At 67.8% G+C, this 55607-nt stretch carries 57 protein-coding genes (2 of these 57 cut by a window edge); 26 read left to right on the top strand and 31 right to left on the bottom strand.

Annotation, left to right across the window (positions count from 1 at the left end; genetic code table 11):
- On the bottom strand, window positions 1-871 hold the 5' portion of the coding sequence (locus OG300_RS39885; protein ID WP_405490257.1) for an acyl-CoA dehydrogenase family protein. It extends 290 nt beyond the left edge of the window; 871 of the gene's 1161 nt are visible here — the first part of the coding sequence; its start codon is at window positions 869-871; its stop codon lies off the left edge, out of view.
- Between the two features lie 13 nt (window positions 872-884).
- Window positions 885-1721, bottom strand: a complete 837-nt coding sequence (locus OG300_RS39880) for a CoA transferase (protein WP_405490255.1) — start codon at window positions 1719-1721, stop codon at window positions 885-887.
- A 127-nt stretch (window positions 1722-1848) separates the two neighbouring features.
- On the opposite strand from OG300_RS39880, the gene OG300_RS39875 reads away from it, so the two are divergent.
- Window positions 1849-2436 carry a TetR/AcrR family transcriptional regulator gene (locus tag OG300_RS39875; protein WP_405490253.1) on the top strand — a complete coding sequence of 196 codons (588 nt, stop codon included), beginning with the start codon at window positions 1849-1851 and terminating at the stop codon, window positions 2434-2436.
- A gap of 8 nt (window positions 2437-2444) precedes the next feature.
- Here the strand turns inward: OG300_RS39875 and OG300_RS39870 are convergent, their stop codons facing one another.
- From OG300_RS39870 to OG300_RS39845, 6 genes are all read right to left on the bottom strand, one after another.
- A complete protein-coding gene (locus OG300_RS39870) occupies window positions 2445-2924 on the bottom strand; it encodes a GtrA family protein (protein ID WP_405490251.1) in 480 nt (159 codons plus the stop codon).
- 81 nt (window positions 2925-3005) lie between these two features.
- On the bottom strand, window positions 3006-4553 hold the full coding sequence (locus OG300_RS39865; RefSeq protein ID WP_405490249.1) for an MFS transporter: 1548 nt from the start codon (window positions 4551-4553) through the stop codon (window positions 3006-3008).
- 132 nt (window positions 4554-4685) lie between these two features.
- On the bottom strand, window positions 4686-5474 hold the full coding sequence (locus OG300_RS39860; protein ID WP_405490247.1) for an alpha/beta fold hydrolase: 789 nt from the start codon (window positions 5472-5474) through the stop codon (window positions 4686-4688).
- 48 nt (window positions 5475-5522) lie between these two features.
- Window positions 5523-6776: an RNA polymerase sigma factor gene (locus OG300_RS39855; RefSeq protein WP_405490245.1), complete on the bottom strand. Its 1254-nt coding sequence runs from the start codon at window positions 6774-6776 to the stop codon at window positions 5523-5525.
- On the bottom strand, window positions 6773-7093 hold the full coding sequence (locus tag OG300_RS39850; protein ID WP_405490243.1) for a YciI family protein: 321 nt from the start codon (window positions 7091-7093) through the stop codon (window positions 6773-6775). The genes OG300_RS39855 and OG300_RS39850 overlap by 4 nt, the downstream gene beginning before the upstream one ends.
- A gap of 57 nt (window positions 7094-7150) precedes the next feature.
- Complete coding sequence (locus OG300_RS39845) at window positions 7151-7408, bottom strand: hypothetical protein (protein ID WP_405490241.1); 258 nt, start codon at window positions 7406-7408, stop codon at window positions 7151-7153.
- A gap of 131 nt (window positions 7409-7539) precedes the next feature.
- Between OG300_RS39845 and OG300_RS39840 the strand changes: the two genes are divergently transcribed.
- Window positions 7540-8142, top strand: coding sequence for a phosphoribosylanthranilate isomerase (locus tag OG300_RS39840; RefSeq protein ID WP_405490239.1), 603 nt, complete (start codon window positions 7540-7542; stop codon window positions 8140-8142).
- 12 nt (window positions 8143-8154) lie between these two features.
- Here OG300_RS39840 and OG300_RS39835 read toward each other — a convergent pair whose 3' ends face one another.
- From OG300_RS39835 to OG300_RS39825, 3 genes are all read right to left on the bottom strand, one after another.
- Window positions 8155-8787, bottom strand: coding sequence for a TetR/AcrR family transcriptional regulator (locus OG300_RS39835; protein WP_405490237.1), 633 nt, complete (start codon window positions 8785-8787; stop codon window positions 8155-8157).
- 60 nt (window positions 8788-8847) lie between these two features.
- Window positions 8848-10893 carry a CocE/NonD family hydrolase gene (locus OG300_RS39830; RefSeq protein ID WP_405498845.1) on the bottom strand — a complete coding sequence of 682 codons (2046 nt, stop codon included), beginning with the start codon at window positions 10891-10893 and terminating at the stop codon, window positions 8848-8850.
- Between the two features lie 119 nt (window positions 10894-11012).
- Window positions 11013-11735: a hypothetical protein gene (locus tag OG300_RS39825; RefSeq protein WP_405490235.1), complete on the bottom strand. Its 723-nt coding sequence runs from the start codon at window positions 11733-11735 to the stop codon at window positions 11013-11015.
- 141 nt (window positions 11736-11876) lie between these two features.
- Between OG300_RS39825 and OG300_RS39820 the strand changes: the two genes are divergently transcribed.
- Window positions 11877-13490: an adenylate/guanylate cyclase domain-containing protein gene (locus OG300_RS39820; RefSeq protein ID WP_405490233.1), complete on the top strand. Its 1614-nt coding sequence runs from the start codon at window positions 11877-11879 to the stop codon at window positions 13488-13490.
- Here the strand turns inward: OG300_RS39820 and xdhC are convergent.
- Genes xdhC through OG300_RS39805 form a run of 3 tightly spaced genes read right to left on the bottom strand, consistent with a single transcriptional unit; the run spans window position 13487 to window position 18181 of the window.
- The gene (gene xdhC / locus OG300_RS39815) at window positions 13487-14308 is read right to left on the bottom strand and encodes a xanthine dehydrogenase accessory protein XdhC (RefSeq protein WP_405490231.1); all 822 of its coding nucleotides are present in this window, start codon (window positions 14306-14308) and stop codon (window positions 13487-13489) included. The genes OG300_RS39820 and xdhC overlap by 4 nt on opposite strands.
- Window positions 14301-16673, bottom strand: a complete 2373-nt coding sequence (gene xdhB / locus OG300_RS39810) for a xanthine dehydrogenase molybdopterin binding subunit (RefSeq protein WP_405490229.1) — start codon at window positions 16671-16673, stop codon at window positions 14301-14303. Before xdhB ends, xdhC begins: the two co-directional genes overlap by 8 nt.
- Complete coding sequence (locus OG300_RS39805; protein WP_405490227.1) at window positions 16670-18181, bottom strand: xanthine dehydrogenase small subunit; 1512 nt, start codon at window positions 18179-18181, stop codon at window positions 16670-16672. The genes xdhB and OG300_RS39805 overlap by 4 nt, the downstream gene beginning before the upstream one ends.
- A 403-nt stretch (window positions 18182-18584) precedes the next feature.
- Between OG300_RS39805 and OG300_RS39800 the strand changes: the two genes are divergently transcribed.
- From OG300_RS39800 to OG300_RS39790, 3 genes are all read left to right on the top strand, one after another.
- A complete protein-coding gene (locus OG300_RS39800; protein ID WP_405490225.1) occupies window positions 18585-20021 on the top strand; it encodes a nucleobase:cation symporter-2 family protein in 1437 nt (478 codons plus the stop codon).
- 157 nt (window positions 20022-20178) lie between these two features.
- Window positions 20179-21690, top strand: coding sequence for a cytochrome P450 (locus OG300_RS39795; protein ID WP_405490223.1), 1512 nt, complete (start codon window positions 20179-20181; stop codon window positions 21688-21690).
- Window positions 21691-21699: 9 nt separating this feature from the next.
- Entirely contained in the window at window positions 21700-22440 is a 741-nt protein-coding gene (locus OG300_RS39790) for a TetR/AcrR family transcriptional regulator (protein ID WP_405490221.1), read from the top strand.
- On the opposite strand, the gene OG300_RS39785 is transcribed toward OG300_RS39790, so the two are convergent.
- Window positions 22356-23402 carry a bile acid:sodium symporter family protein gene (locus OG300_RS39785; RefSeq protein ID WP_405490219.1) on the bottom strand — a complete coding sequence of 349 codons (1047 nt, stop codon included), beginning with the start codon at window positions 23400-23402 and terminating at the stop codon, window positions 22356-22358. The genes OG300_RS39790 and OG300_RS39785 overlap by 85 nt on opposite strands.
- A gap of 82 nt (window positions 23403-23484) precedes the next feature.
- On the opposite strand from OG300_RS39785, the gene OG300_RS39780 reads away from it, so the two are divergent.
- On the top strand, window positions 23485-24345 hold the full coding sequence (locus OG300_RS39780; RefSeq protein ID WP_405490217.1) for a LysR family transcriptional regulator: 861 nt from the start codon (window positions 23485-23487) through the stop codon (window positions 24343-24345).
- Between the two features lie 3 nt (window positions 24346-24348).
- Here OG300_RS39780 and OG300_RS39775 read toward each other — a convergent pair whose 3' ends face one another.
- Window positions 24349-24819, bottom strand: a complete 471-nt coding sequence (locus OG300_RS39775; RefSeq protein WP_405498844.1) for a MarR family winged helix-turn-helix transcriptional regulator — start codon at window positions 24817-24819, stop codon at window positions 24349-24351.
- A 187-nt stretch (window positions 24820-25006) separates the two neighbouring features.
- Between OG300_RS39775 and OG300_RS39770 the strand changes: the two genes are divergently transcribed.
- The 3 genes from OG300_RS39770 to OG300_RS39760 all read left to right on the top strand — a co-directional run bounded on the left by OG300_RS39770 (window position 25007) and on the right by OG300_RS39760 (window position 28872).
- Complete coding sequence (locus OG300_RS39770) at window positions 25007-27262, top strand: hypothetical protein (protein ID WP_405490215.1); 2256 nt, start codon at window positions 25007-25009, stop codon at window positions 27260-27262.
- A gap of 156 nt (window positions 27263-27418) precedes the next feature.
- Window positions 27419-28660, top strand: a complete 1242-nt coding sequence (locus OG300_RS39765) for a glycosyltransferase 87 family protein (RefSeq protein WP_405490213.1) — start codon at window positions 27419-27421, stop codon at window positions 28658-28660.
- A gap of 38 nt (window positions 28661-28698) precedes the next feature.
- Complete coding sequence (locus OG300_RS39760) at window positions 28699-28872, top strand: hypothetical protein (protein ID WP_405490211.1); 174 nt, start codon at window positions 28699-28701, stop codon at window positions 28870-28872.
- A 24-nt stretch (window positions 28873-28896) separates the two neighbouring features.
- On the opposite strand, the gene OG300_RS39755 is transcribed toward OG300_RS39760, so the two are convergent.
- Window positions 28897-29235, bottom strand: a complete 339-nt coding sequence (locus OG300_RS39755; RefSeq protein ID WP_405490209.1) for a winged helix-turn-helix transcriptional regulator — start codon at window positions 29233-29235, stop codon at window positions 28897-28899.
- 69 nt (window positions 29236-29304) lie between these two features.
- Here OG300_RS39755 and OG300_RS39750 point away from each other — a divergent pair, with 69 nt between their 5' ends.
- The 4 genes from OG300_RS39750 (at window position 29305) to OG300_RS39735 (ending at window position 32722) form a co-directional block, all read left to right on the top strand.
- Window positions 29305-29631, top strand: coding sequence for a hypothetical protein (locus OG300_RS39750; RefSeq protein ID WP_405490207.1), 327 nt, complete (start codon window positions 29305-29307; stop codon window positions 29629-29631).
- Between the two features lie 3 nt (window positions 29632-29634).
- Window positions 29635-30285 (top strand): cysteine hydrolase family protein, encoded by a 651-nt coding sequence (locus OG300_RS39745; RefSeq protein WP_405490205.1) that lies wholly within the window; start codon window positions 29635-29637, stop codon window positions 30283-30285.
- Window positions 30286-30426: 141 nt separating this feature from the next.
- Complete coding sequence (locus OG300_RS39740; RefSeq protein ID WP_405498843.1) at window positions 30427-31884, top strand: AIM24 family protein; 1458 nt, start codon at window positions 30427-30429, stop codon at window positions 31882-31884.
- 64 nt (window positions 31885-31948) lie between these two features.
- Window positions 31949-32722 carry a DUF1460 domain-containing protein gene (locus tag OG300_RS39735; protein ID WP_405498842.1) on the top strand — a complete coding sequence of 258 codons (774 nt, stop codon included), beginning with the start codon at window positions 31949-31951 and terminating at the stop codon, window positions 32720-32722.
- Window positions 32723-32950: 228 nt separating this feature from the next.
- Here OG300_RS39735 and OG300_RS39730 read toward each other — a convergent pair whose 3' ends face one another.
- The 3 genes from OG300_RS39730 to OG300_RS39720 all read right to left on the bottom strand — a co-directional run bounded on the left by OG300_RS39730 (window position 32951) and on the right by OG300_RS39720 (window position 33919).
- The gene (locus OG300_RS39730) at window positions 32951-33211 is read right to left on the bottom strand and encodes a hypothetical protein (protein ID WP_405490203.1); all 261 of its coding nucleotides are present in this window, start codon (window positions 33209-33211) and stop codon (window positions 32951-32953) included.
- Between the two features lie 265 nt (window positions 33212-33476).
- Entirely contained in the window at window positions 33477-33704 is a 228-nt protein-coding gene (locus OG300_RS39725) for a hypothetical protein (protein ID WP_405490201.1), read from the bottom strand.
- The gene (locus OG300_RS39720; protein ID WP_405490199.1) at window positions 33701-33919 is read right to left on the bottom strand and encodes a hypothetical protein; all 219 of its coding nucleotides are present in this window, start codon (window positions 33917-33919) and stop codon (window positions 33701-33703) included. Before OG300_RS39720 ends, OG300_RS39725 begins: the two co-directional genes overlap by 4 nt.
- Window positions 33920-34177: 258 nt before the next feature.
- On the opposite strand from OG300_RS39720, the gene OG300_RS39715 reads away from it, so the two are divergent.
- Together OG300_RS39715 and OG300_RS39710 are read left to right on the top strand one after the other, a co-directional pair.
- A complete protein-coding gene (locus OG300_RS39715) occupies window positions 34178-35080 on the top strand; it encodes a helix-turn-helix domain-containing protein (protein ID WP_405490197.1) in 903 nt (300 codons plus the stop codon).
- Window positions 35077-35268 carry a DUF397 domain-containing protein gene (locus OG300_RS39710; protein ID WP_405490195.1) on the top strand — a complete coding sequence of 64 codons (192 nt, stop codon included), beginning with the start codon at window positions 35077-35079 and terminating at the stop codon, window positions 35266-35268. The genes OG300_RS39715 and OG300_RS39710 overlap by 4 nt, the downstream gene beginning before the upstream one ends.
- Before the next feature lie 106 nt (window positions 35269-35374).
- Here the strand turns inward: OG300_RS39710 and OG300_RS39705 are convergent, their stop codons facing one another.
- From OG300_RS39705 to OG300_RS39690, 4 genes are read right to left on the bottom strand one after another with little or no spacing between them, the layout of a single operon-like run.
- Complete coding sequence (locus OG300_RS39705) at window positions 35375-36163, bottom strand: DeoR/GlpR family DNA-binding transcription regulator (protein ID WP_405490193.1); 789 nt, start codon at window positions 36161-36163, stop codon at window positions 35375-35377.
- On the bottom strand, window positions 36160-36984 hold the full coding sequence (locus OG300_RS39700; RefSeq protein ID WP_405490191.1) for a carbohydrate ABC transporter permease: 825 nt from the start codon (window positions 36982-36984) through the stop codon (window positions 36160-36162). Before OG300_RS39700 ends, OG300_RS39705 begins: the two co-directional genes overlap by 4 nt.
- Complete coding sequence (locus OG300_RS39695) at window positions 36981-37880, bottom strand: carbohydrate ABC transporter permease (RefSeq protein WP_405490189.1); 900 nt, start codon at window positions 37878-37880, stop codon at window positions 36981-36983. Before OG300_RS39695 ends, OG300_RS39700 begins: the two co-directional genes overlap by 4 nt.
- Window positions 37877-39118, bottom strand: a complete 1242-nt coding sequence (locus OG300_RS39690) for an extracellular solute-binding protein (RefSeq protein ID WP_405490187.1) — start codon at window positions 39116-39118, stop codon at window positions 37877-37879. Before OG300_RS39690 ends, OG300_RS39695 begins: the two co-directional genes overlap by 4 nt.
- A 154-nt stretch (window positions 39119-39272) precedes the next feature.
- Here OG300_RS39690 and OG300_RS39685 point away from each other — a divergent pair, with 154 nt between their 5' ends.
- From OG300_RS39685 to OG300_RS39655, 7 genes are all read left to right on the top strand, one after another.
- On the top strand, window positions 39273-40190 hold the full coding sequence (locus tag OG300_RS39685; protein WP_405490185.1) for an SIS domain-containing protein: 918 nt from the start codon (window positions 39273-39275) through the stop codon (window positions 40188-40190).
- Window positions 40190-41140, top strand: a complete 951-nt coding sequence (locus tag OG300_RS39680; protein WP_405490183.1) for an ROK family protein — start codon at window positions 40190-40192, stop codon at window positions 41138-41140. Before OG300_RS39685 ends, OG300_RS39680 begins: the two co-directional genes overlap by 1 nt.
- 217 nt (window positions 41141-41357) lie before the next feature.
- Window positions 41358-42515 (top strand): N-acetylglucosamine-6-phosphate deacetylase, encoded by a 1158-nt coding sequence (locus OG300_RS39675; RefSeq protein ID WP_405490181.1) that lies wholly within the window; start codon window positions 41358-41360, stop codon window positions 42513-42515.
- A complete protein-coding gene (locus OG300_RS39670) occupies window positions 42512-43462 on the top strand; it encodes a hexose kinase (protein ID WP_405490179.1) in 951 nt (316 codons plus the stop codon). The genes OG300_RS39675 and OG300_RS39670 overlap by 4 nt, the downstream gene beginning before the upstream one ends.
- Entirely contained in the window at window positions 43459-44286 is an 828-nt protein-coding gene (locus OG300_RS39665; RefSeq protein WP_405490177.1) for a class II fructose-bisphosphate aldolase, read from the top strand. The genes OG300_RS39670 and OG300_RS39665 overlap by 4 nt, the downstream gene beginning before the upstream one ends.
- 222 nt (window positions 44287-44508) lie before the next feature.
- Complete coding sequence (locus OG300_RS39660) at window positions 44509-45864, top strand: S8 family serine peptidase (RefSeq protein ID WP_405490175.1); 1356 nt, start codon at window positions 44509-44511, stop codon at window positions 45862-45864.
- 302 nt (window positions 45865-46166) lie between these two features.
- Window positions 46167-47822 (top strand): sulfatase-like hydrolase/transferase, encoded by a 1656-nt coding sequence (locus OG300_RS39655; RefSeq protein WP_405490173.1) that lies wholly within the window; start codon window positions 46167-46169, stop codon window positions 47820-47822.
- Here the strand turns inward: OG300_RS39655 and OG300_RS39650 are convergent.
- The 4 genes from OG300_RS39650 to OG300_RS39635 form a co-directional block, all read right to left on the bottom strand.
- Complete coding sequence (locus OG300_RS39650; RefSeq protein WP_405490171.1) at window positions 47809-48657, bottom strand: NAD(P)H-binding protein; 849 nt, start codon at window positions 48655-48657, stop codon at window positions 47809-47811. The genes OG300_RS39655 and OG300_RS39650 overlap by 14 nt on opposite strands.
- 11 nt (window positions 48658-48668) lie before the next feature.
- On the bottom strand, window positions 48669-49673 hold the full coding sequence (locus OG300_RS39645; RefSeq protein ID WP_405490169.1) for a saccharopine dehydrogenase NADP-binding domain-containing protein: 1005 nt from the start codon (window positions 49671-49673) through the stop codon (window positions 48669-48671).
- 116 nt (window positions 49674-49789) lie between these two features.
- Window positions 49790-50521: a DJ-1/PfpI family protein gene (locus OG300_RS39640; RefSeq protein WP_405490167.1), complete on the bottom strand. Its 732-nt coding sequence runs from the start codon at window positions 50519-50521 to the stop codon at window positions 49790-49792.
- A 15-nt stretch (window positions 50522-50536) separates the two neighbouring features.
- Window positions 50537-51493: a GlxA family transcriptional regulator gene (locus OG300_RS39635; RefSeq protein WP_405490165.1), complete on the bottom strand. Its 957-nt coding sequence runs from the start codon at window positions 51491-51493 to the stop codon at window positions 50537-50539.
- A gap of 114 nt (window positions 51494-51607) precedes the next feature.
- Here OG300_RS39635 and OG300_RS39630 point away from each other — a divergent pair, with 114 nt between their 5' ends.
- Genes OG300_RS39630 through rplL form a run of 3 tightly spaced genes read left to right on the top strand, consistent with a single transcriptional unit; the run spans window position 51608 to window position 52806 of the window.
- The gene (locus tag OG300_RS39630; protein ID WP_405490163.1) at window positions 51608-51991 is read left to right on the top strand and encodes an acyl-CoA thioesterase; all 384 of its coding nucleotides are present in this window, start codon (window positions 51608-51610) and stop codon (window positions 51989-51991) included.
- Window positions 51991-52374 (top strand): acyl-CoA thioesterase, encoded by a 384-nt coding sequence (locus OG300_RS39625; protein ID WP_405490161.1) that lies wholly within the window; start codon window positions 51991-51993, stop codon window positions 52372-52374. Before OG300_RS39630 ends, OG300_RS39625 begins: the two co-directional genes overlap by 1 nt.
- Window positions 52375-52422: 48 nt before the next feature.
- Window positions 52423-52806, top strand: a complete 384-nt coding sequence (gene rplL / locus OG300_RS39620) for a 50S ribosomal protein L7/L12 (protein ID WP_405490159.1) — start codon at window positions 52423-52425, stop codon at window positions 52804-52806.
- Here the strand turns inward: rplL and OG300_RS39615 are convergent.
- The 3 genes in view from OG300_RS39615 to OG300_RS39605 are tightly spaced (each overlapping or abutting the next) and all read right to left on the bottom strand, a layout consistent with a single transcriptional unit that may run on beyond the window.
- Window positions 52798-53685, bottom strand: coding sequence for a MerR family transcriptional regulator (locus OG300_RS39615; protein WP_405490157.1), 888 nt, complete (start codon window positions 53683-53685; stop codon window positions 52798-52800). The two genes, rplL and OG300_RS39615, sit on opposite strands and share 9 nt — an antisense overlap.
- Window positions 53685-55208 (bottom strand): flavin-containing monooxygenase, encoded by a 1524-nt coding sequence (locus OG300_RS39610; RefSeq protein ID WP_405490155.1) that lies wholly within the window; start codon window positions 55206-55208, stop codon window positions 53685-53687. The genes OG300_RS39615 and OG300_RS39610 overlap by 1 nt, the downstream gene beginning before the upstream one ends.
- Window positions 55205-55607, bottom strand: partial view of a ferritin-like domain-containing protein gene (locus OG300_RS39605; RefSeq protein ID WP_405490153.1) — the 3' portion only. It continues 518 nt past the right edge of the window; 403 of the gene's 921 nt are visible here — the last part of the coding sequence; its start codon lies beyond the right edge, outside the window; the stop codon is at window positions 55205-55207. Before OG300_RS39605 ends, OG300_RS39610 begins: the two co-directional genes overlap by 4 nt.

The following is a 55607-nucleotide window of genomic DNA, read 5'->3' as shown; positions in this document are numbered from 1 at the left end:
CGTTGTGCTGGAACTTGCCGATCGGGCGGCCGAACGCCTCGCGCTCCTTGGAGTAGCGCAGCGCCTCCAGCACGGCGGCCTCGGCCAATGCCGAGCACAGCGACGCGATGATCAGCCGCTCCCGGGCCAGCTGCTCCATGAGCTGGTAGAAGCCCAGACCTTCTTGCTCGCCAAGAAGATTCGCGACCGGAACCTTCATATCGGAGAAGAACAGCTCGCGGGTGTCCTGCGCGTGCTGACCCATCTTCTCCAGCACCCGGCCGCGCTCGAAGCCGGGCAGGTCCTTGGTCTCGGCGACGATCAGCGAGACACCGGCCGCACCCTTGCTGGGGTCGGTCTTGGCGACGATCACCAGCAGATCGCAGTGGGTGCCGTTGGAGATGAAGGTCTTCGAGCCGTTGACCACGTAGTGGTCGCCCTCGCGAATCGCGTTGGTGCGCACCGACTGCAGGTCCGAGCCGGTGCCCGGTTCGGTCATGGCGATGGCCAGCACCAGCTCACCGCTGATGATGCCCGGCAGCCACCGGGCCCGCTGCTCCTCGTTGCCGTACTTGTAGATGTAGTGCGACACGATCGGCGAGTGCACGGAGAAGCCGAACCCGTTGTCGAGGGCGTAGACGAGTTCTTCCTGCACGACGCACTGCATGCCGTAATCGCCTGCCGCGCCGCCGAATTCGTCCGGCAGGTCGAGGCCGAGCAGGCCCGCCGCGCCGGCCTTGTTCCAGAACTCACGGTCGACCATGTGCTGGCGGCTCCACCGCTCGCGATTGGGCGCGATCTCCTTGCGGAAGAACTGCGCGGCGTGCTTGCGCAGTTCGCGGTGCTGATCGGTTTCCCAGGTGGGGCGGTAGTCGGGGAAGAGTTCGGACATCGGTGTTCTCTCTCTAGTTTCCGGTGGCCGGGGTGCGCACCCCGTTGAGCGGGAGGTCGTTGGCCGCGGCGATCGCCTCGAGTTCGGCGATGGTCTTGTCCGCGAAGGCTTTCCGGAAGGCCTCGTGGGTGCCGTCGGCCCCGAATTCGGCGAGCGCGCCCATGAAGAAGTGCGGTTCCACCGCACCGAGCGCGACGTAGCCGTCGAGGCATTCGTAGATGCCGTACCCCGGGAACGCGCCGCCGAGAATGGCGTCCGGTCCCATGAGCCGGTACTTGACGGCGTCACCAGCCTTGGCGGCGGCTTCTTCCAGCGCGACCCGGTATGGCTGTCCCACACCGGATTTCGACCGCTTCACCAGCGCCGCGAGAGCCGTCGAGACGGTGCGCTCGGCACCAAGCATGTCGGCGATGGGCACGGTGGGCATCTGCGGCGGAGTGAGGGTGGCGTGCACGGCCTGATAGTTCAGGTCGTGGCCGGGTACCTCGGGATCCTCGGCGTGCCCGACGATCTCGATCAGTGACAGCTGCGGAAAACGCTCCTGCGGTTGCGCCAGGCCGAGTTTCGCCAGCGCGCTGGGCCGCATCGACGTGATGAGCAGGTCCGCGGTGGCGAGCAGCTCGTCGAGCTTGGCGCGGTCGGTGTCCTGCTTGATGTCGAGGGTGAGCACAGTCTGCTCCCGCACCAGCAGCCCGTACCAGTCGGGGGTGGCGGCGGCCAGCGGATCACCGGTGGGCGGTTCCACCTTGGTGACCGTGGCGCCTAGTTCGGCCAGCCGCGCCGCGGCCAGCGGGCCCGGCAGGTTGACCGCCAGGGAGACGACCTCGACTCCGGCGAGGGGACGCGTCATTGCTACCTCCACTTCACTGAACCAACGCAGCCCAACGAACAATACAGTTGTATTGCATTCATGTCGACCGTAGCAATGGCGGTGGCTCCGTAGAATCCCTGCCGACACCCCGACGAACCGAGGACAGATGCAGAACCCACGGGCCACCAACGACGACCTCACCGCCAAGGCGCGCATCCGCAACGCCGCCATGGACCTGTTCGCGCAGTTCGGTGAGTCCCGGGTCTCGTTACGGGCGGTGGCCGCCGAGGCCGGGGTGACCCTCGGCCTGGTGCAGCATCACTTCAAGACCAAGGCGGGCCTGGTCGAGGCCGTGGATCAGCTGATCGTCGACTACTTCGACGCCGCGGTGTCCTCGGTGCCCGCCACCGGCACGCCCGGTGAGGTGGCCGCGGCCCGCGACGCGGCCGTCAATGCCATGCTGCACGCCAACCCCGCGGTGGTGAACTACGTGCGCCGCGCCGTCCTCGAACCCGCGGAAACCCAGCTGCGCCTGCTGGAATCACTGGTCGCGCTGACCCGCCGCGAGGTCGGCAGCCTGCGGGACGCGGGCCTGGCCTCGACCACCCGCCGCGAATCCACCCAGATCGTGGAGGTGCTGGTGCGGCAGTTCGGCGAACTACTGCTCGCCCCGATGATCGACGCCGTCTGGGAGCGGGTCGCGGGCCCCGGTGAGACCCGCAGGCCGCGACTGTCGATCACCGTGCAGGACTGACGGAAACCTCAGCGTCGGAACACGAAGCGGCGCATCGAGAAATACAGGTACAGGCCCTCACCGAGCGCGCCGATCATCCGCGCCAGCCGGTAGTCCACGCCCAGCGCCGCCAGCCCAGTGGTCACCCCGAGAATGAACACCAGGTAGTTCACCGCGACCACCACCACATAGATCGCCAGCTGCGGCCCCACCGGCGCGTGCGAGACGAAGTTCAGCGTCCGGTTCAACAGGTAGCTCAGCGCGAACGCCACGACGTAGGCGATGGTCACCGCGACCGGCACCGGCCAGCCCAGCGGCCCGTGCAGCGCGGTCAGCACCAGCAGATCCACGCTGAACGTGCACGCGCTCACCATCAGGTACCCGACGAACGTCGGCGCGATCACCCGATCGAGCCCGAACGGCAATCGCGTGGTGACGGCCACACACATGCGGTGGAACCACCGCACCGCCCGCGAACGCCCCGGCGGGGCGACAGTCTCGATCCGCACCCACCCACCGTCGCATCGGCACATGGCGCGCAGGTGATCACCCGGCCAACAGCACCCGCCCGATTCGATCGAGTGCGGCGGTCACCGCGCCTCGACCTCCGGGGCCGCCGTCGGCTGGGCGGTCCCGGTCGCGGGCACCTGCCGCAACGTGACGACGGCCAGCACCGCCAACCCCGCGAATGCCGTTGCGCCGAGCAGGGATACGACATGCAGTGCCGCCGTGAACGCCGAATCCGCGGCGGCCAGCAGCTGCGAGCCGACCTGGGCCGGGAGCTTCGCGGCCACCGCGACCGCACCCGCCACACTGTCGGCGGCGGGCCCGGCCGCCGCGTCCGGAACGGAGCCGGGCACCCGCATCTCCCCGCGGTACACGCTCGCGCCGATGCTCCCGAGCACCGCGACACCGGCCGCGACACCGAACTGGCCACCGGTCTCCATGGTCGCGGCGGCCGCCCCCGCCCGATCCGGCGGCGCGGCCCCGAGCACCAGGTTGTAGCCGAGGGCCAGCCCCGGCCCGATCCCCGCCATGGCGATCGAGAATCCGATGACCAGCAGCGGCAATCCGGCCGCTTGAGTGATCAGCGCGTAGCCGAGCGCGGACACCGCCATCCCCGCCGCCGTGATGTAGGCGGGCCGCAAGCCCCGGGCCAGCGCGGGCCCGAGACCGATGGTGGCGAGCATGGCCAGCGCGGGCGGTACCAGCCACAGTCCGGCCCGCAACGTCGAATATCCCAGCACCGATTGCAGATACAGGTTGATCATCAGAATGCTGCCGCCCTGCACGGCCCCCGTGACGAGGCTCAGCAGGAACGCACCCCGGAACACCCGATTGCCGAACAGCCCCAGATCCAGTAGCGGATCCGGCAGCCGCCGCTGCCGGCGCACGAACCAGACCGCCGCGACAATCCCCACCGCCAGTCCCGCCCAGGCCACCGGATTCCGTTCGGAGCGAGCCAGTTCGGTGATGCCGTAGATCCCGGGCAGCACCGCGGCCAGCGACAGCGCGACGCTGCACGGATCGAGCCGCCCCGCCGCCCGCGGCCGGACCTCGGGCAGCAGCACCGGCCCCGCCACCAGCAGCACCCCCATCACCGGCACCGCCAGCAGGAACACCGACCCCCACCAGAATCGATCCAGCAGTATCCCGCCCGCGACGGGACCCAGAATCGCACCGCCCATGAAGCATCCGGTGAACGCCGCCACCGCTCCCGCGCGCTGTCCCGGATCCCGGAACATGGTGTTGACCAAGGCAAGTCCCGACGGCGCGAGCGTGGCCCCCGCGATCCCCAGCAGTGCGCGCGCCGCGATCAGCATCCCCGGATTCACCACGAACGCCGCCAGCATCGAACTCGCCGCGAACGCCACGCCGCCCGAGAGCAGCACCCGCCGATGCCCCACCCGATCCCCGAGCGTCCCCATCGTGACCAGGAACCCGGCCATCATGAACCCGTAGATGTCCACGATCCACAGCTGCTGCGTCCCGCCGACCCCCAAATCAGCTGTCAGCGTGGGCAACGCCAGATTCAACACACTGAAATCGATCGAGATCACCAGCACCGGCAGCGCCACCACCGCCAGCCCCCACCACGCCCGCCTACCCGCCCTGCCCCGAATCCCATTGCCGTCCATATCGATCCCTTTCCTGTCCGTCTCCTCTCCCGACGAACACCCACCCCTCCCCCGGACACCACCTCCAAGATCAAGGAGCTCTCAGCGCGCGAAAACGGGCAAAATCTCGCGGTGAGAGCTCCTTGATCTTGATCAGGGGCGCAGGAACCGGTGCAGGGCGGGGGCGACCACGGTGGGGATGATGTCGTGGTTCTGGCCCGGGAGGGTGCGGAGGGTGGAGGTCGAAATCGCCTCGGCCACTTCGCGGGCGGCGGTGTGCATGATGGGTGGGCTCTGTTCGCCGACCAGCACCAGAGTGGGGATGTCGATGCCGGTGCCGAGCTCGGCGGGGGCGAAAGCGCCTCCGACGATGGTGGTTTCGTACACCAGCGTGTGGGCCATGGTTTCCAGGGCTGGACGGAAGGGTGCGTTGCGCAGTTGCGCGACAACGGGTTCCGGGATTCCGATGATCGCCGTCTGGAACAGTTCGACGGCCTCGCCGCGTTCGCCCGCGGCGACCAGGCGTGCTAGCTCCACGGCGACGGCTCGCCGTTGGTCGATCTCGGCGACGGGTGCGGGCTCGTACAGGGCGAGGGCGCTGATCGGCAGGCCGTGATGGGCTCCGGCCAGGGCCAGCAGCGCGCCGGAGGAGTAGCCGAAGACGGCGGCGCTGCCGCCGGTGCGGTCGAGTACCGCTGCCAGATCGGCGATTTCGCGCTCGACGGTGTAGTCGGGGTGGTCGCCGCTGGCGCCGCGACCACGTCGGTCGTAGGTGTACACGGTGAAGTGCCGCGAGAGTTCGGCGCTGAAGTCGGCGTGGGTGGCGCGGTCGTTGAACGCGCCGAGGACGACCACCAGCGGCGGGCCGTCGCCCCGGCGGTCGTAGGCGATCTCGGTGCCGTCGGTGGAGACGACGGTGCTGGTGGAGGTGGATGCGGTCATGGCGTTCCTCGTGATCGGCGGAGTCGTACGCCCTACCGACGAAGACGATCAGCCGGGACGGACATCCCCGGAGATCGTCTCGGCGAGGCGGCGCTCGAGGTAGCGACGCTCGGCGGCGGTGTCGACCAGGGCCAGCGCCTCCCGGTAGGCCGTGGCGGCACCGGCGGTATCGCCCAGGCGGCGCAGCAGATCCGCGCGGGTGGCGGGCAGCAGGTGGTTGACGGCCAGTTCGGGGCGTCCACGCAGGGTGTCCACCTCGGCCAGCCCGGCGGCGGGACCCTCGGCCATGCCGATCGCCACCGCCCGATTGAGGGCGACGATCGCCGAGGGCACCAGCACGAGCAGGCGGTCGTAGAGTCCGGCGATCTGCTTCCAGTCGGTGTCGGCGGCGGTGGGCGCGGTGGCGTGGCAGGCCGCGATGGCGGCCTGCACTCGATACGGTCCGACGGGACCGCGCCGAAAAGCATTGTCCAGCAGATTGATTCCTTCGGAAATAGCATCCCGATCCCAGCGGGAACGATCCTGGAACTCCAGGGTGATCAGGTCCCCACCGGCGTCGACGCGGCTGGTGCGCCGCGCATCGTGCAGTAGCAGCAGTGCCAGCAGGCCCTGCGCCTCCGGTTCGTCGGGCATGAGCCCGACCAGCAGCCGGGTCAGTCGAATGGCCTCGGCGCACAACGATTCCCGAATCAGCTCCGCACCGCCGGTGGCCGCGTATCCCTCGTTGAACACCAGATACAGCACCGCCAGCACCGCGGTGGTGCGTTCGGGCAGCAGGTGTGCGGGCGGCACCCGGTAGGGAATTCCGGCCTCGCGAATCTTGGCCTTGGCGCGCACCAGCCGCTTGGACATGGTCTGCTCGGGGACCAGGAAGGCGCGGGCGATCTCGGCGGTGGTCAGGCCGGTGAGAGTGCGCAGGGTCAGCGCGATGCGGGCGTCGAAACCGAGCGCCGGGTGACAGCAGGTGAAGATCAGCCGCAGCCGATCGTCGGTGAGCGGTCCGGACTCCGGGTCCGGTCCGGGGTCGCCGTCGAGCATCGCGAGCTCGCGTAACTTGGCCGCGCCCACCACGTTTCGCCGCAGCCGGTCGGTGGCGTGGTTGCGGGCCACCGTGGTGAGCCAGGCTCCGGGCCGCCGTGGAATCCCGTCGACCGGCCAGCGCCGCAGCGCCACCGCGAACGCCTCCTGAGCGGCTTCCTCGGCCAGATCCCAGTCGCCGGTCCACCGGATGAGGGTGGCGACGAGCTGTCCCCATTCGTCCCGGAACGCCTCGGCGACCGCGGCCCGCACCTGCTCGCTCATTGCTGTGCGAGCGGCCGGATCTCGATCGCGCCGAGCGCGGCGGCGGGATGCCGGGCGGCCACCTCGATCGCCTCGTCCAGGTCGGCGCATTCGACGATCGCGAATCCACCGATCTGATCTTTGGTCTCGGCGAACGGCCCGTCCGACAGCAGCACTTCCGCGCCGCGCGCCCGCACCGTGGTCGCGACGCTCACCAAGCGCAGCCCGACCACGTCACGCAGCACGCCGCGCGCGGTCATCTCCGCGGCCCAGTCCCCGCACCCCGGCACCGACGAGACCTCGGCCTCGTCGGTGGCGATCAGCAGCAGGTATTTCATCCGATCCTCCTCGCCTCATTGTGACGACGAACGGGGACCGGCCGGGCGGACACCCGGTTACTGGCTCGGCTGGGGCACGTTCACGTGGCAGTCGTCCACCTTCGGGTTGACGCCGAAGTAGTTGAGCGGACCCGCCAGGATGGTCACCGCGATGGTGCCGGTGCTCGCGCAGTTGGTCGGCGCGCTGTCGTAGTAGTGCCGCTGCCCGGCGGCTACCGCGCCGATGATCAGCCAGATCAGCAGCAGCAGTGTGAGGCCGCCGCCCGCCGTGCTGCGGCTGCCGTATCGCCGGCCCTCGTATGCGTACGGTCTCATGCCCACTCCAATACTCGAATGCCACACCGGTTTCGATCTTCCCGGTGCTCTCGCAGGGGCAATACCCGCAATCCGCGCCCGTACTCCCGCGCCGCACGGGTTCGTCGGCGGACTCACCTAGAGTCTCGATCATGTTCGTGAAACTGTGTGGTCTACGCACCGAGCAGGACGTGGCGACGGCGGTGGCGGCCGGGGCCGACGCGGTGGGTTTCGTGTTCACCGAGAGCCCGCGCCGAATCTCGCCCGAGGCCGTGCGCGCACTGCTGGCCGGTGTACCCGAGGGCGTGCTGTCCGTCGGTGTCGTGCACGGCATTTCGGCGGCCGAGGCCGGTGCGCTGGCCCGCGCGGCCGGGGTCGACGCCCTCCAGCTGCACGGCGACTATCCGCGCGAGGCCTTCACCGAGCTCATGGGTTTGCGCCTGCTGCGCGCCACCTCGCTCACGCCCGGCACAGAGGTGCGGACCGGCGCGTTCGGCGAGGAGTGGCTGCTACTGGATTCACCGGCCGCCGGATCCGGTGAGCGCTGGGATCTCGGTGCGCTGGCCACCTCGACCCCGACCGGGCAGTGGCTGCTGGCGGGCGGACTGTCCCCGGACAATGTGGCCGAGGCGATCGCGGCCGCAAACCCCTGGGGCGTGGACGTTTCCAGCGGCGTCGAATCCAGTCGCGGTGTGAAGGACCACGGGCTGATGCGGGAGTTCGTGGCCGCGGCCCGATCAGCATCCGCGCACTGACGCCGATCCGCGTCAGAGCACCGGCGTGTTCAGCAAGTAGTGCTCCGCCAAGGGAATTCGCCGGGCAGCGAGATCCGGACGCGGATAGATGCTGCCGGTGAGCGCCGCCCCGGAGAACATGTGCACGATCGAGAACAGCGCCAGCTCACGGCTTTCCGCGGGAATGTCCTGCAGCAGTCCGGCGTCCGTGGTGTGTTCGAGGATGCCGGTGTAGAACTTCTCGATCGCCGGTGCGGAGCGTTTGCGCAGTTCCTCGTCGGTGCGCGCGGCCACCATCAGTTCGTGCCACACCGCGACCAGCGGTGAGGCCACCGCCGCGGCCAGGAAACCCAGTGCGGCCTGCCGCGGTTCGGGCTGGGCGAGCAGGTGCGCCTTGCTCGCCGCGTACCCGGCCAGGATCCGATCGCTGACTTCCTCGGCGGCACGCCCGATCAGCGCGAGCCGGGAATCGAAGTGGCGGAACAGGCCTCCCGCCGACAGTCCGGCCCGCTCGGTGATGGCCGCGACCGTGGTGCGGTAGTAGCCGTCCTCGAGGATCGTCGCGATCGTCGCCTCGACCAGTTTCTCGATGGTGGCTTCCCGGCGCTCGCGCTGGGTACGGCGCACGGGCGCTTCGGCTGGTGATCGAGGGGCGTTGTCGGACATCGTTCCAGTATGGCCGGGCGTCGCGCGGGCCACGGTGGCGGCGGCGCGACGCCCGGTCGGTCACCAGCCGGGGTCGCCGACCACAGGCAGGTTGACGTAGCTCGGCGCGTCCGAACTCAACTGCAGGTGCTGCGGCGCCAGCTGCGAGGCGACCAGCGACGGTCCGATCGGCAACGCCTTGAGCAGGTTGCTCGCGTAGACGTCGACCCGCAGCCGATGCCCGGGCTGCAATACCGCGTCGGTGGCATTGACCTCGATGTCGATCGGGGTGCGCACCCCCGGCACGGTCGGTTGCCGCTGGCTCAGCGATAGATAGGGCCGGGCCACGATGTAGTCGCCATTCGCGCTACGGGTGCTGCCGGATTCGTCGATCGCCCGCAGTGAGGCGGTCAGCTGCCCGGTGGCCAGCACCCGCGATTGCCCGTCCGGCGCAACGTCGTTCACGGTCGCGGCCCAGAAGCCGTCGGTGGTGTCGTAGGCGGTTTCCAGGTGGACGTTGATCGGTCCGGAGACAGTCGTCGGCGCGGCGACCGGGTTGCTGGTGAAGGTCAGGCCGCTGGACTCCTCGATCCGGGCGTCCTTGGCGCACCCGTCGATGATCGACAGCACACCGGCCGACTCCTGCCCCGAATCGGTCGAGCAGATCGTCGCCAGCCCCGGTGCGACGGTGAGCTGATCCTCGCCCGGAACCGGGTCGGGCGCGAGCGAACCGTCGTGCACGCTGGTCGCGGTGGTACCGGAAGCCGCCGCCGAGAGATACATGCGCCGGTAGTCCGCCCCGGGCTCCGGGACGCCGGTGGTGGTCACCCACCCGCCGCCCTGCTGCTGCAGGTTGACCGGCCCGAACCGGTCGATGCCGTTGTCGATTCCCTTGAGCCACTTGTCGAACCAGGCCCGCTGCAGGACGTCGATGCGCGGCGGCGCGCCCGGCGTGCCCGCGGTCGAACCCGGATTCAGGTGGTAGGTGTCCGACATCAGCAGCTGCTTCTGCCCCGGCGGCAGCGGAATCTTGTTGTAGGAGTCCACCTGTGAGCGCGCGAACACGTCGTGCCAGCCGCCGATGATGAAGGTGGGCACCCGGCTGCGTTCGGAATGTCCCGCCCACGCCTCGCGCATGGTCGAGTCGTCGTCGAGCACCTGCTTGACCGTCGGGCTCAGCTCGTCGACGTTCGGGGCGAACAGGGCGTTGATCAGCACATCGAAGAAGACCATCGGATTCTGGACGCGGTCGAGCAGCCATTTCATGTCGAACTGCCCACGCGCCAGGGCCGTCAGATCCGGAACCAGCTTGCTGCCGTTGATCACCGACAGCCAGATCGGCATGAAGGTGACACCCAGCGCGCCGCCCGGCGCGACCAGGTCGCGGAACGGATCCTCGCTGGGCACCATCGGGAAGATCGCCTTCAGCGCGGGCGGGTTCTTGGCGGCGGCCTGCAACTGGTTGATCCCGGAGTACGACATGCCGTTCATGCCGATCTTCCCGGTGGACCAGGATTGCTGTGCGGCCCAGTCGATCACCTCGACGGTGTCCTGCTGCTCGCGGTCGCGGAAGACGTCCCAGACGCCGTCGGAGAAGCCGGTGCCGCGCACGTCCACCACCACCTGGGTGTAGCCGTTGCGCACCAGTTTGTCGTCGGCGCCGAAATTGCGCGCCCAGCCGTTGGCGAGCGCGCGCGTCGTGTCGGTGACGCCGGACAGCGGTGTCCCGGTCAGGTCGATCGCTCCGGCCAGCCGCAGGATCGCGTCCGAGAGGCCGGGGATGTCGAGTGCCGTACTGGCCAGCGTCGACCCGAGTTTGGTGTAGGGCGTCAGGTTGACGACCGTCGGCGTGGGGGTGTCGATAGGGTGTCCCGCGGCGTCGGCGGGGTGATACACGTTGCCCCGCAACACCGTTCCATCGCTCATCGTGATCGGGACGTCCCAGTCGATGTAGACGTTCGGATACTCCGGTGGTCCGTCGACGGCGGCGGTCCAGGCTGCCGCGTCGGCCCCGCCGGCGGGTGCGGATTCGGCCGTCACCGACGGCGCGAGGAAGGTGGTGAGCATCAGCAGCGCGCCGGAGAGCACCGCCCCTCGGACGAGGATCGCTCGGCGGCGTCCGATCATTTGAACCATCCCAGCATCGAAACCCTCCCAGACAGTGAACTGTCCAGGATGTTAGCGAGCGACTGATCGCTATGTAAATGCCCGGGGCGTAGAAAGTTCGTATGCGCTGCTCGCGGCCGTCAGTGCTCCCGTACCGCGATCGGACGATCCGGCAGCGCCTCGGGATTGGCCCGCAGATACCGCAGGCCCTGCTTCATGTAGACCCGCGGATTGGTGTCGAGATGCTTGGCCCACAACGGTTTCGGGTCCCCGCGCAGCACGGTCCAGCAGGCGAGGGTGTAGCCGAACAGCGGCTGCGACAGATACCCGAGCCGCTGCGAACGCCAGCCGCGATGATTCTGCGAGAACTGGAAGGCCGCATTGGCGTTGAAGACGCCCAGCCCCAGGAACACCGTCACCAGATCGGTGAGCTGCTCCCCGTCCGCGCGATCGGGGGCGATCCGCCGCTCGCCCAGCAGCCGTTCGTGCGCGAGTTCGTGAGCGACGGTGGCCACCAACGTGATCGGCGAGCGCATCCGGGCCATATCGAGCGAGACCACCGCGCGCCCGTGCTCGAGCCGGTAGTGCCCGGCCTCGCCGTGCGTCGTGCCCTCCAGGAAGGGCACATCCGGCAGGTCGTCACCGCTGGAATGCACCTCCACCAGAATGCGATCGCGGTCCACGCCCATGTATCCGCTGACGCGGTGCACCAGGGCGAGGATCTCGGCTTCGGTGCCGGTGTAGGAGTCGGGGAAGTAGTCGGGCGTGGGCAGGACGACCGGGGCGCGCAGGGTTCTGGGACCGAATTGTGCTGTGCACCAGCTCAGCATCTCCTCGACCCACAGGCGCTCCAGTTCTCCCACCGGGCACCTGGGTCTGAAAATTCCCATGCCGCATTATGTCCGGGGTGATGAGCACCCGTCCAAGGCTGCGTGCGGACTGTGAATCGTCCCAGATCCAGGTCGGCTGCACCGCCACCGGGTGACCCGACCTACGCTGCACGTATGGCCGACGAGGACGTCCCGACCACCGCGCTCGGACCCACGCCCTGGGGTTCACGACTGCTGGGCCCGGCCGACGAACGGGCCTGGATACGACGGGTGCGGGTGCAGACCCTGCTGACCGTGCCGCTGATGCTGGCCAATCTGACCGGCATCGCGGTGGCGATCGTGCTGATCGTGTTCGTGCTGCCCGGCCCGTCCCTGCTCACCGGTGAGCTGGTGCTGCTGAATTTCATCGCGATGCCGGTCTACGCGGGCACGGCGCTCACCGCCGGACTGTGGTGGGGCACCGCGTGGGGTCTGCGCACGCTGCGCTGGTCGATGAGCCCCGACCGGATCCCCACCGAGGCCGAGCAGATCGCCGCGACCGCGGTGCCGCGGCGGCTGGTGCTCTCCCAGGCGCTGCTGTGGCTCGTCGGCCTGGCCGTGCTGACCCCGCTCTACGGGATGGTCGATCCGGCGTTCGTGCCCAAGTTCGTGCTGGGCATCGGCTTCAGCGCGGTGGTGGTGTGCGCCAACAGCTATCTGATCGCGGAGTTCGCGCTGCGGTTCGTCACCGCGCGGGTGCTGGAGGCCGCGCCGTCGCGGCGGCGGCGCGGCCTGGGCGTGTTCGGCCGGACCGTGCTGGTGTGGCTGCTCGGCTCGGCGACGCCGGTGGCGCTGCTCATGTCGGTGGCGGTGCTGGCGCTGGCCGGAGTGGACATGAGCCTGGAGCGGCTGGCGGTCTGTGTGCTCGCGCTCGGTGGCGCGACCCTGGTGTTCGGCCTGCTACTGATGACCCTCACGCTCTCGGCCACGGTGGCCCCGATCCGCGGCGTGCGCGCCGCCCTGCGCCGGGTCGAGGACGGCGATCTGCAAGCGGGGGTCAGCCTCTACGACGGCACCGAATTGGGTGAGCTGCAAAGCGGTTTCAACCACATGATGGCCGGACTGCGCGAGCGCGAACGGGTCCGCGACCTGTTCGGCCGTCACGTCGGCCACGAGGTGGCGGCGGTGGCGCTGGCCGGGAATCCGGAACTCGGCGGCACCGAGACCGAGGCCGCCGCACTGTTCGTCGACATCATCGGCTCCACCACGCTGACCGCCACCCGCCCGGCCCCCGAGATCGTCGCCATCCTCAACGACTTCTTCGCCATCGTGGTGGACGAGGTGGAGCGCTGCGGCGGCCTGCTCAACAAGTTCGAGGGCGATGCCGCGCTGGCCGTGTTCGGCACGCCCGCACCGCATTCCGACGCCGCCGGTGCGGCACTGACCGCCGCGCGCGGCATCCGCCGCCGATTGGCCGGGGCCACCATCGAATTCGACGCCGCCATCGGGGTCGCGGCGGGCCGGGTGGTGGCCGGCAACGTCGGCGCGCGCAGCCGCTACGAGTTCACCGTCATCGGCGACGCCGTCAACGAGGCGGCCCGCCTGTGCGAGCTGGCCAAGGCCGATCCGCACCGGGTGCTGGCCTCGGCGACCACGGTCGAGGAGGCCGACCCCGCCGAGCGAACCCACTGGGAGACCGGCGAATCGGTGACCCTGCGCGGCCGGGTCCGCGAAACCCGGCTGGCCCGCCCCCGCGTGCGCGAGCACGCCGGGGTCGCGTCGGCCGGTGACGGAACGCCGAAACCCTAACCGGTGGCGTGCTTCTCGATGGCGAGCAGCAGATCGGCGGCGACGCTGACGGCGATGACGGCGGGCTCCTTGCCGGTGATGTCCGGCAGCCCGATCGGTGTCTTGATCCGGGCCAGAGCGGCGGGGGTGTGACCGAATTCGGTGGTGAGCCGCTTGGTGAACCGCGACCACTTGGCGGGCGACCCGATCAGCCCGATGGTGCCGAGCGTGCTCGACCGCAGCACGGCGTCGCAGAGCGCGATGTCCTCGGCGTGATCGTGGGTCATGATCAGCACGTGGGTGCCCGGCGGCAGTTGTTCGAGGACCTGCTCGGGCAGCAGCGGCGTGTGGTGCACGTGCACCTGGGCCAGGGCGTCGTCCAGCACCGCGAGCCGTTCATCGGCGAGCACGTCACCGCGCGAATCGATCAGGTGCAGGTCCAGGTCGTGGCGGGCCAGGATGCGGGCCAGTTCCAGGCCCACGTGACCGATTCCGAAGATCGCCACCGCCGGGCGCACCGGCAGCGGTTCCAGCAGCACGGTGACCGTGCCGCCGCAGCACTGCACCCCGTGCGCGCCCACCACCTTGTCGGTGAGCGCGAAATCCATCAGCTCCGGCTCGGCCGCCGGATGCGCGATCAGCTCGCGCGCCCGGTCGACGGCCACCGCCTCGACATTGCCGCCGCCGACCGATCCCCACGTCTCACGCACGCCGACAACCATTTTCGCGCCCGCCCGCCGGGGCGCGTGCCCGCGCACGGTGGCGATGGTGACCAGCACGCCGGGTTCCCGGCGGGCGCGCAATCGCGCGACCGCCGTCACCCAGCCCAGGTCACGCATCGGAGGAAACGCTTGCCCTGGAGGGGGATTCGCTCGCCGCGGCACGGGCGGCCTCGATCGCCCAGTACACCGCCTCCGGGGTGGCGGGCGCGCCCAGATCGACGCTCACCCCCGCCGGACCGAAGGCCGCCGCCGCCTGCCGCAGCGCCTCGCGCACCGAGAACGCCAGCATGAGCGGCGGTTCGCCGACCGCCTTGGAGCCGTAGACCACGCCGTCCTCGTGCGCGTGCGGCAGCAGCGTCACATTGAACACCTCGGGCATCTCCGAGAAGCTGGGCAGCTTGTAGGTGCTGGCCGCCTGGGTGAGCAACCGACCGCGGCCGGGTCCGTCGCTGGTGTCCCAGCGCATGTCCTCGAGCGTCAGCCAGCCCGCGCCCTGTACGAAACCGCCCTCGATCTGGCCGATGTCGATGAGCGGGGACAGGCTGTCACCGACGTCGTGCACGATGTCGACGCGACGAATCCGGTATGCGCCAGTGAAGCCGTCCACCTCGACCTCGGTCGCGGCGGTGCCGTAGGCGAAGTACTTGAACGGGGTGCCCGTCATGGTCTTGGCATCCCAGTGCAGGCCCTCGGTGCGGTAGAAACCGGCCGCCGACAACTGAACTCGCTGCATATAGGCGGTGCGCACCAGATCGTCCCATTCGACGACGGCCTCACCCGGTCCGAGCGCCCGCGCGACCCCGTCTGCGATGCGGACATCGGCGGCATTGGTTCCGAGCCGGGTGGCTGCGACCTGAAGCAGCCGCTCCCGCAACTGTTCACAGGCGTTCTTCACCGCCGCGCCGTTGAGGTCCGCACCCGAACTGGCCGCTGTCGCAGAGGTATTGGGCACCTTGTCGGTCCGGGTCGGCGCCAGCCGCACCTTGTGCAGCGGGATACCCAGCGTGGTGGCCGCCACCTGCAACATCTTGGTGTGCAGCCCCTGCCCCATCTCGGTGCCACCGTGGTTGATGAGCACCGAGCCGTCCTTGTAGATCAGCACCAGCGCACCGGCCTGGTTGAAGGCGGTCAGGTTGAACGAGATGCCGAACTTCACCCCGGTCAGCGCCAGGCCCCGTTTCATGTTCGGGTGCGCGGCATTGAAGGCCGCGATTTCCCTTGTGCGAGCGGCGATCTCACCGCGCTCACACACCTGGTTCCAGGTGTCGGTGATGCGTTCGGGATGCCGCACCAGCTGCCCGTAGGGCGTCGACTGACCCTCGCGGTAGAAGTTGCGGCGGCGCAGTTCGTTCGCGTCGAGGCCCAGTAGCGGCGCACACCGGCCCAGCAGGTCCTCCATCACCAGCATCCCCTGCGGGCCACCGAAACCGCGGAACGCGGTGTTGGAGGTCTTGTTGGTCTTGGCGATGCGACCCAGGAAGCGCGCGTTGGGAACCCAGTACACATTGTCGAGGTGACACAGCGCCCGGGCCAGCACCGGTTCGGACAGATCCAGGCTCCAGCCGCCGTCCGCGGTCAGCGTCGCCTCCAGGGCCAGCAGGTGCCCGTCGGCATCGAATCCGACCTTCCATTCGGCATGGAATCCGTGCCGCTTGCCGGACATGGTCAGATCCTGAGTCCTGTTGAGCCGCACCCGAACCGGCCGCCCGGTGAGCGTCGCCCCCAGCGCCGCCAGGGCCGCGAACCCGTGCGGCTGCATCTCCTTGCCGCCGAATCCGCCGCCCATGCGCAGGCACTGCACGGTGACCTCGGAGTTCCGGAGCCCGAGCACGTGGGCCACGATCTCCTGGGTCTCGGACGGATGCTGCGTGCTGGACTGCACGAACACCTGCCCGGCCTCGTCGATATGTGCCAGCGCGGCATGGGTTTCGAGGTAGAAGTGCTCTTGATCCGAGAAATCGAATGCACCGGTGAAGATGTGCGTGGCCGACGCGAAGCCGGATTCCGGATCGCCGCAACGTACTTCGGGCCGCGCGCCCTGGAAGCTCTCGGCGGCGATCGCCTCGCCCACCGTGATCAGCGACGGCAGCGACTCGACGTCCACTTCGACGGCGGCGGCACCCAGCCGGGCGGATTCCAGGGTCTCCCCCAGCACCCAGCACACGGCGTGGCCGTGGAACATGATCTCATCCGGGAACAACGGCTCATCGTGCTTGACCCCGGCATCGTTGACACCGGGCACATCGGCGGCCGTCAGCACCCGGACCACGCCGGGCACCGCCAGCGCGGGCGCGATGCGCAGGTCGGTCACCCGGGCATGCGCGTGCGGCACCTGCACCGGATAGGCGTGCAGCACATCCTTGCTGCGATACACCAGATCATCGGTGTACAGCGCGGCCCCGGTGACATGCAGGGCGGCACTCTCGTGCGGTAGCGCGACACCGACGACGGCGCTCTCCGGCCGCTCCGACAGCTGACTCATGACGCCACCCCCATTCCGTTCTGCACGAACAACTTCCGCAGGCTCTGCCCGAGCATGGCGGCGCGATAACCCGCACTGGCCCGGTGATCGTCGAGGGGTGTCCCCTCCGCGCGCAGCACCGCCGCCGCGACCTCCACCGTGCCCTCGTCCCACGGCCGCCCGATCAGAGCCGCCTCGGTCGCGGCGGCACGAATCGGCGTAGCCGCCACGCCACCCAGTCCGATGCGCGCCGACCGCACCACTCCACCATCGATATCGAGCGCGAAAGCGATTGCCACACTGGAGATATCGTCGAACCGCCGCTTGGCGATCTTGTGGAACGCCGTGACCGGTGCCAGCGGCAGCGGAATCCGCACCGCGCGAATCAATTCCCCGGGTTCCCGCACCGAGCGCCGATACCCGGTGAAGTACTCGCGCAGCTCGACCTCCCGCTCACCGCCCGGCCCGGCCAGCACCACCGAGGCCCCGAGCGCCAGCAGCACCGGTGGACCGTCCCCGATCGGCGACCCGGTCCCCAGATTCCCGCCCAGCGTCGCGCTGTTGCGAATCAGCCGAGATGCGAACTGCGGGAACAATTCCCCCAGCAGCGGCACCCGTCCGGCCAACCGCCGCTCGATCTCGGTCAGCGAGAGCCCCGCCCCGATCTCGATCCGATCCGCCTCGACCCGCAACTCCCGCAACTCCGGCAGCCGGTCGACCGCGACCACGCAATCCGCCCGCCGCCCACGGATATTCACCTCGACACCCCAGTCGGTGCTCCCCGCGACCACGGTGGCGTCCGGCCGCTCGGCCAGCAGCCGCAAAGCCTCGTCCAAGCTCCCCGGCCGCACGAAACCACGCCCGTCCAGCACATATTCGGTGGCGACCACAGCGGGCGGCGCGACATGGCGACGCCGAGCCAGGACGTCGTCCTCGGCGGGGGCACCCACCGCGAACGCCGCGTCCCGAATCGGCCGATACCCCGTACAGCGACACAGATTCCCGCTCAGCGCATGCAGATCGAACCCATTCGGCCCGACCTCGCCCTGCTCTGTCTCGGAGTCACCGTCCGCGCCGGAGCCGAGGCCGTTCGAACCAGCGGCTCCATAATCATCGCCGCCCGCCGCGCAGCGGCCGGGCCGGTAGTACTCGGCGGCCATGCTGCACACGAAACCCGGTGTGCAGTAGCCGCATTGGGAGCCACCGCGGACCGCCATCTCGTGCTGCACCGGGTGCAGGTTCGCCGGGCTGCCAAGGCCCTCCGAGGTGACGATCTCCTGCCCGTCGAGGGCGGCGGCGGGGATCAGGCAGGCGTTGATCGCCACCCATTCGGTGGGTTCACCCGCGGGTCCGTCCAGGCCGGGCCGGGCCACCAGAATCGAGCACGCACCGCACTCGCCTTCCGCGCACCCCTCCTTGCCGCCGGTGAGCCCGCGGTCACGCAGGAAATCCAGCGCCGTCGTGTGCGGCGCTGCCGGTGAAATCGGGGTGGCCTTCCCGTTGATCGTAATTCGGGCCGCGATTGCCATTTCCAGGCTGCTTTCTACATCGGGTGCACAATCCACACTAGGACGTGCAATTCGGCTCGTCGAGAAAGCCGGGCCTCAGCAGCCGTGTGCGACCCGTCCGCGCAGCCACATCGTCCGATGGGCGCGGCGTCGCAGGTCGGAGGGATTCGACATCCGGTCTCGATTCCTTCCATCGTCGCAGGTCATGGGGGCCCGAACGTACTCTGCCACAATACTTTCGGTCAACCGACCGGGGCGGGCTCGAAGGCATTCTGTAGGAAAATACGAAGGATGCCAGGAGGCGCGCCGAACACCCTGGATAATCGAACAATCGGCTGCGGTGCCGGTAATTGCTGCGCCATCATTCGGAACGTGGTGCGGTTCGTTCAGAGCCGTTATTCACGCCTGTTCCAGGAGGCTTCACATGCAAATGCGCTTTTCGCGCCCCTCCCCCGGCCCCGATTCCACTCCGGCCGCCGGCCGGCATCCGGTCGACGAAATCCCCAGGCCCCCACGATTGGCGCTGCTCGGCCTGCAGCACCTGGCGATCATGTACGCGGGCGCGGTCGCCGTCCCCCTACTGGTCGGTGGCGCACTCGAGCTGCCTGCCCACACCATCGGCCTGCTCGTCAACGCGGATCTCCTCGTATCGGGCATCGTCACGATCATCCAGGCGGTCGGCATCGGGCGCGTGCTCGGAGTCCGACTACCGATCGTCGCAGGCGCCACCTTCACGGTGGTCTCGCCGATGATCCTGATCGCGCAGGAGTTCGGCGGCGGCGAGGCCGGACTGCCCACCGTCTACGGCGCGATCCTCGTCTCCGGCGTTTTCGGACTCGTGATCGCGCGGTTCTTCGCCAAGGTGGTGCGGTTCTTCCCGCCGCTGGTGTCGGGCTGCGTGATCTGTGTGATCGGCCTGTCGCTGATCGGCGCGGACGCCGGGCTGATCGCCGGTGACAATCCGGAAGCGCCCGACTACGGCCAGGTTTCGCATATCGCGCTGGCCGGGCTGGTGGTGCTGCTGATCGTCCTCATCCACCGTTTCACCCGCGGTCTGATCAGCCAGCTGGCCGTGCTGATCAGCATCGCGGTCGGCACCCTGGTGGCCTGGCCGATGCACCTGCTCGACATGTCCCACGTGGGTCCGGCGGGCTGGTTCGCGGTCTCGAAGCCGTTCATCTTCGGCGCGCCCGAGTTCCATCTCGGCGCGATCATCTCCATGTGCGTGGTCATGCTGGTGACCTTCACCGAGTCGACCGCCGATATGGTCGCCGTCGCGGAGATGGTCGACAAGCAGCTCGAACCGCCCGATCTGGCGCGCGGCCTGGCCGCCGACGGATTGTCCGCGGTGCTGGCCGGTTTCATGAACTCCTTCCCCGACACCGCATTCGCCGAGAACGTCGGCCTGGTCGGCTTGACGGGGGTGCGCAGCCGCTGGGTGGTCGCGGTCTGCGGCGGATTCCTGGTGGCGCTGGGCCTGATTCCGAAGGTCGGCGCGGTGGTCGCGGCCCTGCCCGGCCCGGTGATCGGCGGTGCGGCCACGGTCATGTTCGCCATGGTCACCGCCGTCGGGCTGCGGGTGCTGCACAAGGTTCAGTTCGAGGGGACGAACAACATGCTGATCATCGCCGTGACGCTGTCGGTGGCGCTGCTGCCCGCGGTCGCGCCGACGATCTACAAGCAGTTCCCCACGGACTTCCAGATGATCGCGGGCAGCCCGATCACGTCCGCGGTGGTCGTGGTGTTCGTACTGAATCTGGTGTTCAACCATTGGGGTTCGGGTAAGCCGCAGGTACCGGAGCAGACTCCGGAACCCGAGCGCCCGAGCGTCGAACCTCAGGAGACCCCGCAAGTCTCGTGATGGATCGCGCATCCGTGCGCGAGCAACCGCCGTCGACCTGCCGGGGTCGGCGGCGGTTGCGTTTTTCCGGCCGCGAACCATTGACCGAGTCACGGTGTCTCACTACTTTTAGTGGGACAGCACGTCCCACTCGGTCATCCGGCAAGGGAGCCATCACATGGCTGAAAACTCCGCACTGCATCCCCCCAGGTGGGCCCCCGCCGCGATTCGATGGCATCGCACCCCGGTCACCTGGTGGCAGTCCTGGCGGCTGGCGCTCGGCGTGCTGCCACGGGTCCGCGATCACACCGTCCTCGACTACGCCTCCGCCCTGCCCGGCGACGACGATGTGATGGTGGCGCGAGTTCCCCTAGCGCGCTTCGTCATCGTGCGCAGCCCGGAGCTGGTGCGGCAGGTCCTGGTGACCAACCAGAACAACTACCTCAAGAGCCCCGAGTACGACATGCTCGCCGTCGCGTTCGGCCGCGGCCTGGTCACCGACTTCAACGACGAACAGTGGCAACGCAATCGGCGGCTGGTGCAGCCGATCTTCGCCAAACGCAATGTGGACGGCTTCGCCCCGGTCATGGTCGCCGCCGCGCAGGACGCGGTGGAGCGCATCCGAACCCTCAGCGCCACCGGCGAAATCGTCGATGTGGGCGCGGAGATGAACCGCCTCACCCTGGATGTCACCTCCCGCACCATGTTCGGCACCGATATCACCGGCCCCATGTCCGAGGTGGTGCTCGAACGCCTGCTGCGCTTCTTCGGCCGCGGCTTCATGACCAACCTCAGCCATCCGCTGCACAACATCTCGGCCTGGGTGATGCAGCGACGCGGCGTCACCGATCCCGCGAATTCCCGTGTCCCACTGCGCATCATGCGCCGGGCGGGCTGGCTCATCGAACCGCGCGCCATGCGCGATCTGCGCCACGCCGAGCAGGTGGTGGACGGGCTGATCGCCGATCATCGCAGCGGCCGCATCGACCGCGGCGACAACCTGCTGTCCCTGCTGATGGACGCCGAGGATCCCGAAACCGGTTACCGCTACACCGATCAGGAGATCCACGACGAGCTGATGACCTTCATCGGCGCCGGAATGGAAACCACCGCAACGGCTTTGAGCTGGGTCTGGCAGCTGCTGTCGGAGAATCCGGAGGCCCGGGCCCGGTTGCGGGAGGAGGTGCGCACGGTACTCGGCACCCGCGGGGCCACCGCCGCCGACCTCGACCAGCTGCCCTGGACCCAGGCCGTGGTCTCCGAGACCATGCGCCTGCTGCCCCCGGTGATCGGATTGGCAAGGACCGCAAAGGATCACGACGTCCTCGGCGGCTACGCGATCAAGCCCGGGACCACGGTCGCGGTCATCCTGCACGCCCTGCACCACCACCAGCGGGTGTGGGAGCGCCCCGACGAATTCGATCCCGGCCGCTTCCTGCCCGAGAACCTGGCCCGCGAGCAGAAGCGCGCCGCCATCCCGTTCGGCGCGGGCAAACGCATGTGCGTCGCCTCGGGTTTCGCGAGTATGGAGGCCGCCCTGGTGGTCGCGACCTTCGCCCAGCACCTGGAATTCGACGCCGTCGCCCCGCGCCCACGTCGGCAGATCTCCTTCACCGGCGGCCCGGACGGCCCGCTGCCCATGCGGCCGCGTTTCCTCCCGCAGCCCCGGCGCATCGACGCGGCCGTATAGTCGGACCTCGTGAAACCGCCCGTGGACCTGCGCCCGCACCGTCGCAGGCGCGCGGGCGGTCAGCGCTGGCACGAACACAATTCCGCGCGCCGCACCGCCATCCTGGCGGCGGCCATCGCGCTGGTCGAGGAGCTCGGACCCACCGCGGACATCTCCACCCAGCAGATCGCCGAGCGGGCCGGGCTGGCCCGCTCGGTCATCTACCGCCAGTTCGACCATCGCGAGGATCTCGACAATCACGCCCGCGAATTCGTCTTCGAGCACTACCTCGCCGAATTCGAGTCGGTGCTGGTGCTCGATCCGGGCAGGACCGCCGAGGAGATCATCTTCGAGGTGATGTCGACGGTGGTCCGCTGGACCACCGAGCACACCAACCTCTACCGCTTCGGCCAGCTCGGACCGCTGCCCGGGCAGTCGGCCGACTCGCTGTGCACCTTCCGCGAGCGCATCGCCGACACCCTCTGGGAACGATTCACCACCGTCACCACCATCCTGGGCATCGACGCCGAACCCTTCCACCCGCTGGTGCACGGCCTGGTCGGACTGGTGGAAGGCGTTGTGGCCCAGCACCTCTCCAGGTCGTCACGCCCCGATCAGGACACCATCGCGCGACTGCTGACCTCGTCGACCTGGTTCCTGCTCGACGGCCACGCCCGCGACCTCGGCTACACCTTCGACCGCACCGCCACCGTCGGGGTACTGCTGGGTGAGCTGCTGGCCACCGCGTCCGATCGCACCGCCGAATCCTGATCGTCGGCGCGGGCGTAATGCTGTGCCAGCGCCGCGCAGGTGAACAGCTGGATCTGATGGAACAGCATGAGCGGCAACACGATCAACCCCACCGGATGCCCGGCGAACAGCACCGAGGCCATGGGCAGCCCGGTGGCGAGGCTCTTCTTCGATCCGCAGAAGGTGACCACGATGCGATCCGCCCGCGAGAACCCGAACAACCGGCTCCCGAAGGTGGTGGCGGTCAACACGATCGCCAGCAGCCCCGCGCACACCAGCACGGTGGACAGCAGCACCCGGGCCGAGAGTCCGTGCCAGATCCCCTCCGTCACACCGGCGCTGAACGCCGAGTAGACGACCAGGTACACCGACCCGCGATCCACCGTCTTGGTCGCGCCCGGATGCGCGAGCAGCCAGCCCAGCCGCGGTCGCAGCAGCTGCCCGGCCAGGAACGGCAGCAGCAGCTGGACCACGATCGCCAGCAGCGCCGACGGCGAAACATGCACTCCCGCCGTGGTGTTCATGAACGCCATCACCAGCAGCGGTGTCGCGAACACGCCGACCAGGTTCGACAGTGAGGCGCTGACCACCGCGCCCGCCACATTGCCGCGCGCCATCGCGGTGAAGGCGATCGAGGACTGCACCGTCGAGGGCACCAGACACAGGAACAGCACCCCGGTGTACAGCTCGGGCGTCAGCACCGAGGGCACCAGGAACCGTAATCCCAAGCCCAGCAATGGGAACAGCACGAAGGTGGCGCTCAGCACGGTGGCGTGCAGTCGCCAGTGCCGCAGTCCCGCGACCGCCTCCTTGGGTTCCAGGCGCGCGCCGTAGAGCAGGAACAGCACCGCGATGGCGATCTTGGTAGCCCAGCCGAGTACGTCGGCGGCCGTCCCCCGGGCGGGCAGCAGCGCGGCCAGGGCGACCGTGGCGAGGATGCCCAGCATGAACGAATCGATGCGGAGTTTGGCGAGGAGCTTCACGTCTCGACGGTATGAGCTCGAGTATTGATCGCGATAGGCGTTCGATTCGATATCTCCTATCGGCAAGCGCGATAATTAGTGGATGTTCGATCCCGAGCTGCTAAATACCTTCCTCGCCGTCGAGCGCGCGGGCGGTTTCACCGCCGCGGGCCGCCTGCTCGGCCTGCGGCAGTCCACCGTCAGCGGTCACATCGCCCGCCTCGAACAGGCCGCCGGGCGCGAACTGTTCCGCCGCGACACCCGCAATCTGGCCCTGACCGCGGACGGCGCGGCCATGATCGGCTTCGCCCGCACCATCCTCGACGCGCAGGCCCGGGCCCAGGCCTACTTCTCCGGTTCGACCCTCACCGGCCGCATCCGGCTCGGGGCCTCCGACGATGTGATGGCGCGCGAACTGCCCGACATCCTGGTGGATTTCCAGCGCACCCACCCCGGCATCGACCTGGAACTGACGGTCGGTCTCAGTGAGACCCTCAAGACCCGCATGTCCGCGGGCGAACTCGACCTGGTCTTCGGCAAACGCCTGCCGGGCGAACGGCACGGTGAATTCCTCTGGCGCGACCGCCTGGTCTGGGCGGGACGTTCCGCCACAACGGAATTCGAGGATCCGATCCCGTTCGTCACCTACCCCGCGCCCAGCCTCACCCGCCAGCTCGCCCTGCGGGCCCTGTCGCACGCGGGGCGCACCCACCGCGTCACCTGTGTCAGCGACAGCCTGCTGGGCCTGCGCGCCGCCGTGCTCGCGGGCCTGGGCGTGGTCGCGCACGCCGAGAGCGTGCTGCCCGACGGCCTGGTGGCCCTGGCCGATCCACGCCTGCCCGAACTCGGTGAACTGGATTTCGTGCTCATGCATCGCCGCAGCCGCCCGGCCGCGCCGGAACAGGCGCTGGCCGAGGCGATTACCGTCGCGGCCCGGCAGCTGGGCCGCAATACCCGCGAATAGCGTTCAGAGCTGGTACTTCTCGATATCGAGCTCCGGATGCGGTTCGCCGCTGGCCGCGCTGAACGCGGTCAGCGCCCGCACCAGCCCCGACCGGTCCGCGGCGGGCATCCGCTCCACCACGGCCGCGATCTCGCGGCGCCGATGCTCGATCACCTCCGCCACGATCCGGCGCCCGCGTCCGGTCAGCGCGATGATCAGTTCGCGGCGGGAGTCCGGATTGGGTTTGCGGTCCACGAGTTCCGCGGCCACCAGCCGATCCACCATGCGCGCCGCGGTCGAGGGCTGCACGGCCAGCGCGTTGGCCAGCGTCGCCACCTTCGACGGCCCGCGGGTGGACAGCAGCATCAGGGTCCGGAACTGCGGCACCGTGATCGACTCGTCGACCAGGGAGATCGACCGCGTCGACAGGGCCACCAGCACCCGGGACGCGGCCAGCAGCCCGTCGGCGATCTCGTCGACGGATTCCACGACCATCGCGTCCTTGCTCACCAAGACCACCTCCGCCGATCTCTCCCTGTGCCGTCACCCCGGCTCTCGAGTTTCCCCCACATCCTGCCGTCCGCCCGGGCCCGCTGTACATCGAAGGCCCGCCGCCGTGTCGGCGAAACACAGGCATATAGCAACTGTTGCACAGTGCTTCATTCATGTAGGGTCCCGCTGCGTGGGAGTTCGTGCAGCGCTCGCGCTGAATTCGGCCGGGCGCCGGTGGGGGTTGGTCACGGCGATCGGCGTGGTCGCGGGGTATGCGTCGGTGCTGCTGGCCAACCCGCGCCACTTCTATACCGACGACACCGAGGCCCAGTACGGCCCGATGTGGGTGATGCTCGGACGGCATCTGCGCGACGGCCGCTTTCCGGCGCTGGTGCCCTGGGAATGGATGTCGGGCAACTATTCGATGGAGGAGGCGGGCCTCTACAACCCGCCGCAACTGCTCGTCGACCTGATCGCCCCGTCCTTCGACAACCTGGCGCTCTACGTCACCGTGGTGAAGCTGATCTTCTCGATCATCGCCGCGCTCGGCGTGTACCGCGTCGCCCTGGCCTACCGGGCGAGCGCACCGTGGGCGGCGGTCGCCGCGGTGGCCTTCCCGCTCTCGGGCTGGTTCCTGTTCTTCGACGAATCCAGTTGGGCCACTTCGCTCACCGGCACCGCGTGGATGCTGCACGCCTGGGCCTCGGCCGTGCGATACCTGCGCCCCGGCGACGAGCGGCGCGGCGGCCCGATCCCGGTGTTCGTCTTCCTCTACCTGGCGATTTCGGTCCAATACGTCTTCCCCGCAGTCGAATCCGCGCTGATGATCGGCGCGGTGGCACTCGGCGAGGTGATCACCCGCCGCGCCTGGCGACCGGCCGCGCGCCTGCTGATGGTGGCCGCCTGCGCCGGGCTCGCCGGGCTCGAGACCTACCTGCCGGGCATGCTGTCCTCGCCGGTGACCTGGCGCGGCAACGAGCGCATCCTCGGCGACGACTTCCTCACCGTGCCGTGGTCGGAATCGCTGAATGCCAGTCTGCCCAGCACAGTTCCGGCGTTCACCGGCTGGTGGGGCTATGTGCAGCCGCTGCCCATGGTCTACATCGCCTGGTTCGCCGTGCCCCTGCTGGCCTTCATCGACTGGGGCGCGGTCCGCCGCTCCGGCCGGGATCTGATCGGCCCGGCCCTGTTCACCGTGATCTTCCTGATGTGGACCGCGGGCCCCGGCCGGATCGGCCCGCTGCGCTGGCCCGCGCGGGTGCTGCCGATGTTCGCGGTCGGCGTGCTGGTGCTGGTGTGCGTATTGCTCAGTCGCTACGGCGTTTTCACGCGGTGGCGGCACAGGTCGGTGGCCGCCGCACTGCTGCTGGGATTGCTGCTCGTCCGGTCGTGCTGCGCCGCACCGCATCTGGCGTCGCGACATCTACTCGCCGTCGCGGTGGTCGCGGCACTCACCGCGATCCTGGTGTGGCTGGCCGGAACCCGTGGCGTGGCGGCGGCGTGCGCGCTGGCCATCGTGTCGATGTTCCCCATCGCCTACGGCCAGGTGCGCGCCCAGGGCGCGACCCCGCTGTCCTACCACTTCCCCGAGCGCCGTTCGGACATGCGCGCGCGATTCCCCCACTTCGACGGTGTGACACTGCAACTGGCCGATCGCGCCCTGGTGCCACCGGACGAGCAGAGCGGCACGGGCGCTTGGGGTTCGCTGGCCTTCGGCAACTACGCCAAGAACATGGGCCTGAACTACGTCAACGCCTACACCCCGATCGGCTACCGCGAGTTCAGCAGGCTGCTGTGCATGGGCTGGGACGGCAGCACCTGCCCGGCCGCGTTCGGCACGGCATTCTCGACCGAATCCACCACGGGCCGCACGATCGTCGATCTGATGAAGGTGGATCGTGTTGTGCTGCAACGCGCCCAGTACCCGGACGCCGACAGCAGTCCCGCACCGCCGGGGTGGCGATGGGTCGACTATCCCGGTCACGAACGCTATATCGAGGTCCTCGAACGCGAAGGCGGCCCGATCTCGGAGCATCCCGGCCCCGCCGCCGCGCAAGACGTGCAATTCACCCAGATCGGACGCGACAGCGTCACCAGCCATCTGCGCGTGAGTTCCGCCACCGGAGGCAGTCTGGTGTTCGCCCGCCTTGCCTGGCCCGGCTACCGGGTCACCCTCGACGGCCACGACATCGGCTTCCACACCGTCGCCGATATCTTTGTCGCCGTGGATGTTCCGCCCGGCACGCAGGGCGGGGACCTGGTGGTGGCGTGGCGTCCGCCCGGCTGGAAGATCGGGATCGGGGCCGCGCTGGCGGGTCTGATCGGTTTGGGAATTCTGCAGTTCGGGTACCGACGCGAGTGGGAGCGAATCGCTATCACCGGGACGGAATTCCTCGATGACGAACTCGCCCACCAGGTCGAGCAATTGCGAACGGCCCCGGTCTGAGCGGTAGGGTACCGACAGTCCGGTTCGGGGTCGGACGGTGCGAAGCTTTCGAGCTGAAGCCTCTCGGGTTCAGCACAACTCAGTTTGCGGGACCAGGATCCGACTTCCGAGGTGGCTTGACTGTTGACCGGTGTGCGAACGAGTAACCATGTGACAGTGGGCGATTCACGCGATCGGAGCGATCCGATCTGGAACGGGCGCACCCTCATCGTGCTCGCTGTGTGGGCGGCGCTGTCGATCACGCTCGTCTTCGCCACCGTCGACCCGTGGCTCGACCAGGTCGGCATCCTGGCGGGCGGCTTCGACGTGCACGTCTACCGCGACGGCGCGTGGAAGATCGTGCACGGCCACCCGCTCTACACCGAGCCCACCCACCGCGGCCTGTCCTACACCTACACGCCGTTCTCCACCCTGATGTTCCTGCCCATCGTGGCGGTCCCGTGGGGCGCGGTCACCAATTGCTGGCTGGTACTGAACGTTTGCGTGCTCTACGGCTGCGTGCTGCTGTGCTGGCGCATCCTCGGATACCGGTTCACCGCACGGCTCGCGGGCGTCAGCGCACTGGTCGCGGGGGCCGCGGTATTCCTGGAACCGATCCGCACCACGCTGTACTACGGGCAGATCAACTTGATCCTGATGGCGTTGATCCTCTGGGACTTCTCACGCGCCGACCGCAGCCGATTGCGCGGCTTCGGCGTGGGCGTGGCGGCGGGCATCAAACTGGTGCCGCTGTTCTTCGTGCTGCAATTCGCGGTACTGCGCCAATGGCGTTCGGCGCTGGTCGCGGTGGCCACCTTCCTGTCGACCATCGTGGTCGCCGGACTCGTATTGCGTTCGGACTCACGGCAGTACTGGACCTCGACGTTCTTCCAGTCCGATCGCATCGCCCCCGACACCCAGCCCGCCAACCAGTCGATTCGCGGCGCGATCGCCCACTTCTCCGGTCATCAGGTGCCGCAGTGGCTGTGGCTGCTGATCGCCGCGCCGGTCGCGATCCTCGGCCTGCTGGTGGCCGCCGAGCTCGAGCGCCGCGGCGAACGCCTGCTCAGCGTCGCCTACACCGGCCTGACCTCGTGCGCGGTGTCCCCGTTCTCGTGGAATCACCACTGGGTGTGGCTGCTGCCGCTGTTCGTGTACCTGATCCATCGCGCCCGCACCAGCCCGCGCTGGTGGGGCGCCGCCGGGCTGCTCTACATCGCGACCGGGGCCTGGGCGTATCACTGGAACCCGCACTGGGTCGTGGTCGGCTGGTTCCTGTTCCCGCCGTCCTGGCCGATCTCGCCGATCCTGCTGAACTGCTACCTGCTGGTGTACGTGATCATCACAGGCTGCCTGATCTGTTATGGAAGATTCTCCGGACCTACATCGCATTCGGCGGCCGCAGAGGGAACCCCCTGAGGGCAGACCTTTCGCGAGCGATCACCGAGGAGGGCGCCATGAAGGCACCGGTATGCATGGATTGCTGGCGGCGTGAGAACCTCACGTTCGCGCAGCGGCTGGACCCCGCGTTCATCAAGCCGGGTCCGAAGTTCCGGTGTGCGATCCACCAGGCCATGGTGGATGCCGACCGTCCCGACAGCGGCGGTCACGCCACCCCGCAGGCCGCGTGAGAGTCCGGGTCTCGTCGTCGCCGGTCAGAGCGCCGTGACGACGAGACCCGTTCGGGCACTGTATTTCTCGCCCCAGTCGTAGAGCGCGGTCAGCACCGGGATCAGGGTGAGCCCCTCGTCGCTGAGCTGGTAGTCCACCCGCGGCGGGACCGTGTCGAACACCGTGCGCCGCACCAGCCCGTCGGATTCCAGTTCGCGCAGCTGCTGGACCAGCATCTTCTCGCTGGTGTCGGGCATCAGCCGGCGCAGTTCGCCGTAGCGGTGCACGCCCTCCTTGAGGTGGGCCAGGATCACCGGTTTCCATTTGCCGCCGATCAGATCGACGGTCACCTCGACCGGGCAGTGGTAGCGCTTCGCGGACATGTCGCCTCCGGTACTTACCGAAAAGTGCGTTCTTGTAACACTGTAATCATGGGTCTTTCATGAAATCCCATGAAGGTCATTACATTCGACAGTTTCAAGCCCGGCGTCACCATGGAGACCATCACTCCGTTCCTACCCGAAGAGGTCGCCAACGTGTGGCGGCTGTGGAAGGCTGGCATCGTCCGGGAGAACTATGCCCGGGCCGACGAGCCCGGGGTGGTCATCGTGTTCGAGGTGGACAGCGTCGAGGAGGCCAAGCGCTATGTCGAGGACTTCCCGCTCACCAAGAAGGGTCTGCTGGAGTGGACCTACCTCCCGGTCATCGCGCCGTTGCCGCTGGAGGCCCTGATGGCCGACACGGTGGATGTCTCCGAACCCTACGACCGGACGAGGTGAGCTGTGCGGACCGCTTACGGCCTGACCATTCCGCAAACCGTCGCGGATGCCTGTGATCCCGCGCGGATGGCGCTGCTGATCTACGACATGCAGGTCGGCATCGTGAGCCAGCTGTCCGACGGCGATCACATCGTCAAACAGTGCCTGCGGCTGCGAGATGCCGCGCGGGCCAGGGGTTTCCGCGTCTTCTACACCCGGCACCTGTCGATACCGCCTGCGGCCGCGGGTGTTTCGCAGTTGCGCACCGCCATGGAGTGGCAGCGGGTGGACGATCCGGCGGCGGTGCGCGCGGCGTTCCCGCAGGGTTCGCCGCAGTATCAGCTGGTGCCCGAGCTCGCGCCGGGCCCGGACGAGGTGGTGTTCGACAAGATCACCATGTCGGCGTTCCTGGGCACGCCGCTGGATATCGCGCTGCGCGATCTGGGTATCGACACCTTCGCGGTGGCGGGCATCGCCATGGAGGTCGGCATCGAACCGACCGTCCGGCATGCGGTCGATCTCGGCTATCTGCCGATCATGGTCACCGACGCCTGCGGTGCTGGTCATGCCGAGGCCGCCGAACGTTCCACGGCCGCGCTGGCTTTCGCCGGAGGTTCGCGGACGGTCGGCACCGAGACCCTCGTCGACCTGATGGCAGGCGCTGACCTGGCGTGATTCCCGAACGGTGGCATCTGCGCCACCGGCACGACAAACTGAACCTGTGAATCGTGTACGACCCGAGCTGTGGTGCGCCGAGGGGGATCCGCGGTGACGGCGCTCGCCCGCGGTGAGAACCGCCCCGCCCCCGCCGACCGGATGACCGTGACCGTGCGGTCGTCGGTCGGCGTCGACGTCTCGGCCCTGCTACTGGGCGCGAACGGCAAGGTCCGCTCCGACGGCGATTTCGTGTTCTTCAACCAACCCGTCGGCCCGGGCGTGGTCTACCGGCACGGAGGCGGCGCGGGCGACATGGTCGACGTGCAGACCTCCGCGCTACCCGCCGACGTGGACAAGGTCGCGATCACCGCGAGCCTCGACGGCAGCGGGCCCGCCACCTTCGCGGGGGCGAGCTCGCTGCTGGCGACCATCGGATCCGACTCCGGCACACTGACTTTCCAGCTGACCGGGCTCAGCACCGAAGCCGCCGTGGTCTGCGTGGAGATCTACCGCCGCGGCGACGCCTGGAAGGTGCGCGCGGTCGGCCAGGGCTACGACGACGGGCTGGCCGGTCTGGCGGCGGCGTTCGGCGTGAACATCGACGACGAGCCCGAACCGCCCGCCACGCCACCGCAGAACTACCAACCGGCACAGCCGAATCCGCCGATGCCACCACCCCAGCAGTCCGCGCCCGCGCCGGGTTATCAAGCACCGCCGCCGGGTCAGCAGAATCAGCCGTACGCGCCGCCGCCGGGTGTTCCGGCCCAGCCGTATCAACCGGCTCCGACTTATCAACCGGCGCAGTCCTTCCCGCCGCCCCAGCCCTATCAACCGGCGGCTCCGATCCCGCCGTCTTCGATGCCGCAAGGAGTGCCGTCCGTGCAGAGCGAGCTGTTCCAACCGATTCACGCCGAAGTCGACGGTCCCGGCATTCAGAAGCAGGGCAGCAAGATGATCCGGGTCGCCGTGAACGGCGAGACCCTCGCGCGCGCCGGTTCGATGGTCGCCTACCAGGGCGATCTGCATTTCAAGGCGCTCGGTTCCGGCGGCATCGGCCGCGCCATCCAGCAGCGTCTCACCGGCGAGGGCGTCCCGCTCATGCAGATCTCCGGTCGCGGTGATCTGTTCCTGGCCAACGCCGCCGCCGATGTCCACGTGGTGGATCTGGACGGCACCGACGGCCTGACCATCAACGGCGCGAACGTGCTGGCCTTCGACAACTCGCTGACCTACAACATCCAGCGGGTGCAGGGCGCGGCCGGTTACGCCAGCAACGCGGGCTTCTTCAACTGCGTGTTCTCCGGTCGCGGCCGCATCGCCATCACCACGCACGGTCAGCCGGTGGTGCTGAACGTGGATCAGCCCACCTACGCGGATCCGCAAGCCGCCGTGGCCTGGTCGTCGAGTCTGCAGACCGGGATCAAGCGCAATGACTCCTTCGGTTTCAGCCGCCTGATCGGCCGTTCCACCGGTGAGGGCCTGACGCTGTCGTTCCAGGGCCGCGGTTTCGTGATCGTGCAGCCCTCGGAGTTGCCGCCGGGTGGTTTCATCGGCGGGACCGGCGGCGGTCAGGAGGCGGGCCAGAGTGGCGGCCTGCTGGGCGGGTTGCTCGGGTAGCGTCGGGGTGACCGTCTCGTCTGCCGGAGGTGCCGTGCGCTCACTGACCCGAGTTCTGCTGCTCATGCTCGCGCTGGTCTGCGGCATCGCCATGGCTCCCACCCAGGCCATGGCGGACGCGACCTTCGATGACGCCACCGCCGCGAAGATCGACGATCTGATCGCCACCCGCACTGCCGCGGGCAACGCGACGCCGGGCGATCTGATCGCCCAGCTGTCGAGCCGCCTGCTCGGCACCCCCTACGGCGCGGACATGCTCATCGGTTCCGCGACCCAACCCGAGCAGCTGGTCATCGACCTGCGCCGGGTGGACTGCTTCACCTACCTCGACTACGTGGAGGCGGCGCGGCGCTCGGGTGATCGAAACCAGTTCACCCAGAACCTGATCAATGCCCGCTACGCCGGTGGCCAGGTCGACTTCCTGCACCACAAGCACTTCTTCACCGACTGGGCCCGCGTCGACCGCACCGCCGCCACCGACATCACCGGCTCCCTGAGCTCCGGCGCGGTCACCCTCACCAAGCACCTGAACGCCAAGGGTGACGGCAGCACCTACCTGCCCACCCTCCCGGTGGTCGACCGCGACATCACCTACATCCCGAGCAACGCCTTCACCAATTCCGTGATCTCCCAACTCCATACGGGCGACTACCTGGGCGCGTACGCCGACGCCCCCGGCCTCGACGTCACCCACGTCGGCATCTTCATCTCCACCCCGAACGGCCCGATGTTCCGCAACGCCTCGTCGCTGGACGCGAACATGCAGGTGGTCGACACCCCGCTGACCCAGTACCTGAACACGGTGCCGGGCCTGGTGGTCCTGCGCCCGAACTCCTAGGGCCGCCGCAAACCCCCGCCTCGGCCTCGGCACAGCAGCAATCGACAAGGAGACTATTCGAGTCGCTGCCAGATGTTCCATGACGAACTGTGACCGCAGGCAACATCTTTCACCGCCCGCCTGTAGAACGCCTTGGCCTGGCACTCGTCGCTACAACAGGCGTGCAGGTGCATTCCTCGACGGGCTTCTCCGAGGTCGGGGCACTCACCGGCCGGGGCCGGATGAGGGTTACGGATCGCAGCCGACATCGTCCACCATCCGAAAGGCCCGCGTCGGGAACAGGATGACGTTCGAGCGGTCCCGGCCCTCGTACTTGTCGTCCTCGACGGTGATGATGCGCGACGCCGCGGCTTGCCGGGAGCATTGGTCCGGGCAGCAGTCGCGGTGAATCACCATGGCTTCCAACGCTTCGGCCGCCGTCATCTCGATGTCGTTGTCCCGGATGTGGCAGTCTTCCAACCTGGCCAATCGAGGGCCATAGAATTCCATCGCCCCGTCTCCTCGTCCTCGGTACGCGGTTTCATACGTGCGGCATGACCATCGCGGCAGGGCTCTCCGCCGCCCATCCCCATCCGTTCGCTTCGGCTATTTCGCTGAGTTGCGCTCTCGCGCCGCAGGATTGACGCGTTCCGGCATTGCCCGCAACGCAATGCCGGTGCCGATCGAGTTCGATCCGCACGTTGTTCTCGTTCGCCAGGTGCTCGGAGTCCGGCAATCGGTAATGGCTCGGACGCGAGACCGTTCCGGCCATGGTTCACGACGCCAATCGAGCGGCGGCAGTGCGCGCGGCGGCGAAGTCCCAGCCCGGATTGCCCAAACGCCGGTTCTCACTACAGATCTCGAGTAGTTGGGCCAGGCGTCCACAATCGGGCAATTCGCATCCGACGTGGACCGTCAGCATGCTTTCGACGGTCCCGGGAAACATCATGGCCTGATAGATCTTTCCGCGGTCGTGGGACACGACGCTGGGGCGATCGGTCACGATGACCTCCGGTGTCGCCCATGACCGGTGGCGGCGAGCTGATGTTCGAGCGACTCCCGACCGCGAACCCTGATCGAGACCAGGTGGGTATCGTCGTCGTCGCGAAGGCGCTTCTCGTAGTCGGCCACGCCGCTGATGTCCTCGATGAGGACGCCCACGACAATGATCAACGTTACCGAGATCAACAGTGTCAAAACCCAAGCATCCCAAGTCATTACGACTCCTAGTGCTTTTCGGATGAATCCCCGAGCGACGACCTTTCTCGTTATCGCCGCCAGGCGCTATGAATTAAGTACACACCACATCGTGCCCAAAAACTGCTCCCGACGTGCATCTAGTCAAATATCATCGAATGCACTTGACGTGCACAGTCGCCACGAACACTGCACGTCGCAGGCAGTGCACGCAGCGACCTCACCGAATACGTGCACCACCCTCAATAACCTCCACTTCAGATAGCGAGGCTAAGAAAAATGAGCGGATCAACGGTCTCTCGCCTGGATTTCGGCAACTACATGCGAGAGCTACGGACGAGAGCGCCCAGATCGGCAGTGTTGGCTGCGGCCAACCACATTGGCGTTTCTCGGCCGGTAATTGATCGCCTAGAAGACGGGGCGACCAACCGCCTCGGCAACCTGCACATCAACGCCCTGCTGGAGTTCTACAACGCCGACGCAGAGGCACGAGAGAAGGCGTGGATGCTGTGGGAGGAGGTCAGGGCCGAGGAGAAGCGCGCCAAGGGCGGGGACGGACAGGGCAACATCTGGAAGGCATACAAGGACCAGATCGCGCCGAACACAGGCAAGTTTCTTCGACTGGAGGGCGCTGCCACTCGGGTCATTTCACACAATCCGGTAATCCTGCCCGCGATGATTCAGACCTCCGACTACCGCCGAGCACTCGATCGCGGAGCTAACCCGAATCTCTCTCTGGTAGATCTTGAACGGCGAATCGAACTGACTGCCAAACGTCAAGTACGCCTGAATGATTCAACGTTCCACTATGAGGCGTTGCTCTGCGAGGCCGTGTTTCGGAATCGCGCCGGTGGCCCGACGGTGATGCGCGCGCAGCTGGAGTGGTTGGCCGAAGTCGGCGAGCGTGACAACGTCGAAATCCGAATCGTGCCGCACTCGGCCGACGCCCATCCAGGTTTGGCGATGCAGTCGTTCGACTGGCTCGAGTTCTCGGCGGGCGCAAGTGGCCTCGCGTTGCCGACCGTCGTATACGCGGAAGGTGCTATTGGGTCGGTCTTCCACGAGCATGACGAAGAGGTCAACCGATATCGACAGGCCATCGAGGGTATCCGCGCTGTAGCGTTGGGGAAACAAGACACCAGGAACCTGGTGCTCGAGATCGCGAAGGAGTACGCGGCGTGAACAAGCCGGTCAAGGGCGAGTGGTACAAGTCGAGCCGGTCCAACACTGGCAATCAGTGTGTGGAGATCTTCCACGCTGACAATGTGACGTTGGTCCGGGACACCAAAGACGATGGCCGGGGACCAATCCTGACGTTCCCCGCAAGCGACTGGGCGAAGTTCGTCGACAGCCGCGTCTGGGAGCGCTGACACCCCTCCGAACGCAGAACGCCCATCCGCCGTCTGGATAGTGGCGTTCTGGTGTTCAGCGTTCCAGCATCCGCCAAAGCCCTGCTTCACGCGGTCGCCCAGCGACTCAGACCAGATCCACTCGCACCCCGGCGTCGCGAATTGCGTTGACGGCGTCGGGATTCGCGTCCTTGTCGATGACGAGGACGTCGATGGATTCGATCGGGCAGATGCGCGCCAGCGCGGTGCGTTCGAGCTTCTCGGCGGTCGCGACCGCGACGACTCGGCGGGCGCGGCGCACCATTTCGGCGTTGACCCCCGCCTCGTCGAGGTGGCGGCACTGCGCGCCGCCCTCGGCGGAGATGGCCCCCACCCCGAGAATCAGGGTGTCCAGCCGCAGTTCGGCCAAGGCCAGCTCGGCCAGCGGCCCGTGCAGTTCATAGGATTCGCGCCGGGCCATGCCGCCCAGGCAGATGGTCCGCAGATGCGGGCGCAACACCATTTCACCGGCGATATTGAGCGCGTTGGTGACGATGGTGAACTCGCTGTCGGCGGAGGTGGGCAGATCGCCGCGTCCGGCGATGGCGCGGGCGACGGCCGTGGTGGTGGTGCCACCGTTGAGCGCTACCACTTCGGCCGGATCCACCAGGGCCGCAGCGTGTTCGGCGACGCGCTGCTTGGCCTCGTCGGTGCCGCGATAGCGGGCGGGCAGATCGTAGGCGACCGAGGTGGCGACGATGCCGCCGTGGGTGCGGGTGGCCAGCTGTTGTTCGGCGAGGGCGGTGAAGTCGCGCCGGACCGTCGCCGCGGAGACGGCCAGGCGTTCGGCGGCCTCCTCGACCGAGAGTCGCCCGGTCTCGGTGAGCAGTTCCAGCAGGCGATTCCAGCGCCGGGACCGATCGGCGGGTGCGGTCATTTGACGCTGCCGGCGGTGAGGCCGGCGACCAGGCGCTTCTCGATGAGCGCGAACAACACGACTACGGGCACGATGCCGACGGTAGAGATCGCGAAGACATATTGCCAAGCCGTGTCGTACTGCCCGACGAACTTGGTCAGCGCCACCGACAGCGGCTGATTCTCCGGCGTGGTGAGAATGACCAGGCTGGCGGCGAATTCGTTCCAGCAGGACACGAACGCGAAGACGGTCGCGGTGACGATGCCCGGCCACACCAGCGGCAGCGAGACCCGGGTGAGGATCTGCCAGCGGTTGAGCCCGTCGAGCTGCGCCGCCTCCTCCACCTCGATCGGAATCCCGGCGAAGAAGCTGTGCAGGATCCACACCGCGAACGACAGGTTGAAGGCGGCGTTCACCAGGATCATGGCCAGCCAGGTGTCATTGATGCCGAGTACGAAGAACTCCCGGATCAACCCGGTCACCAGCACCGTCGGCTGCAACATCTGGGTGACCAGCACCAGCCCGAGGAACAGTGCCCGCCCCGGAAACCGCCGTCGCGCCGTGTAATACGCGGCGGGCACGGCGACCAGCAACACCAGCAGCGTGCCGAACACCGAGATCACCAGCGTGCTCACCAGGTTGAACGGCAGCGGCGTCTCGGGGGTGTGCCACATGGTCGCGTAGTTGCCCGGCACCCAGTGCTCCGGCAGATACGTCGGCGGGATGCGCAGGATCTCCGAGCGCGGTTTCAGCGACCCGAACACCATCACCAGGTACGGCAGCAGGAACATCAGAGCGATCACCGCGCCGATCACGGTGAGCCCCCAGCGTTTTCGCTTCACCGCGCCTCCTCCCCCGCCGGGCGGATCAGCTTCACGTAGATGGCGATGATCACCAGGATCAGCCCGAAGTTCAGCACGCTCATCGACGCGGCCGTCGCGACCTGCTGGTTCTGCCGAATCAGCTTGAACGTCAAGGTCGTGGTGGTGTCGGCGGAGAACCCCGCGATGCTGCCGGTGAGCACCTGGAGAATCGGCAGCGAATTGAACGAGTTGATGATGTTGATGATGGTCGCGACCGCCATCGCCGGACGCAGTTGCGGCAGCGTCAGATACAGGTAGCGCTGCCAGGAACTCGCGCCGTCCACCCGCCCCGCCTCGTCGATCTCACCCGGGATCGATTGCAGCCCGGCCAGAATCGTGTAGGTCGTGAACGGGATGGACACGAACACGGCCACCCCGATCGCCACCAGGAACGCGGGACCGGCCTGCTTGGTGAACCCGAAACCCCGGTCCAGCACACCGATGTCGACCAGGAACCGGTTGGCGATGCCGACGTCCGGGTCGAGCATGTACTCGAAAATGGTGGTCGTCATGACCACCGAGGCCGCCCACGGCACCAGTATCGCCAGCCGGACCGCGGTGCGCCCGGGGAAGTCCTGGTTCAGGAACTGCGCCAGCGCGGCCGATGCCACCAGCGTGATCACCACGACCGCCAGCACCCACACCACCGTGTGCACCAGGATCGAGCCGAGCTCGTCGATGGCGAACAGCCTGCGGAAGTTGGCGAATCCGGCCGGGCCCCGGTCCTGCCCGTAGGCGCTGAGGTCCCGGGTGGAGGTCCACAGCATGTATCCGGCGGGGAACGCGACGATCGCCGCGATCAGGATCAGCACCGGTCCGATCCACGGCAGCGCGCGCAGCGATGCCGTGGATCGTTGGCGGGCAACGACTCTCAATTCGCGGCCTGCTGGATCTTCTGGAGTACGGCGGCCGGATCGCCGCCCTGCGTGATGGTGCCCATCTGCTGCTGGATCGCGCCCTGCGCCGCAGCCCATTTCGGGTTGTTGCTCGGATAGAACTGCGCCACCGGCAGGGTCGCGGCGAACGCCTTGGTGACCGGATCGTCGGCGAGCGCGGCCGCCCCGCTGTTGGTGATCGGGATGAAGTGTTCGCTGCTCACGAATTTGGCGTAGACGCTGGCCGAGTAGAAGTAGCTGAGGAACTTCTTGATGGCGGCGGTCTTGGTGCCGTCCTTCTTGAACGCCATCAGATGATCGGCGACACCGAGCGTGACGGGTGTGCCGGTCTTGGTCGGCGACGGGGAGGTCGCGTACTTCAGCCCCGGATTCTTGGACGCGATCTGGGTGATGGTCGGCGGCAACCCCTCGATCATGCCGATCTTGCCCTGGATGAACGCGTTGATCACGTCGAGCCGATTGGTCGCACCCGGATTCTGTTCGGTGGCACCGGTTTCCGCGATGGCCTTCATGGCCTGCACACCCTCGAGGTTCTGCGGGGTGTCGACGGTGACCTTGGTGCCGTCACTCCACGCGCCGCCCGCGCCGAAGGTCCAGATGGAGGTCTCGGCCTGCGGCTCCTCACTGCCCAGCGGCAGCCCGTAACCCGAGACGCCGCCGAGCGCCTGGATCTTCTTGGCATCGTCGGTGAGTTCGCTCCAGGTCTTGGGCGGGGCGGCGATCCCGGCCTTCGCGAACAGATCGGTGTTGTAGAAAAGCGTGCGGGTGGAGGCGAAAAGCGGTAGTGCCCACTGGGTTCCGTTGATCGACGCGTTCTTGGCGAAGGCGGGCTGAATATCATTGATGACCTGCGGGTCGGCGATGTCGGTCGCGGAGTACAGCTGGCCGTCGGTGGCGAAGGTGGAGTAGGCGTCGATATTGAGGATGTCGGGCGTGGTGCCCTTGGACTGCAGCTTGGTGCGGACCACCTCGTTGATCGAATCCCAGGACTCCATCGAGAGTTTGACCTTGATATCCGGGTTCGCCTGCTGGAAGTCGGCGATGATGGCGTCCCATTCGGCCTTGGTGCCATCGCTGTAGGTGGGTGCCAGGAAGGTCAGCGTGTTGGGGTCCGACTCGTCGGAGCTGCTCGAGCCGAATCCGCAGCCGGATACCGTCAGGACCAGACCGGCGACCGCGGCCACCGAGGAAAGCGCGCCGCGCAGTGCATGTTTCACGAGCGGGACCTCTCAATCTCCACACCGCGCGCAACGAATCGCGGATGATGGGATGAACGATTCGGATTGTCCGAATCTAACGCCAATGCTGCGCGAATGTGATCGTTTGAGTCGTTAAATTGACATGAACGATCACCGGGTTGATCCTGGGTGGGTGCCGCCGGACGCCGATCGAATCCTGTTCCCCGCAAGCCATCTGGCCGCCGAGGTGGCCACCCAACCCGATGACTGGGCGCGCGCGGCCACCCTCGCCGCCGTGCACCGCGACCGACTGCCCGCCCCCGGCGAGCGGGTGGCCGTAATCGGCTGCGGCACCTCGCTGTTCATGGCCCGCGCATTCGCGGCGCTGCGTGAATCAGCTGGTCAGGGACTCACCGATGCCTGGTCCGCCAGCGAATTGCGCACTGCCCGCGACTACGACCGATACCTGGTGATCTGCCGCTCCGGCACCACCACCGAGGTGCTGGCCGCCATGTCGGCACTGCCCGATGGCATTCCGCGCACGGTCATCAGCTCCAGTCCCGGAACCCCCGCGCTGAGCCTCGCCGAGCCCGTTCTCATCGACGAGGTGGACGAGAAATCCGTGGTGCAAACCCGGTTCGCCACCACGACACTGGCCCTATTACGCCACCACCTGGGCGAGGATCTGACCCCGGTGATCGCGCAGGCCCGCCGGGTGCTGGCGGAGGATCCGGCCGAATCACTGGCCCGGGTACGGGACGCCGAGCAGATCACCTTCGTGGGAATGGGTTTCGCCGCCGCGCTGGCCGAGGAAGCCGCCTTGAAGCTGCGCGAGTCCTGCCAGGCCTGGACCGAGTCCTACCTCGCCACCGAATACCGGCACGGCCCCATCAGCATCGCCGCCCCCGGCCGGGTGGTGTGGGCGCTCGGATCGCTCGTCGCGGGGCTTGCGGACGACATCGCGGCCACCGGAGCGCATGTCGAGCATCGCCCCGTAGACCCGCTCGCCGAACTGGTGCGGGTGCATCGACTGTGCCTGCTGCGGTCCGCTGACCTGGGATTGAACCCGGATCAGCCGCGCAGTCTGAACCGGTCGGTCATCCTGGATTGATGGGTGGCCCTGTGAATGCCGTCGCGGCAACAGATCTGGTGCTCGCCGTGGACGTCGGCGGGACCACGACCAAGGGTGAGATCACCGACGCGGACGCCGCCGTCCTGTGTGCCGCCACCATCCCCACCCCGCACGGTGAGGCCGCGTTCGACGCCATCGAGTCGCTCGGGGCGAACCTGCTGGCCACCCTGACACCCGAGCGGCGGGCCCGCGTCGCGCGTGCCGCCGTCATCCTGCCCGGCCTGGTCGACCGGGAGCACGGCACCGCCGTCTTCAGCAGCAACCTCGGCTGGCGAAACGTGAAGGTGGGCGGCCGTTTCGCCGACCGCTGGGGCATGCCGGTACTACTCGACCACGATGTGACCGTCGCGGGTTGGGCCGAATGGCGCTACGGCGCGGGCGCGGGCATCGACGACGTCGTGGTACTGATCATCGGCACTGGAATCAGCGGCACCCTCGCTGTCGGCGGCCGCCTGGTACGCACCCCCGCGCACCGCGAGGACGCGCAAGCCGGCGAGTACGGCCACATCCCGGTCCGGCACCGCGACGGCCTCCCCTGCCCCTGCGGCAATACCGGCTGTGTCGAGACAGTCGCCTCGGGACCGGCCATCGCCCGCGCCTACAACGCCCGCACCGGCCTGAACCTCACCCGTGCGGAGTCGGTTTTCGACGTAGCCGACATCGACCCCACCGCGAGCGCGGTGATCGCCGACGCCGTCGACGCCCTCGCCGAGGGACTACTCGGTGTCCTGCACGCGACCTGCCCGGAGCTGATCGTGCTCGGTGGCGGGCTGTCCGGTGCCGGAACACTGCTCACCGACGCCCTCCGACTTCGCCTCACCGCCCTGCTCCGAGTGGTCCCGGTACCGCGAGTAGCCGTGGGCAGCTTCGGTATCCGCGCCGGGCTGGTCGGAGCGGCGAGCCTGGCCCGGACAGGCACGCTGGAATGACCGGTCCCCGCGAGGATTCCGAGCCAGCGATGCGCCCGGCACACCGTGTGCGCAGACCGCGGCAGGCTGGTCGCCCCGCACGTCGACCCTTCACACCTGCGCGGCATCGCCACGCCCGGACCACCGTGCGGCGCGGTGAGCCGACGACGGAGTCCGGTCGGGGAAACAACGCTCGCGCCGACGGGCTCGAATGGACACTGGGGACAGGGGGCCGGGGATGAGCAATGGGCGCGTGCTGGACCTGCGGGGGCGCGTGGTCACCGGGGCGGGAGTGATCGAGGACGCGGTGATCACGGTGCAGGGTGAGCGGGTCGCGGCTGTCAGATCCGCCACGGATTGGGTTGCGGCGCATCGGGAATTGCCGCCGGAGTTCTCGGGGACGGTGCTGCCGGGGCTGGTGGATATCCACAATCACGGCGGGTTCGGGCACCGGTTCGACACCGTGGACGGCGGGGAGGCGCGGGCGGCGGCGGCCTTCCATCATCGGCAGGGGTCGACCAGTGTGCTGGCGGGGATCGTCACCGCCCCGCCCGACGACATGGTGGCGCAGGTGGCCGTATTGCGGGAACTGGCGGTGGAGGGGGTGATCGCGGGTATTCACGCGGAGGGGCCGTTCCTCTCGCGAACCCGTTGCGGGGCACACGATCCCAGCCTGCTGATCGATCCGGATCCCGCGCTGGTCGATCGGCTGTTGAAGGCCGCCGACGATCACCTCTGCGTTGTCACGATGGCTCCCGAGCGCACCGGATTCACCGATGCCGCACGACGATTCGCGGACGCCGGGGTGGTAGTCGCCGTCGGGCACAGTGATGCCGACTTCGCCGAATTCCGTTCCGCACTGGGCCCGAACGGTTGCGCGACGCTGATCACGCATATCGGCAACGGGATGCCGCCGCTGCATCATCGCGCGCCGGGACCGGTGGCGGCGGGACTGGTCGCCGCGGCGGAGCGGCAGGCGTTCGTGGAACTCATCGGCGACGGGGTGCACGTCGAATCCGGCTTCGGCACATTCGTTTTCGCGACCGTGCCGGGCCAGGTCATTCTGATCACCGATGCCATGCAGGCGGCGGGCATGCCGGACGGGGAGTACCGGCTGGGACCGCAGACCGTGACCGTGACGGACGGGGTGGCGCGGGTGCCGGGCGGTTCCATCGCGGGCGGCACCTCGACGCTGCTGCACTGCCTGCGCTGGGCAGTCCACGAGTGTGGGTTGCCGTTGACCGAGGCGGTGGCCGCGGCGACGTCGATTCCGGCGGCAGTGGTCGGCCTGCCCGACGTCGGTGATCTGCGTCCCGGCATGTTCGCCGACGCGGTCGTCGTCGACGACGATCTGCGATTGGTTCGGGTATTGCGAAGAGGGAGGTGGCTGGCGTGATCCTCACTGTCACTTTGAATCCGGCCTATGACATGACGTACCGGGTGGAGCAGCTCGCCCTGGGCCGGGCCCAGCGGGTACTGGCGGTGGAGCAGCGGCTCGGCGGGAAGGGCGTGAACGTCACCCGCATCCTCGGCCAACTCGGAATCGCCTCGCGAGCAACCGGTTTCGCCGACCACATGTTCGCTGCGGCGGCCGAGATGGAGTTCGCGGCAGACTTCGTACCCGCACTGCCGTGGGTGCGCCGAACCGTGGTGATCAGCGAATCCGACGACGGCACCGCGACGGGACTGTGGGAGCCGGGAGCGCACCTCACCGAACCCCATGCCGTGCACCGGCTGCTGGATCGCGTGCGGAACCTGCTGCCGGAGCTGACCGGTGTGGTGGTCGCGGGATCGCTGCCCGGCGGCGTGGATCACACCCTGCCGGGCGAACTGGTCAGGCTGGCACTCGAGGCGGGCGTGCCCGCGGTCTGTGACGTCGACGGCCCCGCATTGCGTTTCGCCGCAACGATTCCCGGCGTGGTGCTGACCCCCAACCAGGACGAACTGCCGCAGCTCACGGGCACCGTGCTGGACTCACCGGAAGCAATGGTGGACGCGGTGCGGCCGCTGCTGGCGGCGGGCGTGCGCGCCGTACTCGCGACACGCGGGGCCGACGGCATGATCGCCGCCACCGGTTCGGGCGCCTGGTCCGCGGCGCTGCCGTCGCGGCTGGCCGGGAATCCGACCGGGGCGGGCGACGCCGCCGTGGCCGCGGTGATCAAGGGCCTCGCCGCGGCTCCCGACCCGGAGTGGACCGCGCTGCTGGCCGACGCGGTCGCGACATCCGCTGCGGCGGTGGTCATTCCGGTTGCCGGGGCCATCGACCTGCGATTGCGGCAGCGGCTGGCCACCGATGTGGTCGTCACCGCACTGGCCGCACCGTGCGAGGAGCTACCGGCGTGAGCTTGCTTCCGCTACCCGAACTGTTCGCACTCGCTCGTCCGGGTGGGCTGGCCGCGTTCAATGTCATCACCCTGGAACATGCCGAGGCGATCGTGTCGGCCGCCGAGATCACGAGACGCCCTGTGGTACTCCAGATCTCGGAGAACACGGTCCGCTATCACGGCGGTCTCGAGCCGCTGGCCGTGGCCTGCCTCCGGCTGGCCGCCCGCAGTCCCGCCACCCTCGCTGTACATCTGGATCATGCGACTTCCCGCGAATTGATCTCCGAGGCAGTCGAAGTCGGAATCGACTCCGTCATGTTCGACGGATCCGCCCTGGACTATTCCGCCAACGTGACCGCGACCTCCGAGATCGTCGCCTGGTGCCACGACCGCGACGTCCACGTCGAGGCCGAACTGGGCGAGATCGGCGGCAAGGACGGTGCGCACGCACCGGGCGCACGCACCGATCCGGACCAGGCCGTGGAATTCGTGACAGCGACCGGAGTCGACGCCCTCGCCGTCGCGGTGGGTTCATCGCACGCCATGCACACCCGCGATGCCCGCCTCGACTTCGACCTGATCGAGGCGCTGACAGCGAAAGTCGGTGTCCCACTGGTCCTGCACGGCTCGTCGGGGGTACCGGACGCGGGCCTGCGGGGAGCCGTCGAGGCCGGGATGGACAAGATCAACCTCGCCACCCGCCTGAATATCGCTTTGACAGAGGGCATCCGGGCAGTCCTGCTCGTGGAGTCCAAGGCCTCCGATCCACGGCGATACCTGGGCGCCGGGAGGAACGCACTGCGCGACGAAGGGATTCGCTTGATCCGCATTCTCGATGTATAGGGATACCCATCGATCCGGTCGGCCATGAGCCGCGCCTGGGCCGAACGCGGCTTCGGGTGGGCCATATCGCATCTATCGAGTTCGAGTTCAGGGATTTGAAAAATCGGAGACACACAGTTTGTGTATGTGAAACATGTGTACTTCACAGCTCTTGCTCAGGTAACTTACAGTCGTTAGTTGCGGCAGGGTTGCTGTGTGGGGTGGCGTGCTGCGTTCGTACGCATGTCGAAGATTGGTCCATTGGATATGAGAATGAAGCGGTTCGCCCTCTTGGGCGCCGTTGTGGCGATTTCCCTCTCGGGTAGTCAGCTGGCGCACGCCGAGCCAAACCACTCACATGGCAAACATGTCAATGTCAACCGGATGGCCGACGGTAAGTCGATCGAGGGTGAGTACGTTGTTGCATTGCAAGATGGTGCGTCTATCGATGAAGTTCTCGGTGACCTGAAGATCGACAAGCCGATTGCAAGATATACGCATGCCCTCAATGGGTTTGCGGCGAAATTATCTTCGCAGCAGCTGCTGACCCTTCAGTCCGATGACCGGGTCTCGTTGATCGACGAAAACGGGGTCGGCGACACTTCGAGTGAAAGCGAGTGCTCACTACCGCTCTCGACGACCACGTGTAAAGGACTTACCGAGGCGGGTCGTGCGTTCTACCAAGCTCATCCCGAGTGGTTTCTGGATCGCATTTCGCAGCAACAGCCGCTTCCGACTGACCCAGCGGCGTACGTGAGCTCATTCAATCCGGCGTCCACCGGCGCGGGAGTGAACGCCTACGTGCTCGACAACGGCATCGATTTGACTCACCCCGAGTTCGGTGGCCGCGCCACCAATGACCATGACGTGTTCCCCGGCGGGAACGGAGGGCTATGCCCCTCGAGCGCCGATAGTTGGGATCACGGAACCGAGGTTGCCGGCATGCTGGGCGGTTCCGCCACCGGTATCGCACGGCAGGTGAAACTTCATTCGGTGAAGATCAGCCAATGCACAACGGCGACTATCGTATATTCGAATATGCTGCTCGGAGTCGACTGGCTGCTCACGGGGAACAACATGCAGAAGCCCGCGGTCGTGAACATTTCATACGAGTACCCGCGTATTGCCGACCTGAGGAGCACCTTGACGGGCGCGGTAGATAAACTGTCCGCGGCCGGCGCGTTCATAGCCACTGCCGCAGGAAACGATGCCAACAACCCTGGCACCCCTTGGTACGCCTGCCTCAGCATTCCACAGAATGCGAAGGGCGGGATTACTGTGGCATCGAGCACCAGGCTCGACACAATAGCCGTCGACAGTAATTCAGGAGGCTGTGTCGGTATGTATGCTCCCGGCCTCAATGTGACAACGACAGCTCCGAACAATACGCATATGTTCGTCGGCGGAACGTCGTTCGCGGCCCCGCTCGTTGCCGGTGCTGCGGCGTTGTACAAGGCCACCTATGGTGACGCCCCTACAGCCACGATCCAGCAGTGGCTCATATCCCATGCGACTTCGGGTGCGATCACCGACAATCCGCCTCCGAGCTCGAACTTCGGCACCACCCCCAACTTGTTGCTGAATATCAGCGGCCTGTGACCGTGGCCTTGCGGTCAAGTCACTGACGCTCGCCCGCACGGGCTTGCTCGAGCCCGATGCACAGCAGTCAAGGGGCCGGGCGCAGCAATGCGCCCGGCCTACATGCTGGGGTAGGGGTGCTGACGGAACCACAAGGATTCCTTAGTCTTTGGGTTCTCGCTGGTCCTGGCGTCTTTGTCCCCCGTATGGGGGATGCGGGTCCCACGGACGTGTGATGTGAAACTTCCCGGGCCTCACCTACGCTGCCGGTCCAATGCACTCGTGATCTTCCGGGTGCTTCGGTACCTGAATGTAGGAGCGAGATGTTCGGCAGACGCGGGTTTCTTTCCGGGGCCGCTGCTTCGGTGACGGCGGCAGCGGTGGCGGCCGAGGTGGGTGGCGCGGCCGGGCGGGCTCGGGCCGATGTGGATGCCTCGAAGCCGAATATTCTCGTGGTGATCGTGGACGAGATGCGGGCTCCCATGTGGTTCCCGGATCAGGGGACGTTGGATCAGCTGCTACCGAATATCGCGCGAATCCGTAATGGGAGTGTGTCGTTCGAGGGGCATTACACGGCCGCGAACGATTGCACCGCGTCGCGGGGCGCGTTGGTGACGGGCCTCTACGCGCACCAGACGGGATGCATGGTGGTGTCGGAATCGACGCTGTCGCCGAAGTTTCCGACCTGGGGGTCGATGCTGCGGGAGCAGGGGTACGAGTCGACCTGGTGGGGGAAATGGCATCTGGGGCACTACCCGGATCGGACACCGGGGGCGTTGGACGCGTACGGGTTCGGGGGCGGCACCTATCCTTCGCCGAACGGCGCTCCGGGGCAGGGATTGCAGGCGGATCCGAAGATCGTGGACGACTTCGTGGACTGGTTCGAGCACGATTCGGGCGGGGCGCCGTGGTGCACGACGGTGTCGCTGGTGAACCCGCACGATATCCAGTACTGGCCGCGGTGGACACGGCGTGACCAGAACAGCCTCGACATCCCGCGCTGGATGGATCAGCTCCCGGCCAATTTCGAGTCCCTGGAACAGCTTTCGGCGAAGCCGCGCCTGCAGACGGCACTGGTGCAGGCGTCGGTGATCGCGTTCGGGCTGGCCCCGTACGGGACGCAGGAGGCGATGACCGCCTGGATCGAGATGCGCAACCTGTACCTGTGGCTGCAACAGCAGGTCGACATCCAGATCGGCCGGGTACTGGACACCCTGAACTCGCGTCCCGACGTGGCCGCCAACACCGTCGTCATCTTCACCTCCGACCATGGGGATTACGCGGGATCACATGGCCTGCACGGCAAGGGCGGCGGCGCGTACGACGAGGCGGTGCGGGTCCCGTTCTACGTGCACGACCCGCGCGGCTACCTGAGCCCGACCTCCGGGACCAGTGTCCGCAACCAGCTCACCTCGAGCGTGGACCTCACCCCGCTACTGCTGACCATCGCCACCGGCGGGACCGGGTGGCGCTCGGTCGACCGATACCAGCATCTACAGACCCGCTTGGATCTGACCGCGTTGTGCCGCAACGCTTCCGCGCCCGGTCGCCCCTACATCGCGCACACCACCGACGAGGCGTCGATCGAGGAAGCCGCGTTGCTGTTCGACAGCAACGCGCCCGCGCACGTCGCCATGGTCCGGACCGCCGATGCGAAGTTCGCCACCTACTCGCACTGGGTGGACGGCCGGATCCAGGTCGACGCCGCGCAGGAGCAGGAGTTCGAGCTCTACGACTACTCCACCGATAAGGGACGGCTGGAACTCGACAATCAGGCGGCGAGCGGAAATCCCTTGCGCTCCAGCATGGAACAGCTGCTCGCGCGGGCCGTCGACACCGAGATCCAGCAGCCGCTACCGGCCTACCTGAAGGACGCTCAGGATCAAGGCATCGACGACTACGAGCAGTCGCAGCGCAGCATCGCGACGAAGGCCGAGCGCACGGGCAGCTTCCTACAGGACTTCCTCACCCCGCAGTAGCGAACTCGCGCAAAGTGATCGGCGGGCGGCCGGTGAACTGTTCGATGGATTCGGTGACGCGGAACAGCTCGTGACCGGATCCGATGGCGGCGAACATGGTCCACAGGTGGGTGAGGTGTTCGACGGCGACCTCGTCGCGGTAGACGTCGATCGCGGTCCTCGCCCACTCCCCCGCGTCCACGGGAACGTAAGGGACACCGAGGATCTCGGCCGCCTCCCCGACGGTCATGATCTCCCCGGCCAGCCACAGCACGGGGTCGACCGGACCGTCGGTGCGCAGCACTCCGGAGCCCACCCCGGCCACGTCCGCGCCCGCGATGAGCGGCAGCACGGTGTCAGGGGAACCCAGCGGCAGGGCCAGTACACCGGTATCACCGATGGCGACTCGCAGGTTCTCGAAGAACACCGCCGCCCGCAGGTGCACCGCACCGATACCGGCACGGTCGAGAGCCTGTTCAGCGACCCAGTGCCGACGCATATGCGGGGTGCCGGCCTGCGGATCGGACCCGAGCTGCGAGACCGCGACCACCCGTTCCAGCCCGGATTGCTGTCCGACCGCGGCGAAAACGGCTGCGGCGTCCAGCATTCCGGCGGTGACCGGATAGGTGAAGTAGGCGCGGCGCACGCCTTGCAGGGCGGGGGTTACGGACTGTATCTCCCGGAGGTCGCCCAGCACGATCTCCGCGCCGAGGTCCTTCAGTTCGGCCGCGCGGGCATCGTCGCTGTGCACGAAGGCCCGCACCGGCAGTCCGGCTTCGAGGAGGGATTCGGCGACGCGGCGGCCGGTGCCGCCCTGACTGCCGCCGGCTGCTCCGGTGACGAGGATGGGTGCCATTTCGATGCTCCTCAAACGGTTTTCGGCAGGTCGAGGGTGAACGCGCCGCGATCGGCGACGACGGTGAGGAAGTCGACAGGGTCGAAAGCCTCACCGGGACTGGCGACTCCGCTCTTGGCACTACCGTCGACCAGCCGGACGGCAGCTTCCACCGAGGCGAGCGCCGCGGCCTGCCACAGGTCCCGGCCGCTGAGGTAGCCCGCAGCGGACCCGCCCCCGGCGAGAATCTGTGCGGCGATGGTGAATTCGCTGGCCGCACGCGCCTCGGGTGCGACCTGCTCGCTGGTGAACGCCTGGTCTTCGGCGAAGGTGCGGGCGGTCAGCTGGGCTTCCACCGCGCGCGTCCGGGTGTGGCGGGGCACGGTCACCGTCTCCGGGAACGGAACCGGCGCGATCATGGGACGCGGGCCGACCGGCGGCGGGAAGGCGAAGATGGCCTGGCGGGGTTCGATGAAGCCGTACTGCTGCGCGCCGTCGGCATAACCGATGCGGTCGGTATCGGCGAACAGCAGGCGGGCGGTCTCGACCGCACCGTGGGTCATCATCCAGTTGGTGACGTTGTAGGCCACCGTGATTCGATCGATGTCGGGCACGCCTCGAGCCACGGCCCCGGCCAGCAGGTCGCCGAGGCCGCCGTAGAAGCTGACGCTCGGCAGCATGGTGATCCCGGCCCGCTGGGCACGCTCCTGAAAGGTGTCCAGCAGCAGCTTGACGTGATGGATCTCCACCGCGTGATCGATGTAGTGGCAGCCGCCTTCGACTGCGGCGGTGGCCACCGGCAACCCGGTGATTGCGAACGGCCCGGCACAGTGGATGAGCACATCGGCCGCCTCCGCGAGGGCGCGCAGGGCCGGCGGATCATCGAGGGCGGCGGGCATGGCGCGCACGTCACCCAGCGCGGCAAGGCTTTCCGGGTCGCGCCCGGACACCACCACCTCCTGCCCGCGCGCGAGCAGGTCGGCGGTAACCAGGCGACCGGTGTGACCGGTGGCCCCGTAAACGGCGAATACGGTCATGAATGATCAACTCTTCTGAATCGACGGACAATTCGAACATCAGTTCAGAAGTAGAGACGCCCGCTGGGACCGAAAGTCGTCGGTCCCAGCGGAAAGATCTTGAAAACGAACGTGATTCAGCGCTTGGCAGCCGCCCGGTCGCGCATCCGATTGAGGGTGAGGGTCCAGAAGGCACTGGCCACATCCAGCGGAATGCGGGGACTGGCAGCGCGCTTGGTCATGTCCAGCCGAGCCTTGCGCATCAGGCCCGCGGAAGCCTTGTCCGGATGGCCGGTTTCGAACGGCGGATGCGGGTCGTATTCGATACCCAGCTGGGTCAGCTGGGCGGTCTCCTCACCGGAGATCTCACCGACCAGCCACAGCCCCAGGTCGATGCCCGCGGAAACGCCTGCGGCGGTGACGATCTTGCCGCTCTGCACGATGCGGTCGTGCGGGCGGGATTCCGCGCCGAAGGCGGCCAGCGCGGGCTGGGCGGCCCAGTGCGTGGTGGCGGGATGCCCGCGCAGGATGTCGGCGGCCGCCAGCACCAGCGCACCCGAGCAGACCGAGGTGGTGAAGCGTGTGGTGGGGTGGACGGCGCGCAACCACGCGATGAGTTCCTTGTTGGCCATCGCCTCGGTGGTCGAGGCCTCCGAGCCGCCGACCAGCACCAGATCCGGTGCGGGGGTCTCGGCGAAGGTGTGGGTCGCGCCCAGGGCGAGCACGCCGGAATCGGAGACGACCGGACCCACCTGGTTGGCGACGAATCGAATTTCGGAGTCGGGGATACCGCGCAGCACCTCGTAGGGGCCGACCACGTCCAGCACGGTCAGTCCGGGGTAGAGCACGATGGCGATCTGGAAGGTCATGGGACAGGCTCGCTTTCAGGATCTGGTGAACCGGGCGCGGTATTCGCCCGGCGGTAGGCCCAGCTGGCGGTGGAAGACGCGGTAGAGGGTTTCGGGGCTGCCAAGGCCGACGGCGGCCGCGACCCGGTCCATGGGTTGCTCGGTGGTTTCCAACAGCCGCCGGGCAGCGGCGACGCGGACCTGTTCGACGTAACGGGCAGGCGTGGTGCCGGTTTCGGTGGCGAAGACGCGGGAGAAGTGCCGGGTGCTCATGCCCGCGCGCGCGGCCAGTCCGGCCAGCGACAGATCGGCGGCGAGGTTCTCCTCCATCCAGACCTGGAGGGTCCGAAGCGAATTCCGGCGCGGCGGGTTGGCGGCGATGGGCGCGCTGAACTGGCTCTGACCACCGGGACGGTGCAGGTAGACCACCATCCAGCGCGCTACTTCCCGGGCCAGGTCGGGTCCGTGGTCGGCGGTGACGATGGCCAGCGCCAGATCGATTCCGGCGGTGACGCCCGCCGAGGTCCAGATCGGTCCGTCGCGCACGTAGATGAGGTCGGGTTCGGTGGTGACGGCCGGAAAGTGCTGGGCGAGCAGTTCGCCGCTGGCCCAGTGGGTGGTGGCGCGGCGACCGTCGAGCAGGCCCGCGCGCGCCAGCACGAAGGTGCCCGAGCAGACCGAACCGATCCGCTCGGCCAACGGCGCGACCCGCTGTACCGCTGCCACCAGGGCCTCGTCGTGGGACGCCGCCCAGAATCCGAGACCACCGGCCACCAGCAGGGTGTCCACCGGTTCGGTCCAGCCGTCGAGCCCGTGGGTCGCGGTGATCTCGATGCCGCACGACGAGCGCACCGGCCCGGCCCGCACGGCCGCGACCTCGACGCGATACGCACCGGACCCGCTCAGCAGTGCCGCACCGTGGAAGACGTCCGCCGGTCCGGCCAGGTCGGTGAGCTGAAAGCCGTCGAACACCACGATCAGGACCACCCGCATACCTTCAGCCTGCGGTCTGCGAGGCGTGGCGTCAACGACACGACTCTGTCAGATCCAGCCATTCCCGGGGTGGCCGGACGGTTGCCCGCACGGTCCGCTTGGTATGAATTGCGGGTGGCCCGACATCTCTTCCTCTGCCCGCTGCGGTGGTCCGATATGGACGCCGACGGGCACGTGCACAATGCCGCGCACCTGCGCTACCTGGAGGAATCCCGGATCGACCTGTTCTGGACCCGCGGCTTCGCCGGGTCGAACGTGGTCGCGCAGATGGACATCGACTATCTGTCGCCGCTGCGCTACCGGCCGCGCCCGGTGCGGATCGAGACCTGGGTGACCAAGATCGGGCGCTCGTCGTTCGCCCTGCAGCAGGAGATCCGCGACGAGGACGTGGTCTATTCGACCGCCACCTGCACCATGGTCGCCTTCGATCAGGAGACTCAGCGCTCCCGGCCGCTCGCCGATGACCAGCGAATCCTGCTCGAGGACTTGGACGCCTGATGCACTCCTACGATATTCAGCTGCGGCGCACCGATATCGACGCGCAGCACCATCTCAACAATGTGGTGTTCGCCCAGTACCTGGACGAGGCCCGCGCCGATCTGCTGGCCCGGCACGACGCCGGGGGCCGGGCGTGGCGGGTGGTGGTGGCCGGGCAACGGCTCACCTACCGCACCCCGCTGATGTTCCGGGCGGCGCCGGTGACGGTGACCTCGGCGGTGGAGCGGGTCGGCACCAGTTCCTTCACCCTGGCCCACGAAGTTCGCGACGGTGAAAACCTTTATCTCACAGCGACTTCCACGCTGGTGGCGATCGACGACGGCGCGCCGCGCCCGCTCACCGATGCCGAGCGCGAATATCTGGTGACCCTGACCGCCCGCTGAGCCTATAGTTGATGTACCGCCTGGTCAGCGTTGCAAGGGGTGTACATCATGGCCAAGATGACCATTGTCGAGTTGCTCGACGTGTTCAAAGATATGACGCTGCTGGAGCTTTCGGAGTTCCTCAAGGCGTTCGAAGAAGAGTTCGGGGTCACCGCCGCACCACCGGTAGCCACCCAGACGGTCACCGACGTGCCCGTCGTCGAGGTCGCCGACGAGCAGAGTGAATTCGATCTGATCCTGGAATCCTTCGGCGACAAGAAGATTCAGGTCATCAAGGCGATGCGGGAGATCATTCCCGGCCTCGGCTTGAAGGAGGCCAAGGATCTGGTCGAGTCCGCGCCCAAGGCGGTGCTGGAAGGCGTCGACAAGGGCGCGGCCGAAACCGCCCGGATCAAACTGGAGGCGGCCGGGGCGCGCGCCGCCCTACGCTGAGTCGCTCGCCCGCCGCCCGCGTTCGCGCGCGGCGGTCTCGAGATAGGCGCTGAGCTCGGTCTGCAAGGCCTTGTCCAGCGCCTGATCGAGGCTGTCGCGCACCGCGCGGGTGCCCAGATCCCGCCAGTGGTTGATCATTTCGGTGGTTTCGGCGATCTCGGCGTCGGAGTCCGGCAGCCAGCCGGGCCCGTGCTGTTCGACGATGTGGTCCTTGGCGGCGACCACCATCAGGCTCGCGATGTCCTCGAGCCGGCCGACCACGGCCGCGTAGAGATCGATCAGTCCGGGCAGGGCGATGCCGTAACCGCTGAGTCCGGCGAAGGTCTCCAGCAGGTCGGGGCGGGTGAGTTCGGCGGTCTCGCCGCGCATTCGGATCAGTCCGAGTTCCTCGAGCCGCGCCAGTTCCGCGCCGTGCACCTGATGTTCCTCGGTGTCGCCGAAGAACGTCTCGATGAGTTCGATCGGAAGTTCCATCGGCTCTTCGGGTTTGCCCCAGGTGGCGGTGACGGCGCTCTGCAGGCCGAGGATCTCGGTGAGGTCCTTGCCGGTCTCCCAGCTGGTGATGAAGTCCGCGATATGCGCGATGGTGAAGCCGCGCTGCAGCAGCGTGTCGATGATGCGCAGCCGTGCCAGATGGGTGTCGTCGTAGATGAGCGCGCGGCCGCTGCGCCGCGTGGGTGTGGGCAGCAGGCCGCGTTCCTGATACGCCCGCACATTGCGGGTCGTGGTGCCTGCGGCCTGGGCGAGATCGTCGATGCGGTACTCCGCCATCCGTGTCGCACCCACCCTTTCCGCGCGTCGATCCCCGACCATGCGCGAAGCCCAGGCCGGGATGCGGGTCAGCATCCCGGGCCCGGGCAGCGCGCCTCGTGACGACATTAGCCGAGCGAGGCGGTGGTTCGGCTGTCAGCGGCTGCGGGTCGGGCGGCTGTGCGGGCGGTCAGGTGGAAATCCGCGGGGTTCACAGCGGCCAGCTGACGCGTGTACTGGGTGCCGAAACCCGGGTACATGGTGGCGTTGAACCCCTCTTCGGTGAGATACCAGCTGCTGCAACCGGAATTCCAGGTGGTCGCGGACAGCCGACGCTGGATGCGGCGGTTGTAGCTGTCCTGGCGCTCCTGACGCGGCTCCAGCATGCGCAGGTCGCGGTCCAGCAGCAGTTTGATGGCGTCGGTGAGGTATTCGATCTGCGCCTCCATGTAGACCAGCGCCGAATTGTGTCCCGGCCCCGAATTCGGCCCGAAGGTGAGGAACAGGTTGGGATAACCCGCGACCGTGATGCTCTTGAACGCGTATGCGCCACTGCGCCATTCGTCGGACAGCAGTCGCCCGTCGCGGCCGGTCACCGGAATCGGCGTGCCCTGCTTGGACACCTCGAAGCCGGTGGCGAACACGATGACGTCGGCCTGGTGCTCGATGCCCTCGGCGGTGCGGATGCCGCGCTCGGAGATCTCCGCGATCGGCCAGGTGATGAGCTTGCAGTTGTCGGCCTGTAGCGCCGGGTAGTACTCGCTGCTCATCAGCAGGCGCTTGCAACCGGCCCGGAAATCCGGGGTGAGCTGACGGCGCAGCCACGGGTCGCGAACCTGGCTGCGCAGGTGCATCAGCGCCACCGATTCGACGACGCGGGTCAGCGGGGTGTTCCACACCACGCCCAGCGCCACCGACTCGTGCCCCCAGAACCAGGCCTCCCGGGCCAGGGACTGGGTGACCGGCAGCTGGCGGTAGAGCTGCTTGGTGACGCCGTGCGTGCGCCGGTTCATCCGGGGCAGCACCCAGCCGGGCGTGCGCTGGAAAACCTTCACGGCCGCGGCCTTTTTCACCAGTTCGGGGATGATCTGCACGGCGCTGGCCCCGGTGCCGACGACCGCGACCTTCTTACCGGTGAAGTCGTAGTCGTGGTCCCAGCGGGCGCTGTGGATCTTGTGGCACTCGTACGAATCGAGACCCGTGATGTTCGGGAACCCGGCGTTGGCCAGCGGGCCGGATGCCAGGATCACGCTGCGCGCCCGCACTTTCCGGCGGCCGTCGGCGAACGCGACCGTCCACAGCCCGGCGTCCTCGTCGAAGGACAGACCGGTCACGGTGTGCCCGAAGCGGATATAGGGCGCGATCCCGAATTCGGCCACCATGGAATCGATGTAGCCGAGGATCTCCGCGCTGCCGGAGTAGGTCTGCGACCAGTCCGGGTTGGGCGCGAAACTGTAGGAGTACAGCCGCGACGGGATGTCGCAGGCCGCACCGGGGTAGGTGTTGTCGCGCCAGGTGCCGCCCACCCGGTCGCCGCGCTCGAAGACGGCGAAGTCGTCGATCCCCTTCTGCCGCAACCGGATAGCCGCACCGATGCCCGCGAATCCGGCTCCGATGATCGCCACGTCCAGCGGCTTGCTCGCGGCGCTCATGCGACGGGCTCGTAGGTGAGTTCCTTGGACCAGGTCGGCTGCTCGGGCAGCAGCCGGTCCGGGATGCGCGCGGACAGTTTGACCAGGGCGTCGGCGACCAGGTGATACGGGTTGTCGCGGTTGATCACCCAGCCCGCGTGCATCTTCACGATCCGGTACATGGGTACCCGGTTCGCGATCGGCGCGCGCTCACCCACCTGCTTGAAGCGGGCCATGGCGGCGTACAGCTTGCCCTCGTCGACACCCATCTCGACGATGTTGTCGCGCATCTTGTTCAGCAGCGGCACATAGCTGAGCACGCCGATCAGCAGCGACGGCTTGACCCAGCCGCCGACCAGGTCGGTGGCCAGCTTGCGCACGCTGGCGTGGCCGAGCAGTTCCATGACGGCGTAATCGGTG

The sequence above is a fragment of the Nocardia sp. NBC_00511 genome, assembly GCF_045161165.1.
In the GTDB taxonomy this organism is placed as follows: Bacteria; Actinomycetota; Actinomycetes; order Mycobacteriales; family Mycobacteriaceae; genus Nocardia.
This window is presented reverse-complemented; position numbering and strand designations above follow the sequence as displayed.

Bases quoted from the DNA above. Each gene is read 5' to 3' on its own strand.
- OG300_RS39880 (WP_405490255.1), bottom strand. From the start codon at position 1,721: ATGACGCGTCCCCTCGCCGGAGTCGAGGTCGTCTCCCTGGCGGTCAAC.
- OG300_RS39875 (WP_405490253.1), top strand. From the start codon at position 1,849: ATGCAGAACCCACGGGCCACCAACGACGACCTCACCGCCAAGGCGCGC.
- OG300_RS39865 (WP_405490249.1), bottom strand. From the start codon at position 4,553: ATGGACGGCAATGGGATTCGGGGCAGGGCGGGTAGGCGGGCGTGGTGG.
- OG300_RS39860 (WP_405490247.1), bottom strand. From the start codon at position 5,474: ATGACCGCATCCACCTCCACCAGCACCGTCGTCTCCACCGACGGCACC.
- OG300_RS39855 (WP_405490245.1), bottom strand. From the start codon at position 6,776: ATGAGCGAGCAGGTGCGGGCCGCGGTCGCCGAGGCGTTCCGGGACGAA.
- OG300_RS39850 (WP_405490243.1), bottom strand. From the start codon at position 7,093: ATGAAATACCTGCTGCTGATCGCCACCGACGAGGCCGAGGTCTCGTCG.
- OG300_RS39845 (WP_405490241.1), bottom strand. From the start codon at position 7,408: ATGAGACCGTACGCATACGAGGGCCGGCGATACGGCAGCCGCAGCACG.
- OG300_RS39840 (WP_405490239.1), top strand. From the start codon at position 7,540: ATGTTCGTGAAACTGTGTGGTCTACGCACCGAGCAGGACGTGGCGACG.
- OG300_RS39835 (WP_405490237.1), bottom strand. From the start codon at position 8,787: ATGTCCGACAACGCCCCTCGATCACCAGCCGAAGCGCCCGTGCGCCGT.
- OG300_RS39830 (WP_405498845.1), bottom strand. From the start codon at position 10,893: ATGATCGGACGCCGCCGAGCGATCCTCGTCCGAGGGGCGGTGCTCTCC.
- OG300_RS39820 (WP_405490233.1), top strand. From the start codon at position 11,877: ATGGCCGACGAGGACGTCCCGACCACCGCGCTCGGACCCACGCCCTGG.
- xdhC (WP_405490231.1), bottom strand. From the start codon at position 14,308: ATGCGTGACCTGGGCTGGGTGACGGCGGTCGCGCGATTGCGCGCCCGC.
- xdhB (WP_405490229.1), bottom strand. From the start codon at position 16,673: ATGAGTCAGCTGTCGGAGCGGCCGGAGAGCGCCGTCGTCGGTGTCGCG.
- OG300_RS39805 (WP_405490227.1), bottom strand. From the start codon at position 18,181: ATGGCAATCGCGGCCCGAATTACGATCAACGGGAAGGCCACCCCGATT.
- OG300_RS39800 (WP_405490225.1), top strand. From the start codon at position 18,585: ATGCAAATGCGCTTTTCGCGCCCCTCCCCCGGCCCCGATTCCACTCCG.
- OG300_RS39795 (WP_405490223.1), top strand. From the start codon at position 20,179: ATGGCTGAAAACTCCGCACTGCATCCCCCCAGGTGGGCCCCCGCCGCG.
- OG300_RS39780 (WP_405490217.1), top strand. From the start codon at position 23,485: ATGTTCGATCCCGAGCTGCTAAATACCTTCCTCGCCGTCGAGCGCGCG.
- OG300_RS39775 (WP_405498844.1), bottom strand. From the start codon at position 24,819: ATGGTCGTGGAATCCGTCGACGAGATCGCCGACGGGCTGCTGGCCGCG.
- OG300_RS39760 (WP_405490211.1), top strand. From the start codon at position 28,699: ATGAAGGCACCGGTATGCATGGATTGCTGGCGGCGTGAGAACCTCACG.
- OG300_RS39755 (WP_405490209.1), bottom strand. From the start codon at position 29,235: ATGTCCGCGAAGCGCTACCACTGCCCGGTCGAGGTGACCGTCGATCTG.
- OG300_RS39750 (WP_405490207.1), top strand. From the start codon at position 29,305: ATGAAGGTCATTACATTCGACAGTTTCAAGCCCGGCGTCACCATGGAG.
- OG300_RS39740 (WP_405498843.1), top strand. From the start codon at position 30,427: ATGACCGTGACCGTGCGGTCGTCGGTCGGCGTCGACGTCTCGGCCCTG.
- OG300_RS39735 (WP_405498842.1), top strand. From the start codon at position 31,949: ATGCTCGCGCTGGTCTGCGGCATCGCCATGGCTCCCACCCAGGCCATG.
- OG300_RS39730 (WP_405490203.1), bottom strand. From the start codon at position 33,211: ATGGAATTCTATGGCCCTCGATTGGCCAGGTTGGAAGACTGCCACATC.
- OG300_RS39720 (WP_405490199.1), bottom strand. From the start codon at position 33,919: ATGACTTGGGATGCTTGGGTTTTGACACTGTTGATCTCGGTAACGTTG.
- OG300_RS39715 (WP_405490197.1), top strand. From the start codon at position 34,178: ATGAGCGGATCAACGGTCTCTCGCCTGGATTTCGGCAACTACATGCGA.
- OG300_RS39705 (WP_405490193.1), bottom strand. From the start codon at position 36,163: ATGACCGCACCCGCCGATCGGTCCCGGCGCTGGAATCGCCTGCTGGAA.
- OG300_RS39680 (WP_405490183.1), top strand. From the start codon at position 40,190: ATGGGTGGCCCTGTGAATGCCGTCGCGGCAACAGATCTGGTGCTCGCC.
- OG300_RS39675 (WP_405490181.1), top strand. From the start codon at position 41,358: ATGAGCAATGGGCGCGTGCTGGACCTGCGGGGGCGCGTGGTCACCGGG.
- OG300_RS39660 (WP_405490175.1), top strand. From the start codon at position 44,509: ATGTCGAAGATTGGTCCATTGGATATGAGAATGAAGCGGTTCGCCCTC.
- OG300_RS39655 (WP_405490173.1), top strand. From the start codon at position 46,167: ATGTTCGGCAGACGCGGGTTTCTTTCCGGGGCCGCTGCTTCGGTGACG.
- OG300_RS39650 (WP_405490171.1), bottom strand. From the start codon at position 48,657: ATGGCACCCATCCTCGTCACCGGAGCAGCCGGCGGCAGTCAGGGCGGC.
- OG300_RS39645 (WP_405490169.1), bottom strand. From the start codon at position 49,673: ATGACCGTATTCGCCGTTTACGGGGCCACCGGTCACACCGGTCGCCTG.
- OG300_RS39640 (WP_405490167.1), bottom strand. From the start codon at position 50,521: ATGACCTTCCAGATCGCCATCGTGCTCTACCCCGGACTGACCGTGCTG.
- OG300_RS39635 (WP_405490165.1), bottom strand. From the start codon at position 51,493: ATGCGGGTGGTCCTGATCGTGGTGTTCGACGGCTTTCAGCTCACCGAC.
- OG300_RS39625 (WP_405490161.1), top strand. From the start codon at position 51,991: ATGCACTCCTACGATATTCAGCTGCGGCGCACCGATATCGACGCGCAG.
- rplL (WP_405490159.1), top strand. From the start codon at position 52,423: ATGGCCAAGATGACCATTGTCGAGTTGCTCGACGTGTTCAAAGATATG.
- OG300_RS39615 (WP_405490157.1), bottom strand. From the start codon at position 53,685: ATGTCGTCACGAGGCGCGCTGCCCGGGCCCGGGATGCTGACCCGCATC.
- OG300_RS39610 (WP_405490155.1), bottom strand. From the start codon at position 55,208: ATGAGCGCCGCGAGCAAGCCGCTGGACGTGGCGATCATCGGAGCCGGA.